This window comes from Novosphingobium sp. 32-60-15 (assembly GCF_002280675.1).
In the GTDB taxonomy this organism is placed as follows: Bacteria; Pseudomonadota; Alphaproteobacteria; order Sphingomonadales; family Sphingomonadaceae; genus Novosphingobium.
Genome location: NZ_NCEN01000018.1, coordinates 54,228 through 95,703, shown reverse-complemented (window position 1 = coordinate 95,703; position 41,476 = coordinate 54,228). Strand labels below are relative to the sequence as shown.

The window sequence follows — 41,476 nt, the reverse complement described above, 5'->3', positions numbered from 1 at the left end:
AACAAATGGTGCCCAGAAGAGGACTCGAACCTCCACGCCCTTGCGAGCGCCAGCACCTGAAGCTGGTGCGTCTACCAATTCCGCCATCTGGGCACGGGGCAGAAGGCGAATGGGCCGTCTGCCGGGTAGGAGGGCGCCACTAAGGTACGGGGGGCGGGGTGTCAACGGGGCAAAACCGGGAATCGCTGACTCTTTTTGTTGTGCAGGGCGGTTTGGGGATGTTCGGCATTGAAAGCGCGCCCTTTGCTGTGCCAAAGGCGGCGGATGGGTGCGTCTCTTTTCGGGCGTTGCCACTATCTGCAGGATTTGGGTCATATGGCACAGGGCAAGACGCGCGATCTCGATGGCATGTTGGTAGCGCTGGTAGGCGGCACCGGCTTTTTCGGTAGGCATCTGGCGCAAGAGCTGTTGGCGCGCGGAGCGCGGTTGCGCGTTTGCAGCCGCCATCCGGAGCGCGCGTTCCGGGTTAAGACGCTGGGCGGGCTGGGGCAGACGCAACTGGTGGCGGTGGATGTGCTGAAACCGCATACGGTGGCCGCGGCGCTGACCGGGGTTGATGCGGTGGTCAATCTTGTCGGTGCGTTTGCGGGCAATCTGGACGGGCTGCAGGGCAGCGGCGTTGGGGCGTTGGCGAAAGCGGCCAAGGATGCCGGTGCGACGGCGTTTGTGCATGTTTCGGCGCTGGGGGCCGATGCTGCATCTGATGTGGCCTACGCCCGGACCAAGGCCGAGGGTGAAGTGGCTGTGCTGGCTGCGTTTCCAACGGCGACGGTGGTGCGGCCATCGATCCTGTTTGGCGAGGACGACAATTTTCTGAACATGTTTGGCGGTCTGGTTTCAAGCCTGCCGGTGTTGCCCGTGTTCGGGCCGGACGCAAAGTTGCAGCCGGTGTTTGTGGATGATGCGGCAGAGGCGGTGGCGAGCGCGCTGGCGGACCCATTGGCGCATGGTGGCAAGACGTATGAGCTGGCTGGCCCCGAAGTGGTGACGATGGGCGAGCTGAACCGCCGGATTGCCAAGGCGGCAGGACGCAGCCCGGTGTTTGCCGAATTGCCCGACGCGGTATCGGCTGCGATTGCAGCGTTGACCGGTTGGTTGCCGGGTGCGCCGATTACCACGGACCAATGGAAGCTGCTGGCGGCGGGCAATGTGGCGACGGGGACTTTGCCGGGGATCGAGGCGCTGGGCGTTGCGCCGCGTCCGCTGGGGTTGTTCCTTGACCGGTGGATGACGCGGTATCGCAAGTTCGGGCGGTTCGGGGTGAAAGCCAAGACTGTTTGAGCCGCGCTTGCCTTTGCGGGCAAGCCATCATTCGACATGATCGGGCAAAGCGGCGTTCAGGTGCGCTGTGCCATGGCCTTTGCATTGGTCGCGTCGGATGGAGAGAGCGGATGTTGCGTGTTACGGCCTTTGCGATATTGGCGGCGGCGTTTTCCGGGCCGGTGATGGCGCAAGACGCGGGGTCGCAAAAGGGTAGGCCGCCTGCGGGGCCGCAAGGTTGGGTGCTGACGCTGGGGCTGGCGCCGGTGTTCGGGAACGCGTGGCAAGGGTCGCGCGATACGGCGCTGTCAATCTTTCCGGATATCCGGCTGAATTACAATGATACGATCTTTGCATCGGTGCCCGACGGGATCGGCTGGAACGCGGTGAACCGCGACGGTTGGAAAGCAGGGCCGGTGATCAAGCCGCGCTTTGGCCGCAACGAGAACGATGGCGGATCGCCCTTTCAGCTTGCAGGCGGCAGTGATGCTTTGCGCGGGATGGGCGATGTCGGCTTTGGCGGTGAGGCGGGCGGCTTTGTTGAAAAGCGGTTCGGGCCGAAGAACCGGCTACGCGGGCGGGTTGAAGTGCGGCAGGGCTTTGGCGCGCACCAGGGTGTTGTTGGCGATGTATCGCTGGCGGTGCAGGGCCGTAGCGGGCGCGTGATCTATTCGGTGGGACCGCGCGCGACACTGGCCAGCGGCGATTTTATGCAGACATACTTTGGCGTGGATGCGGGGCAGGCGCAGCGCACCGGTCTGGCGGTTTCGCGGCCCGATGGCGGGCTGGTGTCCTATGGCGTTGGCGGAGCGCTGATCCGGCCTTTGGACCGGCGGCGTTCGGTTACGCTGTTTGGCGGGGTAGACCGGCTGGGCGGGGAACCTGCGGGGACATCGTTGATCCGTGAGCGGGGGCAGCGGATGCAGATTACCGTCGGGCTGGGTTACGGGATGCGGTTCGGGTTGTAGAGGGCAGATTTTCAGGGTGATGTTTTGAGCCCACCCCCAACCCCTCCCGCTTGCGGGAGGGGGGAAGAAGGGTGGCTTATACAGTGAGTGGGGCGGCTTGTTCGCATTTGGCTTTTGATTCAGCCGTGCCGCCTCCGCCGAGCATGGTGGCGGCGATGAAGCCGCCGACGACGAGGACGACGAAGCCGATGGTGACCAGGCCGAGGTATTTGTCGATGAAGCGCTTGATCGGGGCGCCGAACAGGCGGAACAGCACGCCGACGATCATGAAGCTGATCGAGCGCGAGACAATGCTGGCCAGAATGAACGGTACCAGCGGCATGGCGATGAAGCCCGCCGTGATCGTGAGCAGTTTGAACGGGATGGGCGTGGCGCCCTTGATCATGATGATCTCTACCCCGTAATCGCGCAGATAGCAGGCCGCCTTGGGGAAGCTTTCGGTGAGGCCGAGGGCGGCGAGCAATTGCGTGCCGACAGTGTCGTACAGGCCATAGCCGATAGCGTAGCCGAGCAGGCCGCCGAGGACCGAGGCGATGGTGGCTATGGCGGCAAAGCGGATGGCGCGCTTTGGTTCGGCCAGGCACATCAGCCCGAGCAGGGGGTGCGGCGGGATGGGGAAGAAGCTGGCTTCCATGAACGCGAACAGGGCCAGCCACCATTCGGCGTGCGGATGCGAGGCCTTGGCCAATGTCCAATCGTAGAGGCGGCGGAGCATCAGGAATCCCGTCAATTGTTGCGGTGCAGCGTTTAAGCGAGGCGCGCGAAAAGTGCCAGCAGTGGTTTGATTAACCATATTGGCACTTTTTGATTGACATTCACGCGCCCATTCGGTACATAACAAGAACATCGGAACAGGCCGAGTCGCCCCGGACGGGCGGCATGTGGCGCTGCCGATATCCGTGACACTTCGTTCAATTCAAACGTAAGGATGGTCTGAATGGCCAAGCCGACCGGCTCCGCGCGCACCCCAACGGCATGCGTGACAGCAACGCAATGCGTACCTGCATCACCCAGCGAAATGGAGGGCAATAGCGTCACAGGCAGCGACGAAGATGCGGATTCCATGGGGATCGCGCGCACGACATGGCGCAGCGAGTTTCTGGCGTCGCTGGCGGAAACTTCGAATGTGACAGCGGCTGCGGCCAAGGCGGGCGTAAAGCCGGATCGCGCCTATAAAACGCGACGCAGCGAGCCGGGCTTTGCAAAGGCGTGGCGCGAGGCTTTGTGCGAGGGGTATGACAACCTTGAGATGGAGCTGCTGCACCGGCTGCGCTTTGGCGAATCCAGGGATGGCGAGGCAAAGTTCGATAACGCCAATGCGCTTCGGTTGCTGACACAGCATCGCGAGACAGTGGCCCGCCAGCGCGCGATCCGTGAAAATTCCGACATCAAGCAAGTGCGGGCATCGATCCACGCCAAGCTTTTGGCGCTGCGCGATCAGGTGCTGGCGCAGCGCAAGGCAGAGCAGGAGATGACGGGCGCGGCGCATGGGTGATGACGTCAGGCTGGACACCCTGTTCGATGCCGATCGTCAAAAGATCGACCGATTTTTTCACAAGCTTTCCGATGATGAATGCCGCGAATGGCTGTGGGACTGGCAAGTGTGGGGCCGCAAGGCCCAGCAGGCACCGGATGGTGACTGGCGCATCTGGCTGGTGATGGCCGGGCGCGGGTTTGGCAAGACACGGCTGGGTGCCGAATGGGTGCGCCAGCAGGCCGAAGATGATCCCGACGCGCGGATCGCGCTGGTGGCGGCATCGTTGTATGAGGCGCGCAGCGTTATGGTGGAAGGCGAGAGCGGGCTGCTTTCGGTTGGGTCACCAGACAAGCGGCCGGTGTATGAATCATCGGTGCGCAGGTTGGTCTGGAAAAACGGGGCGCAAGCGTTTTTGTATTCGGCAGGAGAGCCGGAAAGTTTGCGCGGGCCGCAGCATAGCCATGCGTGGTGTGATGAGGTGGCCAAGTGGGATGCAGGCGCGCTGCGCGGGACGAGCCGGGCCATTTCGGCCTGGGATAATTTGCTGATGGGCCTGCGGCTGGGCGATGATCCCCGGATGCTGGCGACCACGACGCCGCGACCGGTGCCGCTGGTGACAAGGATGCTGGACGAGGGCGAGGCAGGCGGCGTGGTGCTGACGCGCGGAAGCACGTTTGACAACGCGCCGAACCTGCCAGCGCGTTTTATCGCGGCGATGGAGCAGACGTTTGGCGACACGTTGCTGGGGCGGCAGGAACTTTACGGCGAATTGATCAGTGATCTGGTGGGCGCGCTGTGGAGCCGCGCGCTGATTGAAAGTGCGCGTGAAGCCGTTGCTCCGCCATGCACGAGGGTTGTGGTGGCGGTTGACCCGCCTGCCAGCGCGCATGGCGATGCTTGCGGGATTGTGGTGTGCGGGTTGGGTGACGACAGGATCGCGCGGGTGCTGGCGGATTGTTCGGTTGAACAGGCCAGCCCCGAACGATGGGCCCGCGCCGTTGCAGATGCCGCGCTTGCCTGGTCGGCAGACCGGGTGGTGGCCGAGGCGAACCAGGGCGGGGCGATGGTGGAAGCGGTGCTGCGCGCCGCCGAGGCATCGCTGCCCTTGCGCCTTGTCCATGCAAGCCGTGGCAAGGCGGCGCGGGCCGAGCCGGTGGCAGCGCTTTATGAAGCAGGGCGCGTGCGCCACGCCGGGATGTTCCCACGGCTGGAGGATGAACTGTGCGGATTGATGCCGGGCGGGGATTATCAGGGGCCGGGGCGGTCGCCCGATCGTGCCGATGCCTGTGTGTGGGCGCTGACAGAACTGATGCTGGGCAGGGCCGGGGAGCCGCGCATCTGGTTTGATTGAGGGGTGTCAGCGTGGCTGAACAGGGCGTTGAGTAACAGCCCCTCCCCCGGCCCCTCCCGCAAGCGGGAGGGGAGTAAGTTGACGCCTTTGCTTCGTTGGGCGGATTCTCATTTTCGAAAGGCTGATTATGTCGTTCTTTCAATCGCTTGCGGCTGCGTTCAAGGGCGAGGCGGTGACGCCGCGTGCGCCTTTGGGGCGGAGTTTTGTTTCACCGTGGATTGCGGCTTCGGATTGGCGGGGTGAGGCCAGCCATGGACCGATCAATTATCCGGTGGCGATCCGTGAGGCCTATTTGAAGAATCCGGTGGCGCAGCGGGCTGTGCGATTGGTGGCCGAGGGGATTGGCGGGGCACCGGTGGTGGCGTCTGATCCCGCGTTGCTGGCGCTGGTGAGCGAGACGAGCGCGGGGCAGCCGCTGCTGGAGACGCTGGCGGCGCATCTGATGCTGCATGGCAATGGCTATGTGCAAGTGCTGCGCGATGTGGACGGCAATCCGGTGGAGCTGTTTGCGCTGCGGCCTGAACGGGTGACGGTGTTGCCCGATGCAGGCGGTTGGCCTGCGGCGTTTGCCTATAAAGTGGGCGAGAAGGCGCTGCGGATTGAGGCGGTGGATGATTTCGGGCGGCCCAACCTGATCCATGTGAAGCACTTTCACCCGGTTGATGACCATTATGGCGCGGGCTGCCTGGAGGCGGCGGACGAGGCGGTGGCGATCCACAATGCGGCGGCGCGGTGGAACCGGGCGTTGCTGGAGAATGCCGCGCGGCCATCAGGGGCGCTGGTCTATGATCCGGGTGAACCCGGCGCTTCGCTGACGGCGGACCAGTTTGACCGGATCAAGGGCGAATTGACGGCGGCCTATGCGGGGCAAGCGAACGCGGGGCGGCCCATGCTGCTGGAGGGGGGTCTTAAATGGCAGAGCCTTTCACTGACGCCCGCCGACATGGACTTTGCGACGCTGAAAGCGGCGGCGGCGCGCGACATTGCGCTGGCGTTTGGCGTGCCGCCGATGCTGCTGGGGATTCCGGGCGACAATACATATGCCAATTACCGCGAGGCCAACCGGGCGCTGTGGCGGCTGACGCTTTTGCCGGTGGCGGGCAAGATTCTGGTGGCGATTGCCGAGGGCTTGTCGCCGTGGTTCCGCGATGCGCGGCTGGGTGTTGATCTGGACCGTGTGCCTGCGCTGGCCGAGGACCGCGAGCGGTTGTGGGCGCAGGTATCTGCCGCAGAGTTTCTTTCAAGCGACGAAAAGCGTGCGATGCTGGGGATCAAGCCATGAACCGTGAAGACATGCTGGCCCGTCTGGTGGCGCAGGCCGAGGGCGAGGGCTGCGATCTGGTGACGCTGCGGGCGGTGGTCGAGGAAGCTTCGGATCTGGGCGCGGTGCGGGTGCTGGCGCGGATGGGGCTGGCCGATGACAGCGCGCACAATGACCTGGCCGAATTGCGCCAACTGCTGGGCGCGTGGCGCGATGCCAAGGCGAGCGCGTGGAAAGCGGCGGTGGGCTGGGTGGTGCGTGCGGTGCTGGCGCTGCTGCTGTTTGCCATCGCGGTGCGGTTTGGATCGGGAGATCTGGTGCGATGACCACTTTGTTGTCTGAAATGAAGGCCGCGCCTGTGCGCTTTGCCGGATATGCCGCGATTTTCCGAAAGCGCGATGGCGGCGGGGACACGATCCTGCCGGGGGCTTTCCGCGCCAGCCTTGAGCGGCGGATTGCAGATGGCTTGCGATTGCCGCTGTTGTGGCAGCACCGGGGCGACCAGCAGATCGGCTGGATCGATGTGGCGCGCGAGGATGCGCGGGGTTTGCGCGTGGTTGCTTCCATCACGGCGACGGAATCCATTGCAGCGCGCGCGTTGCGGGATGGCGCGGTGAACGGCCTGTCGTTCGGATACCGGGTGCGGCAGGGCAAGGCTTTGCCCGGCGGGCGTGAATTGCACGACCTTGAGATTAGTGAAGTGAGCCTGGTGACACGGCCGATGCAGCCAATGGCGCGGGTTCATTATGTGGAAGCAATGGCGCCAGACGCCGCCTGATCCACTGCCACCATCATTACCGGAAGATACCCCCACGGCTACCCCATGGGGTGGCTGTTTCATGCAGAAAGGACGTTGTGCCCCATGGATACTGTGAACTTTGAAACCAAAGCCGGTGCGCTGAATGCCTCGTTCGATATTGTCGAACGCCAGGAAGCGCAGGATGCCGCGCTGGCGACGCTGCGCAGCGATGTGGACGAAGTGAAGGGGCGGCTGGAGAAGGTCAGCCGTGCTGCTGCGCGTCCGCTGCTGGACGGGGCAGGCGTTGCATCAGGCCCCGAGGTGAAGGGCTTTGTTGATGGCTATTTGCGCCATGGCCGCGAGACCGAGTTGAAGGCTATGACCACGGCGGTGAGTGCTGATGGCGGCTTTGCGGTGCCAAAGGAAATCGACGCGATGATTGCGCGCCGGATGGTGGAAATCAGCCCGATTCGCAGTGTTGCCAATGTGGTGAGGACGGGGACTTCGGGCTTCCGGCGGTTGATTTCGACCGGTGGGACGGCTTCGGGATGGGTGAGCGAGACGGGTGCGCGCCCGGAAACGGCAAGCCCCAAGCTGGCCGAGATCATTCCGCCGATGGGCGAGCTTTATGCCAACCCTTCGGCCACGCAGGCGATGCTGGATGATGCAGCATTCGATCTGGAAGGCTGGCTGGCGAACGAGATCGGCACCGAATTTGCCCGTGCAGAGGGCGCGGCATTTATCAACGGGACCGGCACCAACCAGCCGATGGGGTTCCTTTCCGTCACGGCGAGCGCGGCAGGCGATGCAGCCCGTGCATTTGGGGCGTTGCAGTTCATCGGTTCGGGCAATGCGACAGGGCTGGGGGCAACGCCCGAAACCAAGCTGATCGATCTGGTGTGCCAATTGAAAGCGCCGCTGCGGCAAGGTGCGGTGTGGGTGATGAATTCGACCACGCTTGCGGCTGTGCGCAAGCTGAAGTCCGCCGATGGCGCGTTCTTGTGGCAGGCAGGGCTGATGGAAGGCCAGCCTGACCGTCTGCTGGGTTATGCAGTGATCGAGGCGGAAGACATGCCCGATGTGGCGGCGAACCAGTTCCCGATTGCGTTTGGCAACTTCAAGGCAGGGTATCTGATTACCGAGCGTCGCCAGACCACGATCCTGCGCGATCCCTATACCAACAAGCCCTACGTCCAGTTCTATGCCACCCGCCGTGTGGGCGGGCAGGTGATGGACAGCGATGCGATCAAGCTGCTGCGTATCGCAGCCTGAATATGCGCGCGGCCTGGCAACGGGCCGCGCGCCCCCCTTTCCCGATATATTGACCGGAGATTGCCATGATGCGGGCAATTATCGCACCGCCTGCCTTGTCTTCGGCGGCGCTTGGCGAACTGAAGGCGTGGCTGGGCATATCCCGGTCTGCCGACGATGCCGAACTGCTGGCGCTGCTGCGCACGGCGTTCGAGATTTGCGAAGGCTTTATCGGCGCGATGCCATTGCAATCGGGCTGTGAAGAGACGTTGAGCGCGAAGGGCGATTGGCAGGTGCTGTCGGCCCGGCCAGTGCGCGCGATTACGGCGCTGGCGGCGCTTGATCTGGCTGGTGCGCGGACGGCTTTGGCGGCAGCGGATTATGAATTTGATCTTGATGCCGATGGTGTGGGCCGGGTGCGGTTGCGCCGAGCCATCAACCAGACGCGGGTGGTGGTGACGTATTCTGCCGGATTGGCGGCGGATTGGAACGGCCTGCCCGACGCGATCCGGCATGGCGTGATCAGGCTTTGCGCGCACCAGCACCGGGGCCGCGATGACGAGCGCAAGGCAGCGCCGGTGCCGCCCGCAGTGGTGGCAGCGCTGTGGCGGCCATGGCGGCGGATGCGTTTGGCATGATTACCGCAAGTGCAGTGACCGGCGCATTGGCGCGGCGGTTGATCGACAGGGCTGCGGCGCTGGCCAAGGCGCGGGCGGTGATGACCGCGCGAGGCGGGGATGCGCGCAAGTGGCGCAAGGCGAGCCTGTTGTGGCCGCTGTTTGGAGGGGAATGACGCGATGGAGATTCCTTTTCGGGCTGCGCTGATCGCGTGGCTTTCCAGCGATGCGGCATTGGCAGCGGCGCTGAACGCGGTGGTTGAGGAAGCGCCTTTGCGCAAAGCCCTGCCGTGGCTGGCACTGACGACCAGTGCGAGCACAAATTGGGGCACCAAGACGCTGGCGGGGCGCGAAGTGCGCGTGGCGCTGGAGTTGAACTTTCGCAGTGACGATCCGCTGGGCGGTGCATCGCTGGTGGCCGGGATCGAGGCGCGGGTGGAGAGCCTTCCGGCAGACCAATCGGCCAATGGCTTTCGCGTGGCCAGCATCGGTTTGCTGCGGGCGCGGGCCGAGCAGCGCGGCGAGGCGGTGCGCGTGGTGGTGCTTGAATACCGGGCGCGCATTTTGGCGGCCTGAAACCTTATTCATTCCAAGGAGATATGACCATGGCAGCCCAGAAGGGAAGCGCGTTCCTGCTGAAGATCAGCGATGGCGCATCGCCGCCGACTTATAACACCGTTGCCGGTTTGCGGACCACGCAGATGTCTATCAACGGCGAATCCGTGGTGATTACCAGCAAGGATTCGGGCGGCTGGCGCGAATTGCTTTCGGGTGCGGGGACGCGTTCGGTGACGGTGAGTGCGGCCGGGATTTTCCTGGGCAGCACAGCCGAGATGAGCATTCGCGGCAATGCGCTGGCGGGCACGATTGCCGACTATGAGCTTTCGTTCGAGGGCGGCGAGCGGATGCGCGGCAAGTTCCTTGTCCAGCGGCTGGATTATTCCGGCGATTTCAACGGCGAGCGCAATTACACCATGACGCTAGAAAGCTCTGGCCTGGTGGCGCAAGTCTGATGGCGGACGCTGCGAACCCCTTTCGCGGGGAGGCCGTGCTGGTGATCGGCGGGCAACCCCTGGTATTGCGTCCAACGTTTGGCGCGCTGGTGGCGGCAGAGCAGGAACTAGGGCCGCTGTTCGGGCTGGTTGAGCGGGCCAGCGCAGGGCAATTGCGGTTGACCGAGATGGTCGGTCTATTCTGGCACTGCTTACGCGAGCGCAATGGCCTGGAGCGCGATGACTTTGCCGATGCCGTGGCGCGCGAGGGGCTAGCGGCGTGTACGCCGCCGTTGCGCGCGCTGATCGTGCAAATCCTGAAAGGTGCGGGGTGAGCGAGACCTTCGGGGCGAGCGCCGCGCGGCTGGGAGGGCAGGCGGCGCTGCTGCTGGGCTGGATGCCGGACGCGTTCTGGGCCGCGACGCCCGAGGAACTGGCGACGGTTTTAAGTGCGATGCGCCAGCCCGAGGGCGGGACGATGGACAAGCGCACCCTTGAAAAGATGATGGAGGCAGACCGTGGCGGATGAACTCGACACGCTGATGATCGACGTGCGCGCCAATACATCGGGCTTTGCCGCCGATGTGGCGCAAATGCGCGGCAGCTTTGATTCGGTGCTGGTGGATGGCTTTGGCCGCGCGGGCGATACGCTGGAGCGGGGCCTTTTGGGCGCGATCCGGCGCGGGTCGCTGGGGTTTGAGGACTTGCGGCGGGTGGCGCTGAATGTGCTGGGCGATATTGCGGCGCAGGCGGTGCAGGCAGGCATCGGTTCACTGGGCGGCGGGGCCGGTGCTGGCGGGGCGTCATTGGGACTGGGCAGCCTGATCGGATCGATCTTTGGCTTGCCGGGGCGGGCCACGGGCGGGCCGGTGGCACCGGGGCGCGGCTATCTGGTGGGAGAACGCGGGCCGGAGATGTTCGTGCCGACATCCGCCGGGCGGGTGGAGCCTTCGGTGGGCGGAGGCAAGGGGCGGGACGTGAACGTCTCGATCAGGATCGTCAGCCCGCAAGGCAGCAACCAGCCCGAAAGCCTGCGCCGGTCCGGCCGTCAGGTGGCGCAAGCGGTGCGCCGCGCTCTCAACGATTTCTGATCAAGCGGAGAAGCCCATATGAGCCACTGGCTTGCCACGCGCCGCACGGTGCAGCAGACGGATATGATCCAGCGGTTCGATCCGCGATTCTGGACGGTCAATTTCCCACGGCCTGCGATGGCTTCGGTCGTCACAACTGCGCCCGATGCTTTGCGCGTGGATACGGTGTTCCGGAAGGCCGATGATCTGATCGGGTTGATCTGGGAATCAGAGGATAAGTGGGACCACCCGCTGCTGGCCTATGAGACGAAGACCGATTATTCGCGGCAGACGCTTTCATTCCGCTGGCGGTCTGGCGGGGTTTTGCCGCTGGATGCGGTGAACGGGCCGACGCTGACGATCGAGGGGCGCGATGCGGCGGGCAATGCGCGGGCGTGGTATGTGCGGTTGTGGAACTACGCGACCGGGACGCCGACCGATGCGCAAGTGACGCTGCCGTTTTCGGCATTGAACGGCGGGTTCATGCTGCCAGGTGAAGCCGATCCGGTGTATCCGGCGGATATTGACCGGCTGTTCATTTCGCTGGTGGCACCGGGATATGGCGCAAGTGCTGCGCCGTTTGCGCAAGCGGTGGCGGGTTGGGCGGAACTGACCGGTATCCGTTGTGAAGGCCACAAGCCGATGCTGGAAATCGGCGATGTGATGGTGCCGCCGCACGGGCTGGCCATGTGTACTGGGTATGACGATGCCTATAACCTGACGCCTGCGCGATTGCTGCGGCAGGTGCGTGGGTTGGGGTATCGCGGTAGCATCAATCACTACATCGGGATGAGCCACTTTTTCCCGTTAGCGCCCGATGGGCTTGGCGGCTTTGTGGTGGACCCGGCCTTGCCTGCTTTCAATGTGGCGGCGCTGCGCTGGCATCAGGCGTTTCTGGCCGAGGCTGCGGCGATGGGCTTCACCGTGATTGCATCGCAATCTTACGAGTTGCTGGCGCAACATTGCCCTGCGGCCTGGCAACAGCGGACTTGGGAGGGTGTTGCGGGGCTTACCGGATGGTCGCCGCCATCGGCGCTGCTTTCGCCTGCGCATTCAGGCGCAATGGCGTGGGTGCGCAAGGTTGGCGTGGCGCTGGTCGGGTTGTTGTTGGATGCGGGGTTGCCGGTGCGCCATCAGGTGGGTGAGCCGTGGTGGTGGGTGACGGCCGAGCGCAAGATTTGCATTTATGATGCTGCGGCGCGGGCGGCGTTTGGCGGAAGTCCCGTTAACATTCCCGACCTTGGGGCCGGTTTGAGCGCGGCGCAAAAGGCGCTGCTGGATGCTGCGGGGGCCTTGCTGGCGCAATCTACGGCTGATCTGGCTGCGGCGGTGAAGGCGGCGGCGGGTGTGGCGGGGGCAGAGACGCTGCTGCTGGCGTTTTTGCCGACCGTGCTTGATCCGGTGACGCCCGAGGCATTGCGCGCGAACTTGCCGGTGGGCTGGGCATCGCCCGCGTTCGATGTGTTGCAACTGGAAGATTATGACTGGGTAACGGCGGGCAAGGATGCCTTGCGCGCGCAGGCCCGCGTGATTGCCGAGGCGCGGCTGAATTACCCGCGCGCGCGGCAGCATTATTTGTCAGGCTTTGTGCTGGATGGCGCGAATGCGGCGATGGAATGGCCGCGCATTGATGCGGCGGCAAGCGAGGCTGTGGCGCTGGGCGTCGCCGAGACGTTTATCTGGGCGCTGCCGCAGGTTTCCCGCGATGGCTATGTCCGGCTTCCCGAAACGAGCGGAGATGCGACGATGCAATCTTTTGACGATGTTCTCTTTCCGTTGGCGTTGGGGCGCGATGCTTCGGTGACGCCCGAGTTTTCGACCAATGTGACGATTACCGCATCGGGGTTCGAGCGGCGAAACAGCTTGTGGTCTGACGCGCGGCTGCGGTTTGATGTGGGACCGGGGGTGCGGTCCGAGGCGGAGCTGGGCGAACTGATCGGGTTTTTCCGGGCGCGGCGGGGGCAGGCGCGCGGGTTCCGTTTGCGCGATCCATCTGATTTCAGCTCGAACGGCATGACGGGGACGCCGACACCAGTCGATCAGGTGATCGGGTTGGGGGATGGCGCGACGGCACGGTTCGAACTGGTCAAGCTGTATGGCGATGACGAGGACGCGCAGCGGCGGAGGATTACGCGACCGCGTGGCGGCACGGTGCGGGTGAGCGTGAACGGGGTGGAGACGGGTGACTTTGCGGTTGATCCGCTGGGAGTGATTGCTCTGGCGAGCGCGCCTGCCGTGGGCGCGGTGGTGCGGGCAGGGTTCCTGTTTGATGTGCCGGTGCGGTTTGCCGAGGACCGGCTGGATATATCGGGTGCGGAGTTTGCAGCGGGTGAAGCGCCGAGTGTGCCGCTGGTGGAATTGCGAGAAGACGCATGAGCCGGACGTGGTTTTCCGATGCCTTGGAAACAGTGGCGGTGTGGTGGCGGATTGAGCGACGCGATGGCGTGGCGTTGGGGCTGACCGGGCATGACCGCGATCTGGTGTTTGCGGGGCTGCGCCATCGCACGGCGCCGGGCATGGTGCCTTCCGCCGTGCGGCGCACTGCGACGTTCGAGCCAGACTCTGCTGAAGTGAAGGGCGCGCTGAGCCATGATGCGATTGGGGAGGCAGACCTGACGGCGGGCCGGTTTGACGGGGCGCGGGTTTCGATGGGGCTGGTCGATTGGGAGACGCTGGAGGCGCAGACGCTGTTCAGTGGCACGATCGGATCGGTCGGGCGCGAGGGCGAGACGTTTTCGGCAGAACTGCAATCGATCAAGCAGGGCTTGGCGCGGCAAGTGGTGCCGCGTACATCGCCGACGTGTCGTGCGGAGTTTTGCGGCGATGGCTGCGCGCTTTCTGCGGCGCGGTTTACGCATAGTGCGCAATTGGCCGAAGTTTCGGCGGACCGGCAGTGGGTGAAGCTGGCAGGCGTTGCCGATGGATCCGATTATGCCTTTGGCTGGCTGCGTCCGGTGGACGGGGCCGATGCCGGGATCATTTTGCGCGTGCAAGCGGCGCAGGATGACTGGCTGGTGCTGGAGCGGCCACTGGCGGTTAGTGCCGGAGCGGGACTGCGCGTGATTTTGCGCGAAGGGTGTGACCATACGATTGGCACATGCGCTGACAGGTTTGCCAATGGCGTGAATTTTCAGGGTGAGCCGTTCCTGCCGGGTAATGATCTGCTGACCCGTTACCCGGCGGCGCAGTGATGGATGCCGCATTGGCGGAGGCAGCCTTAAGCCTCGTTGGCACGCGGTTCCGGTTGCATGGACGGGTGGCGGAAACGGGGCTGGACTGTGTGGGGCTGGTAGCGGCGGCGATGCGGGGGGCGGGATATTCTCCCCGCCCGCCACAGGGGTATTCGCTGCGCAATGTCTCAGTCGCGCACTGGCTGGGCCATGCCGAACAGAGCGGTCTGATCCCGGCAGAGGCGAACGGTGATGTTGTGCTGTGCATGGCCAATCCGGTGCAGCCACATTTGCTGATCGTGGTGCCGGGCGGGTTTGTGCACGCCCATGCGGGGCTGGGCCGGGTGACGTTTTTGCCGGACCCGCTTCTCTGGCCCATCACCATGCAATGGCATTTGGCAGACAAGGATCATTGATCGTCATGGCTACACTTATTCTTTCCGCCGTTGGCACGGTGTTCGGCGGGCCATTGGGCGGGGCGCTGGGAGCGCTGATCGGGCGGCAGGTTGACGCTGCGGTTATCGGTGGCCGCCGTGTGGAGGGACCGCGACTGAAGGAATTGTCAGTCCAGACTTCGAGTTATGGCTCGGCCCTGCCGCTGCATTTCGGGCGCATCCGTGCATCGGGCACAGTGATCTGGGCGACCGAACTGGTGGAGCGGCGGGAGAAATCGGGCGGGGGCAAGGGGCGGCCTTCGGTGACGAACTTCAGCTATTCGGCATCGTTTGCGGTAGCGGTGGCGAGCAGGCCGATTGCCGGGATTGGGCGGATCTGGGCTGACGGCAATCTGTTGCGCGGGGAAGCTGGCGATCTGAAGGCTGGCGGTCAGTTGCGCGTTTATTCAGGCCATGGCGATCAACCTGTGGACGGACTGTTGGCGCAAGCTGAGGGTGTGGCGCGCAATCCTGCTTATCGCGGGCTGGCCTATGTGGTGTTCGAGGACCTGGAGCTTGCCGATTTTGGCAATCGCATACCGTCTCTGACGCTGGAGATCATCGCGGATGATGGCGCAGTGAGTTTTGCCGATGTGATAGGCGAGATGCTGCCCGATGCGAAGGCAGGCGATCTGGCGCAAACGCCGGTTTCGGGATTTACGATTGATCAGGGCGCTGCCGGTGATGTTCTGGCGACGCTTTCGGATGTGACGCCGATGACATGTGCGGTGCAGGGCGATACTTTGGCGTTCGGCCTTGCCGAAGTTGCGCCGGATGCGGGGGTGCCCATGCTTCCTGCGCCGGCTGCGGGGGGTGATTCGGCAGAAGATGCGCGTGCCGATGGCTGGTCACGCAGGCGGGATGCCCTGCCATCGGCGCGGCAATGCGCGGTGCGGTATTACGATATCGCGCGCGATTATCAGCCGGGCATGCAGCGCAGCATCGGCCGCAGCGGGCCGGGAGACGTGTCCGTGATCGAACTGCCAGCCGCGTTGACGGCGGCAGAGGCAAGGGCGCTGGCGGACAAGGCGGCGCAACGATTTACGCAGGCGCGTGATACGTTGCGGTACAGGATCAGCGAGATTGATCCGGCGCTTGGTCCCGGAGCAATGGTGCGGACACCGGTGGCGGAGGGGGTTTGGCGGATCGACCAGTGGGAGTGGCAGGCCGATGGCGTGATGCTTGATCTGGCAGCAGTGCCAAGCGCATCGCCATCAACAAGCACCACTGATTCAGGGCGTGCAAACCTTCCCGTGGACGCGCTTTCAAGCCCGACGCAGTTGGCGGCGTTCGAGGTGCCGTGGGACGGGGTTGGTGATGGGACAAGCGCGGCAATCCGCGTTGCCGCCAGCGCCTTGACTGGCGGATGGACAGGGGCGGCGTTGTTTGCGCGGCGTCCGGACGGAGCGATGGACGGGCTTGGCTCCACCGGGAGACGTCGCGCTGTGGCCGGCACCGCGCTGGGGGCGTTGGCGCATGGCTCACCCCTTTTGTTCGATGCGGCCAGTCATGTGGATGTGGAATTGGCATCGGCGGACTTTGCCTTGGACAGCGTCACTTGGGCGCAGTTGATGCAGGGGGCGAACAAGTCGGTCTTGGGGCCGGAGATCATTCAGTTTGCCGTGGCCGAATCATTGGATTCGCGGGTTTGGCGGTTGTCAGGCTTTTTGCGGGGGCGGGGTGGCACGGAACACGCAACTGTTGGCCATGAAACGGGTGAGCCGTTTGCGCTGCTTGATGACAGTGTGGTTGCTGTCAATGCGGCTGAAATCGGCGATTCATCGAGCGTTGAAATCATTGCGATTGGCCGCGGTGATGCCAGCTCTGTGGTTAGCCCGATTGGCAACGCCGGATTGACGTTGCGTCCATTGGCACCTGTGCACGGCCGGGCAATGACGACGCCCGACGGGAGGATGTTGCTCAACTGGATTCGCCGTGGTCGCGGTGCCTGGTTGTGGTTGGACGAGGTTGATACGCCGCTTAACGAAGCCACCGAACTTTGGGAAATCGGGTTTGGCCCGCTGCAAAACCCGATTCTGCTTTGGCAGACGCCGTCAGCAACGCTTGAAATTGCACCCGCGATGGCGGCCGATTTGCGCGCTGGTTCAAACGAGCACGTCTTTGCGATTCGGCAAGTCGGTCGCCAATCGCGGTCGTTGCCTCTGATTATCGGTTTGCCCGCCTAGTTGGAAAATTCGAAAGGTTCTTCAAATGCCCGAACCACTTAGTTACTCAATAGCAACACCACGCCTTGGCTTACCGATGCTTTTTGCTGGGCAAGCGCAAAAAGAGGCGACCGTGAACGAAGCGTTTGCAGCAATTGATTTTTTGCTGTCTGGCGGCGTTGAAGGCATTGCTTCGGTGCCGCCAACTGCACCGGTTGCTGGCATGGCATGGATTGTCGGGCCCGCGCCAACTGGCGCATTTGCAGGACATTCCGACAAAATTGCGGGCTGGTCGGAAGGCGGTTGGCGATTTATTCAACCGAGCGAAGGCATGAGGGCATTCGACAGCGCGGCAAACGCCTTTTGGCAATATTCTGGCGGTTGGACAAAAGCTTTAGCGCCGGATTTGCCTGTCGGAGGCGGCGTCGTGGATGTTGAAGCCCGCGCTTGTCTTGCCGCTTTGGTGGCGGTTTTTGAACAAATCGGCATTTTATCGTCGACTTAACAGGAACCAAAACGCACTTGCGGCATTCCAACGGGACATGAGGGCTCCCACAACTACTGTGCTGTATGTCACAACGAAACCATTTCGTTGTTTTTATGCAACAGTCAGTGTGTTTGTCCACTTGCATGACCACTTTGGAACCGGTAGACAGAATGCACGACGTGGCATGATGTCGCTATAAGGGGAAACAATAATGCGGAAACTTGTCCTGGGCTTAGCCTTGGCCACGACTGCCATCGCATCACCTGCGCTTGCGCGGAATGATTCTTGGTATGTCGAAGCAGATGCTGGCGCGATGATCGTAGAAGACATTGAGAACCTTGCAGGTTCGGGTCAACTCGGCGTGCTTGATACGAAAACCGGCTATGACTTCGGTGGTATCGTTGGTTATGATTTCGGCGGTTTCCGTCTGGAAAGCGAAGTCAGCTATCGTCGTGCAGAAGAGCAGGCTTATCAGGCTCCTGGCGTTAACTTGACGGAAGCTCAAGTTGGCGGTGGCGCTGAAGCACTGAGCTTCATGGTCAACGGCCTTCTCGACTTCGGTCCAGACGATGGCCTTCAGGGCTTTGTCGGCGGCGGCGTTGGCGTCAGCCGTGCAAAGATTGCCGTGCTGTATAACAATGCTGCAAACAGCATTGCTGATTCGGACACAGGCTTTGCATGGCAGGCACTGGCCGGCATTCGCACACCATTGAGCGAAAATGTGGACTTCGGTCTGAAGTATCGCTTCTTCAACCAGGATCACATCGACCTGGTGACCGGTGGCGGTGCTAACGCACGTACCCGTTTCCGTTCGCACTCGTTGCTCGCCACTCTGGCCTACAACTTCGGCGGCGCTGCGCCGGTTGAGGAAGCTGCTCCGCCGCCTCCACCGCCACCACCACCGCCGCCACCCCCACCGCCACCACCGCCACCAGCTGTGGTTTGCAACAAGGGTCCGTACATCGTGTTCTTCGACTGGGATAAGTCGGACATCACGCCGGAAGCTTCGACCATTCTGGACAACGCCGTCACCGCATACGGTAACTGCGCCAGCGTGCCGATCATGCTCGCCGGTTATGCTGACCGTTCGGGTACCGCGAAGTACAACCAGGGCCTTTCGGAACGTCGTAACACGTCGGTCCGTTCGTACCTGACCTCGCACGGCATTCCTGATGGTTCGATCACGAGCCAGGCATTCGGTGAAGCCAACCCACGCGTTCCAACTTCGGACGGCGTGCGTGAACTTCAGAACCGTCGCGTGGAAATCACGTACGGTCCGGGTTCGGGCATGTAATCTTCGGGTAAAACCGAATATCTTGAGAGGGGCTGGAGAAATCCGGCCCCTTTTTCGTTATAGTCTTCGACGAACCAGTTCGCGGAGATTGATAATGAAATTGAGAATTGCTGTGGTTGCCATTGCGGCGCCACTATCACTCGGGGCGTGTGCGACAATTCCTCCGCAGAATAGCGCAAGCACACTTGCCACGGCGGCACTGATCAACGCGTCTGGGCAGAGCGTTGGCTCGGTGGAAATCACGCAGAGCGGCACCGCGGTACTATTTCGCGCGAATGTTTCAGGGCAGACCGCGGGCGAACACGGCATTCACCTCCATACCACCGGCAAGTGTGAAGCGCCCGTTTTTACCTCGGCAGGCGGACACTTGAACCCGACCGGGCACCAGCACGGCAGCCTTAACCCTGCAGGGCCGCATGTTGGTGACTTGCCAAACATCGTGGTCGGGACGGACGGTTCCGGCATGATCGAAGGCCCATTGACGGGCACTGCCGCCGCTGTTTTGGCAAGCGTGTTTGACACCGACGGGACAGCCGTTGTCTTGCATGCCGGTCCGGATGATTACAAAACCGATCCAAGCGGCAATAGCGGCGGACGCGTTGCCTGCGGCGTCTTGATGCGCTTTCCGGGCTAGCACTTTTCTCCGGCAGCGCGGGCGCGGCTTGTTATGCCCGCCTGTGCTGCTGGATAAAGACGAATGGCCGAAATCAACAGGACCAGCCCGACAGGCAGTGATGCCAGTGTCGAAATCACGCCGAGGGCCAGATCATCATTGTTCGAGGCCGAAATGTAGCCCGCTGTAAAAGGCCCAAGAGCCAGCCCGACAAGCGTCGTGGACAGAAGAAATGTGGCGGTGGCCGTTCCGCGCATGCGGGGCAGGACAAGTGACTGGCTGGATGCAGCCGCTGCGCCAAGGGCTGAACTGGACAGCAATTGGGCAAAAAACGATGCCACGACAAAGGTCGCAAAACTGTCAGTGCCAAATGCGATGACGGTCGGGATCACAGGCATCAGCAACCCGAAGAGCACGACGTAGACACGGCCCGCTGGTATGCGCATGTGCAGATAATCGGCAACGCGCCCGCCCAAAATGACGCCGAGGAAACCGGATAGCGCACTTGGCGCGCCGATGAACCAGCCCAGCTCTGTTTTTGCAATACCAAAGGCGCGCTCGGCATAGGGCGCGGTCCAGTATGACGTGGCGTACGACGCAAAAGCGACCATTCCATATCCCAAAATGATGCACAGGAAAGCAGGCGAACGCCAGATGAGGTTGAACGTCGGCGCGTCAGAAGATTTCAACGCGCTGGCCCAGCTGAAAACGGCATAGACGCCAAATCCGACAAAGACCCACTGCTGGCGTGTCGCCGTGCCAAGGAGTGTTGTCAGCACTGTAACAGCGATGGCAATCAAAACTGCGGCCAAAACATTCAGGGCCAATGCCTTAGGGCCGCGCCGTGCAGCGCCCAGAAAGGTAACCGGCGGGATCACGTTCAACAGTTCTGCAAAGAACGCCTTGAATGGGGCAGGTGAGCTTTCGGTTGGCAAGCCGTCGATTTCACCGCGAACGGGTTCCCGGATGGTCGCCACCCATAAGGCAAGAAACACGCCGGGCAGGCCCACTGCCATGAACGCAGCTTGCCAGCCCACCAATCCCAATGGACCCCCGCCGGGGTAAGCGGCATTCCATTGCTCGACAATCAGGCCACCGACCAGCAATGATAGACCGCCGCCGATGAACAGACCCGACGAATAAATGGCAAGTGCGGTGGCCCTCAACCGTTGCGGGAAGTAGTCCGAAATGAGCGAATAGGCCGCCGGGCTCGCGGTCGCCTCGCCGATGCCCACGCCAATGCGGGCCGCCGTCAATTGCATGCCACTGCGCGAAAATCCGGAAACGGCAGTCATCACAGACCACAGCGCCAGACCGAAGCTCATAAGCCTTACGCGGTGCCAATTGTCGGCAAGGCGTCCCAAAGGAATGCCGAATAGCGCGTAAAACACAGCAAACGCGGTGCCATAAAGGAACCCGAGATCTGCATCGGTCAGCGAAAGATCGCGCTTTATGTCATTGGCGAGGATCGAAAGGATCTGCCGGTCCACAAAGTTCAGCACATAGACGAGCACAAGTATGCCAAGGACATACCAACTGTACGCCGAGGCTTCACCGTTGTGGGGGTCGTGCGTGGTCCGTTCAGCTGTCGCCGTAGCGGGTTCCGTCATCAAGGCCTGCCTCTGCAAATCCTGCGCGCCTGAGGCGACAACTGTCGCACACGCCGCAGGCTCTCCCGTCTGGTAAGGGATCGTAACAGGACCAGCTTTGTCCTGCATCAAGCCCCAGCCGCGCCGCCTCTTGGGCGATTTCCGATTTCTTCAGGTGTTGGAGCGGGGCATGAACGGTGACCGTGCCGCCTTCGCTGCCGATCTTGGTGGCCACGCGCGCGAGCGCTTCGAACCCGCCGATAAATTCCGGACGACAATCGGGATAGCCCGAATAATCCAGCGCATTCACCCCGATAAACAGGTCGTTCGACCCGGCAGCCTCAGCCCAGGCCAAGGCGAGTGACAGGAATATAAGGTTGCGCGCAGGAACATAGGTAATGGGAATGTCTGCGCCAACGCCGCCTTTGGGTACTGCAATATCAGCGGTCAAAGCCGATCCGCCAAACTGGCGCAAATCCATCGGCAGAACAACATGACGCTCTACACCCAGACGGACGGCAATGGCCCTTGCGGCGTCCAGCTCCACTCTATGGCGTTGGTTGTAATCAATCGTCAGCGCAAGGACGCGAAAGCCCTGCTCTTGCGCGATTGCGGTGCAGACCATTGAATCCAACCCGCCAGAAAGCAGAACGACAGCCAGAGGCGATTGTACGGCAGAGGGCAGAGCAGACATGGAGAGGGGCTAGCCGCGCAGACCGTGCAATGCAATGGTTTCGGAGGAAACTTTACCGGTGCACTCGTTCAGCGTCCACAACTGCCTGAGCGGCGTGCTTCTGCGGTAAAATTGAACGGAAGCCCATTCTCGATGCCTTGCGTTTCCACTTGCACCAGACGCGCATTCTCGAACCGCACTTTGGTTTGGCCATAGCCGCCAGCAAGGCAGGTGTAGTGTACGACCACGGACTTTGGCGTATCTTCGATCACGTGCCTTCGGCAACTTTCGCGAGCATGGCGGATCTGGATAAGCTTTCGGCCGCTATCAATGCAGAGCTCTGCTGCATTGTTTTGCGCACCGTGCGGCGAAATTTCCCACAAGCCAGGCTCAAGCCGGTCAAGCATGGCGAGTGCTGGCGCTTGCGCGACGCCCGCAGCGCCTGCGAAACCAGCATAGGCACAGATGGCCAAGGCACAGCCTTGCGCGGCTCTTGCCAATATCTGTAACTTCGTAGCCATCAGGCAGACTTTCCCATCGGCCAAGACCACTGGCTGTGGTTTCGGTCACTGCGCTGTCTATATCACCAACATTGCTGCGATGAAACGGTGCTTATGGCCGATGAAGTGTGAAAAGTGCAGCTCAGTTTGCTGCTAAAGGTCGATTTCGAACTCACGAGAGCAGAATGCGCAATCGACCATAATCAGTCCATCGTCGTTTTTCATCTCCTCACGGTCGGCTGGTGCGAATCGTGAAAGGATATCCTGATAATGTTCGATGGTGCAGCGGCAGCCCCGAGTAATGGTTGGGCCGCCTTCGATGCGTATTTCGCGTTCTTCATGGAACAAGCGCCAAACCACGGTTTCAAGGTCAAGCGCGGGGTCCACCAGTTCTGCATCTTTGACTGACCGCCCGAGCACGGAGACATGCTCCCACTCTGGATGGTCAAGCTGCACATGCAACCGCTCGCGGCCTTCTTCGCCTTCGGGCAAATGCTGCAGCAGCATGCCTCCGGCCACGCAGCCTGATGGCGTGTTGTGGAGGCCAACGCGGATCAATGTCGGCACTTGTTCGGACTGGAAGAAATAGCTCTCGCACGCTTCGGCCAGTGAATTGCCTTCAAGCGGAACAACGCCCTGATAGCGCTGGCCAGATGTGGCAAGATCGAACGTGATTGCAAGATAGCCTTCGCCAAACAGCGCAAACAACGATGGCGTCGGCCCCAGTTCATCAAGCCGGGCGCGGTCGTGCCTAACGTAGCCGCGCAGTTCACCGTTGCGGTAATCGCAGACCAGCAGGTCAATGATGCCGCCCTTCGTCTGCGCTTGCACGGTCATCTGGCTGCCCTGATCCTTGAGCAAAGACCCGAGCAAGGCGGTGACGACCAGTGCCTCGGCCAGAATGCAACGAATGGGAGCGGGGTAACTGTGCGCAGACAGGATGGTGTCAAGCACAGGCCCGAGCCGCACCACCCGCCCGCGCGCATCACGGTCGGGCAGGGTGAAATGCAGCAGTTGATCAAAGCCGGTTGACGGCTGGGCCTGTTCGCTCACGATTTTGCTCTCAAATCTGTCCAAAGACCCAGCGCAGGATCGATTTCTGGGCGTGAATGCGGTTTTCTGCTTCGTCCCAGATAACCGAACGCGGCCCATCCATCACAGCGTCCGTCACTTCCTCGCCACGATGCGCGGGCAGGCAATGCAGGAAGAGTGCATCGGGCTTGGCGTGTGCCATCAACGCGTCGTTCACCTGATAAGGCGCCATTGCCGCAAGCTTTGCCTCGGCATGGTTTTGCCCCATCGAAATCCACGTGTCGGTAACAACGACATCGGCCCCGCGCGCCGCTTCGACGGGATCGCGAACGATCCGTACGTTTGCGCCGCCTGCTTGTGCCGCAGCGATGAACGCCGCATCCGGTTCATAGCCTTCCGGCACGCCAATGCGAACGTTGAACTTCATCAGTCCGGCTGCTTCAACAATGGAATTCAACACATTGTTGCCATCGCCCAGCCATGCCACTTCCAGTCCGGGTAATGCTTTGCCGTGCTCGATCACGGTCAGCAGATCGGCCATGATCTGGCACGGGTGTGACAAGTCGGTCAGTCCGTTGATCACAGGAACCGTCGCAAACTGCGCCAGTTCCTCTACTTTTGCGTGATCGTCGGTGCGCAGCATAATCACATCGGCCATGCGGCTGAGGACGCGCGCTGTGTCAGCAATCGTCTCGCCACGCCCCAATTGTGTTGTGCTGGAATCAAGCGTGATTGCAGCGCCACCCAGTTGACGCATGGCGATATCGAATGACACCCGCGTGCGGGTCGAGCTTTTTTCAAACACCATCGCCAAGACATGCCCGGCAAGCGGCGTGTCGGCGTCCGGCGTTCCCTTGGGCACACCTGCGCGGGCAGCCTTGCGATCAAGCGCATCGTTGATCATCGCTGCGACGGCATCGCCGCCGGCATTGCCAAGATTCAAGAAATGCCGGGTCATGTCGCAGGTGCCTCATAGCTGGCGGCAGCAGCAGACAGCCGCTCCATAAATTCATCGATATGGCTGTCGTCGATCACCAGGGGCGGGATCACCCGTACCGTATTGTCGCCAGCAGAAACGGTCAGCAATTGGTGATTGTCGCGCATGTGCGCCACAAAGGGCCGTGGTTCGACTTTCATCATCAAGCCCAGCATCAGCCCTCGGCCACGTACGCCCAGGAACAAGTCGGGGTAATTGCCGATGAATTGCTCCATCCGCCCGCGCAGCCGTTCACCTTTGGCGCGCACCTCGGCAAGGAATTCGTCGTTGGCCACCACATCAAGCACCGCTTCACCTGCCGCCATAGCCAGCGGGTTGCCGCCGTATGTGCTGCCGTGTGTGCCCGCAACCATGCCGCGCGCTGCCTTTTCCGTGGCAAGACATGCGCCCATCGGGAAGCCGCCGCCAATGCCCTTGGCGGTTGCCAGAATGTCCGGGGTCAAACCATATTGCTCATAGGCATAGAAGGTGCCGGTACGCGCCACGCCGCACTGCACTTCGTCAAGGATCAGCATAAGGTCATGTTCGTCACACAGATCGCGCAGACCTTTGAGAAATTCGTCCGAAGCGTCACGGATGCCGCCTTCGCCCTGGATCGGTTCCACCAGAAAACCTGCGGTGTTCGGGCCAATTGCGGCCTTGGCACCTTCAAGATCGTCAAAGTCGACATATTTGAAGCCTTCCAGCAGCGGCATAAAGCCCTTGTGCATCTTTTCCTGATTGGAAGCGCTGATTGTTGCCATCGTGCGACCATGGAACGCGTTTTTAAACGTGATCAGTTCAAACTTGTGATCATTGCCCACGGCGCTGTGATAGGCGCGCGCGGTTTTGATCGCGCATTCAACCGCTTCAGCGCCAGAATTGGTGAAGAACACGGTATCGGCAAACGTCAGATCCACAAGGCGCTGCGCCAGATGTTCACCCTGCGGGCTGCCGTAAAGGTTCGATACGTGCATCAGCGTTGCTGCCTGGCGCTGGATCGCGCCCACAAGATGTTCGTGCGAATGGCCCAGGATATTCACCGCAATTCCACTGGCGAAATCAAGGTAGCGGGTGCCATCCTCCGAAATCAGGTGGCAATTTTCGCCGCGCACCGGACGCACGCCGCACCGGGGGTATACGGGCATCAGCGGGGTGATCGACATTGGCATCTCCTGTTTAATCGCGAGCGGTCCGGATGGCGCAAGACACGCGCGTTGTCCGGATGGGAAAAGGGGAATCAGAAACGACAAATGGCGGCCCCAAAAGGACCGCCATCTGTGCACGTATGTTGGTTGCAAGCTGCCGGCGACATCACCGGAGGCTATGCAATCGGGATCAACCCTGAATCGGCACCAGGTTGACCGCCGAGTGCTTGCCTCGTCGATCGACTTCAAGGTCGAATTCAAGCTTGTCGCCTTCGTTCAGCTCACGCAGACCCGAACGCTCAACTGCGCTGATGTGCACGAATGCATCAGGCTGGCCGTCATCACGCGTGATAAAGCCGAAGCCTTTCATTGCGTTGAAGAACTTGACCGTACCCGTAGCGCGCTCACCCGTCAGCTCGCGCTGGGGTGCAGCAGGCTTGGCTGCCACTTCGATAACGTCACCAACAACCTGAAGATCAGCTGCCGAAACCTTGCCGCCACGATCAACGAGGTTGAATTCCAGCTGCTGGCCTTCTGCCAGGCCTTCAAGACCCGCACGTTCGACTGCGCTGATGTGAACGAACACATCTTCGCCGCCGTCTTCGCGCTGGATGAAGCCAAAGCCCTTCTGGCCGTTAAAGAACTTTACGACGCCCTTACCGGTGCCGACAACCTGGGCAGGCATTCCGCCGCCACCGCCGCCGCCGCCGGCCGCCACCGCCCCCGCCGCCGCCGAAGCCGCCACGGCCACCCCCGCCGACCACGCCGCGATTTCCGCCGCCACCAAAGCCGCCACGATCACCGCCGCCGAAGCCGCCACGATCGCCGCCGCCAAAGCCGCCGCCGAAACCGCCACCACCGCCGCCGCCGTAGGGATCAAAACCACCCTCGTCGCCGAATCCGTCGCGCTTATCCTTGCCGCGACCGCGCCGCCCTCTGTCAAAACCCATAGAAATCAATAGACCTTCAATCCGCCCCTACCTTCACGGCACCGCAGGCCGGACGCGGGGACCAGCGGCACGACGAAGGAATCACTACCGGACTTTAACGGGCCGGAGGTCTCCTTTGCGCGTAAGACTATAACCTAAAAAAAGAAGAGCGCGAACGGAATCGTCACATAGGCTTCAATTTCCCCAGTAAGCTGTGACTTTTCTGCCAATTTCGTGGTGATTTGCGCCAAGGCTTGCCCCGCTTGCGACCATTGGGCACAAGAGACTCAACTGCTTTCTCTGATCAGGACCTTGTCCCCATGTTCCGCAAGATAGACGACAAAACCTATGCCAGCCCGCAAATTACGCTGGCCGAAGTGGCCTATGCCAAGGCGCTTGGCATAGGTTTGATCATTAACAACCGGCCTGAGGACGAATCCGACGATCAGGTCCCCGGCCCGGATATCGAAGCCGCCGCGCACGAGGCAGGGCTGGCTTATGTCGCCATTCCGGTCACGCATGCCGGGTTTTCGATGACGCAAGTCGAAGCAATGCAACAGGCCCTGGCGCAAGCAGGCGATGCGCCGGTTCTTGCTTATTGCCGTTCGGGCACCCGCTCCACGCTGTTATGGGCGCTTGCGCAGGCAAAAGCGGGCGTCAGCCCCGATGCCATCGCCGCCAAAGCCGCTGGCGCGGGCTACGATATCGCCCCCATTCGCGCGACGGTCGACATGCTCGCCGCCCAAGCCGGATAAGCCTTCACTTGCCACAGATCGATCAGATACCCGGCGTCTTCATGGCGTTGCAAATTGGCGTGTCGCTCATCGCGATCTTCTTGCTCGGCGGACTGGCGCGCAAGCTGCGGCTTGGCGGCGATCCGCGCATTGCCGATGAGGACCATGCCCGCGCCCTGGCGGATGACGCCGTGTGCGGCTTCGATACGCAAGCCGTGGTGCTTGATCGGGCAAGGGTGGGTGCATTGGTCCGCGATTCGCTTGGCCGCGTGTTGCTCATCCGGCAACACGGCAGCCACTTTGCAGCGCGTGAACTTACCAGCCATGCAGGCGTAAGGCTCGACAGCCGGTTTCTCACCATCACAACGCAAGACAAGCGCTTTGGCACGGTCACGCTTGATCTTGGCGATCAGGCGCAAGTGTGGGCCGCCAGCTTGCGCCGTTTGGGGAGCGCCCCGAAATGACACCCATTGATGTCGTCACATACGCGGTGCCGTTTTTCATCGTGCTGATTCTGGCAGAGATGGTCTGGGCTGCCCGTCGCCATCCGGACAAATACGAACCGCGCGACACACTCACCAGTCTGGGCCTTGGCCTTGGCAGCACGGTGGCGGGCGCGCTTGCCGCTGGCCTGGTCTATGCCGCCGCGCTGTGGCTTTACGAACACCGCGTGGCCACAGTGCCTTTGACATGGTGGGCGTGGGGCCTGTGCTTCGTGCTGGATGACTTCAATTATTATCTGTTCCACCGCAGCGGACACCGTGTGCGCTGGTTCTGGGCGTCCCATGTCAACCATCACACCAGCCAGCACTACAACCTGTCCACCGCGCTGCGCCAGACATGGACCGGCCCGCTTGCCGGATCATTCCTGTTCCGCATCTGGCCCGCGTTCATCGGCTTCCACCCAGCCATGATCCTGACAGTTGGCGGCGCAAACCTCATCTACCAGTTCTGGATCCACACCGAAACCATCGGCCGCATGCCGCGCTGGTTCGAGGCGGTGTTCAACACCCCCTCGCACCACCGCGTCCACCACGCCACCAACCCGCTTTACCTTGATCGCAACTACGCCGGCGTTTTCATCGTCTGGGACCGCCTGTTCGGCACGTTCCAGCGCGAACGCGATGACCTCGCCATCCGCTACGGCATCGTCAAACAATTGGGCAGCTTCCACCTTCTCCACGCTGTATTCCACGAATGGCAAGGGATGCTGGCCGATTTCTGGCGCGCGCCATGGCGGCACAAACTGTCCTATCTCGTCCGCGCGCCCGGCTGGAGCCACGACGGTTCACGCGAAGGCTCGGACACCATCCGCGCACGCTGGCTTGAGCGGCGGGGCGAGGAGTTGAACGGCAGCTTTCGCGATTGAATGAGCGGTAGTTCGCCTGTCCGGACACGACCTGCATCTGTCTTTAATGACCCGTCCCCAGAAAGCCGCCGTCCCAGCTTTTCGTCGGCCCGGACCTGATTCGGGCTGAGGCTTGTTCCTGCCGCGCTTGAAGCTGGCGGATCTGGTTCAGTTGGCTCTAAGCCAATACCAACCTCACCACAGCCGTTTTACCGCAAAGCCGTCGAACAGCGCCTCGTTTGAAACCAGCACCATGTCTTCGGCTTGGGCCTGCGCGATCAGGAGGCGATCGAAGGGGTCCTTGTGATCGATTTTCATCTCGCCGGCGAGACGTGCATGATGGACTGTGATTGGCAATTCAACAAAGCCCTGATCGGCGATGATAGCTTCGAAATTTTGCGCAAGCAGCGCGGCCTGCGCAAGCTTGCCGATACGAAACTTTGTGGCCACTTCCATGGCTGATGCTGCGCTTACCGCCACAGCGTTAGCCTCGTCGGCGATGGCTTGCCGCGCCGGGATACTAAGGGCGTCATCGCCCGCCAGCCACCAGATCAGGGCGTGGGTATCGAGCAGCAGCTTCACCCGAGATTCCACCCCTCCAGTTCGTCGTCGGGCAGCGCTTCGTCAAAACCCGCATCACACGCGATCTTGCCTCTTAGCGCGCCGAATTGCCGCTTCCCGCGCGGAGTGACTGGCACAAGCCGTACGGCTGGTACGTTGCCGCGCGCGATCACCACATCACCACCGGCAAGCGCATCTGCGATGAGGCGTGACAAATTGGTTTTGGCATCGTGGACTGAAAATTGCGCCATCGAACTCTCCTTGGCTAACTATATAGCTAAGTAGAAGGACGGCGGCAAGTCCGGGAATCAGCGCACCTGCAAGCCCTCGCTCAGCAAATCGGCTGCTACCTCGGCAATGTCCTCAACCGGCCGTGCATCATCCCACACGCCAAAGCGCAGGCCGAGGAACACGTTCATGCCCATGATCGCCCATGCGCGCACATCCTGTTCGCCATCGCGGATGGTGCCAGCTTTCACACCTTCGGCCAGACGTGCGGCAATGCGGGTGGCGGTGCCTTCGTAATGCGCGCGATAGCTGGCGGGATCGGCGAATTCGGCTTCATCGATGATCCGATAGATTTCCTTGTGCTCCCGCGCAAAGTGCAGGAACCCCGCCAGTGCCTCGCCTTCGCGTTGCAGGCCATGCGCGCCTTGGGACACCGCGCCTGCGGCCGCGGTCGCTACGCGGGCTGACATATCGCGGACCAGCGCGGTAAAGATCGCGTCCTTCGAATCGAAATAAGTGTAAAAGCTGCCCAGCGCGGTGCCCGCCCGCCGGGTAATCCCGCTGATCGATGCTTCATGAAAGCCGCGCTCGCCAAACTCTGCCGCCGCTGCATCCAGCAGCTTGCGCAGCGTTTCGCGCCCGCGCGCCGTCCTTGGCACTTTGCCCGGACTGGCAGCGCTTGTTTCGGCCATGACATTCTCCCCCGGCAACCACCGACCCCATCAGCCTGTTGCCGTTTCGCCACTATGCGTAACGACAAAAGCCTAACCTCACAATACGAAGTTGAAAGATGGTTCAACTTTCAATATTGAGCTGCAGAGGCGGACGACGAAGTCCGTGAGAGGGAGCTTGTCTGATGACCCGAATTTCCATGCGCGCCGCTTTGGCCGCATCTGCTGTGCTGTTTGCACTGCCCGCCCTTCCTGCTTTTGCGCAAGAAGCCCCTGCTGATGAAGCAACCGTCTCTGACGCCAGCGGCGAAATCCTTGTGATCGCGCGCCGCCGTGAAGAGCGTTTGCTGGATGTGCCGATCTCGATGTCTGCCCTCAGCACGGAAGCGCTCGAAAAGGCCGGTGCCAAGGACTTGTCCGGCATTCAGGGCGCCATCCCCAACGTCAACATCGTGCAGGGCCGTGGCTCGGCCAGCAGCGCCAACTTCTACATTCGCGGCATCGGCCAGCCCGACGCGTTGCAAACTTTTGATCCGGCGGTCGGCGTCTATGTCGATGGCGTGTATCTCAGCCGCATCCAGGGCGCATTGCTCAATCTGTTTGATGTCCAGCGCGTTGAAGTGCTGCGCGGCCCGCAAGGCACGCTTTACGGCAAGAACACCATTGGCGGCGCGGTCAACGTCGTGTCAAAAAAGCCGGACTTCAACACCTTGCGCGGTGAAGGCGCAATCACTTACGGTCGCTTCAATGAAGTGACCGCCAAGGGTTATGTCTCGGCTCCGCTGGTGGCAGACAAACTCGCGCTGTCGGTAGCTGGCGTTTACGATGATCGCGATGGCATCGTCACCGATCCCCGCACCGGCAAAAAGTACAATGATCGCAACAACCTGTCAGGCCGCGCCATTTTGCGCGCGCAGCCGGTCGAAACGGTCGAAGTGCTGATTGCAGGCGATTATACGCGCCAGCGCAATGCGCTTACACTGGGCCAAAACACCGCACCGCTGGTGGGCTTCAATTACAACGCTACGTTTACCGGGCTTACACCCTTCACAATCGCGCCTGCCGCGGTTGGTGAATGGGACTACAAAGCGTCGACCAGCTTCAATAACAACGAAGGCCAGCGGCTTGATCATTGGGGCGTATCGGGCACGATCAACGTCGATCTGTCAGATGCACTGCAGCTTTCATCGATCACCGCTTATCGTAAGCTGAAGACCGATTTCTTCGTCGATATTGACGCCACCACCGCCGAAGTCGGCGACGTTTTCGTGGGCACGCGCCAAGACCAGTTCAGTCAGGAACTGCAGCTCAAACTTGATGCCGACAAGCTCAAGGGCGTGCTCGGCCTCTATTACCTGAACGAGCACGTCACCTCGCATCAGGAAGCCTATGCTGACAGCTATCTGCAATACGTTGGCACACCGCTCAACTTCCTGCGGACGATTGACGATGAACAGGACACCAAGTCCTATGCCGCGTTCGGCCAGTTGACCTATGATTTCACCGAAGCGCTCTCGCTCACCGCGGGCTTGCGTTATACGCGTGAAACCAAGGAATACTTCCGTACAACCACGGCCACCACGTCCAGCCCGGTATTCCCGGCCATCGTGATCCGCAGCACGTTTGCATTCCCAACCAATCTGCCAGCGCCCTTCAACACCGCCAACAGCGTGACCTATGAAGCGTGGACCCCATCGGCGACGCTGTCTTACAAGCCATCGCAGAACACCATGGTCTATGCCTCGGCCAGCCGTGGCTTCAAATCGGGCGGGTTCAATGGTCGCGTCAATGGCGTGGGCGATGTTACCCAAGTCGTGAACGGTGCCACGGTGATTGTGCCCACGTTCAAGCCTGAAACCGTGTGGACTTACGAAGTGGGCGCAAAGGGTTCGTTCCTTGATGGCCGCGTGAACGTATCGGGCGCTGCGTTCTATTCGGATTACGAAAACTTCCAGGCCCGCGTCGGAGGCGGCAACACCGGCATCACCGGTGGCAGCTTCCCTGTGCTCAACGCTGGCAAGTTGCGTATCCAGGGCTTCGAATTTGATATCAACGTGCGGCCTGCAACGCCGGTCACGCTGTTTGCGTCGGTCGGCTATCTCGATGCTGATTACAAGGAGTTCAACGACGGCCGCCGCGCCCCTGCATTCAGCTGCAACCCCACCGGTCAGGCCATCACCTGCCGTCCGGCCTTTGCCCCGCCGCTCACTTTGCGCGTTGGTGGTGAATACCGCATTCCGCTGGGCGAAGCCTCGCTCAGCCTTGGCGGTGATGCGCGCTTTGTCGACAAGCACTTCCTCTCGGTCGATAATCGCGCGGGCCTGACCGAAGATGGCTACTGGATGGGCAACCTCTATGCCCAGGTGGATTTCGACAAGTTCTACTTGCGCGGTGCGGTGCGCAACGTCGGCAACACGCTGTACAAGACCGATGGGCAGGAATTCAGCTCGGTCGGTAACATTCAAAGCGTCTATTACGGCGATCCGCGCACGTGGAACGTCACACTGGGCGTCCGCTTCTAAGCAGGGATAACCCCCGAAGCGGGCCGCTCCCCATCCAAATAGCCCGCTTCGTAATGCAAAGCCCCGGTCCGCAAGACCGGGGCTTTGTTGCATTCAGCCGCGCTTGGGCCACCATGGAATGAACCCCGAAGTGCGCCGCACATATTCGGCATAGCCGGGCCGCCGCGCCGCCATGTCCTTTTCCAACAGCGGCTTGCCAGACCAGCGGGTCAGGGTGAACGTCAGGAATACAGGGCCAATGGCGCTCACCAGCGCAACCCATAATCCGGCCTCTGCCGCCGCCAGCCAGATACCCCACCACACGCAGGCATCGCCAAAGTAATTGGGGTGCCGGGTATAGCGCCACAGCCCAGTATCCAGCACGCGGCCTTTGTTGGCAGGATCGGCGCGGAAGCGGCTTAACTGCCAATCGCCAACCGCCTCGAATGCAATGCCGATAAGCCACAAAACGCCACCAACCTGCGCCAAAACGCCCACAGGCGCCATCCCGCCGCTTGCCAGAATACCCAATTGCGCGGGCAGGCAAGTGATGAACAGCAGCAATGCCTGCGGTGCAAACACCAGTTTGAGCGCCGCCGCCCCATACCGGGCCTCTACCCGCGCCTTGCCCAGCATCCTGGCATAGCGCGGGTCTTCACCATGCACCCGCCACCGCGCATACAAGTGCCAAGCCAGCCGCGCCGCCCAGATCGAAGCCATCGCAGCGATCAAACTTGCGCGCGCGCCCGCTCCGCCGTTCACATGCAGCCATGATATCAGCGCCAATACGCCCATACCGCCGCCCCAAACCGCGTCGATAAAGCTGACATCGCCGATCCGCACCGCAATGCGCCACAGCATCGCCATGCCCAGAACCAGAAGGCCTGCGTTGATCAGCAATGCGTCAATCATGGAGTGCTTGCCCTAAACTGGCGATCCCGCGCGAAGGATGCTTGGGTGTGACTGTCTGATAAAACTCGAAAATCTTTGCCATATCAGCGTCATAGTCGCCCGTGGGCCAAATTGCGGGGCCAAGGCCGCCGGTCTTGGTGCCATAATCCATCATGCCCACCACCAAAGGCACGCCCGCCTTCATGGCGATGTGATAAAACCCCGTGCGCCACTGCCCCACTTTGCCGCGCGTGCCTTCAGGCGCGATGGTCAGCATGAAACGGTCACGCCGTGCAAACTCGGCCGCCATCGTATCAACCACGTTCTGGCGCGATGATCGCACCACCGGCACCCCGCCCATATCGCGCATGAACTTGCCCATCGGCCAGCGGAACAGGCTGTCTTTGGCCATGAAATGCGGCTGGATGCCGATGTCCTCGGTCAGCCCGATGAAGTACAGAAAGTCCCAATTCGACGTATGCGGAGCCGCGATAATCACGCATCGCCCATCAACCGGCGGCGCACCATGCGCTTTCCACCCGCGCATGCGATAGAATGTGACCAACGCCTTGCGTACCAGCCGCGAAAGCAAGCTCGGCCTGCGGTCCTCGATAAATCCTGCCATTCCCGTCTCCCCGATGCAGGATAACCACAGGGCCGTGCATTGTCGAAGGGTTCATAAGGTCAGGCGGTGTCGCCCGCATCGGGCCAGGCTGTCATGCGCGGGGTGGACCGGCGCAGGAACAGGCTGGGCAGCTTTACCAGCATTAAAGACTTGTGAATCCAATAGTCTGACCACCGTTCGCGCAGCTTTGCCTTGGCGCGGCCCTGCCGGTCCAGCCAGTTTTCATAGGGCATCCAGTGGTCCGGCTCATCGCGCGCCACAACCTCGAAGATACGCTTCATCGCCTTGTCCGATTGCACGTGGCGGTTGGCCAGCAGTACATCCACTTGGGCCATGCCGCGCTGTTCGGTCAGCATGATCACGCGGCACAAGCGCTCAAACGCATCGGGGCTGGAGATCACGCCCTGGGTGTCCAGATCATCAATCGAACAGCCGAACACTTTTTCGATGAACCGGTCGATGTGCCCGCACGTGCTGTCCACCGCCAAAGGCATGCGCCCCTGCAATTCAAACCACCGTTTGAACATGACATAGTGTTTGCGTTCATCGCCGCGATGCTTGGCAATCGCCGCGATGAATGCCGGATCATCAGGGCAACGCACGCGCACAGCATCCAGCACCCGATCCAGCGACGTATAGCCCCTGTGTTCGTTATAGATGTAGATCGACGCCAAAACGTCGAGGAAACGGGCGCGGAAGCGCTGGAAAATAAGTATCACACTACAGAATGTCACAAATCTGCATTCCGTTCCACCATACCCTTTCGGGCTTGCCAAGTGTGGCCGCTGGCATATGGACAGTTGCGCACAATACAGGATCACCGGCATGGCCTTTTTCACGAAAAACCCCAAGTTCGACTGGATTTTCCGGTGCGGCTGGAAAGGGTTGTGCCCGCGCTGTGCGAAGGCATCCATGTTCAACGGCTGGTTGAAACTGCAAAAAACCTGCCCCGAATGCGGGCTGAATTATGATTTCGCCAATGCCGATGATGGCCCTGCGTTTTTCGCGCTTTGCATCACGGCATTCCCGCTGACGTTTCTCGCGGTATGGCTTGAAGTCGCTTATGCGCCGCCATGGTGGGTGCACGTGCTCACATCGGTGCCTATTCTGGGCTTCGGCTGCCTTGCGACACTGCGCCCGTTCAAAGGCTGGCTTGTCGCATCACAATATGTGAACAACGCCATCGAAGCAGGCACTGAGAGTTTATGGGCGAAGCTGAACGCCAAGGACAAGGCCGAGGATTAGAGGCGGTTCAACCTTTGCGATAATCCGCCGTCACTTCCCCGCATTCGGCCAATTCGGCTTCATGCCCTACTTCGCGCCATGTTTCGGCCAAGGCCTCGGACTCCCATTGCCGCATCGCGGGGTGTGCCAGCACGTGATCGACCCAAGCTTTCCCCGCCCCCACGTCCAGCCCATAAGTGCGGATACGGAACGCTACGGGGGCAAAGAATGCATCCAGCGCGGTAAAGTCTGGCCCAGCCAGCCACGGCCCGCCAAAGCGGCCAAGGCCCTCCTCGAAGATCTCGCGCAGGCGGCCGACATCGCGCACTAGCGCGGCGCTCATCGGGCGGGGCTTTACGCGGACGCCCACATTCATCGTGCAATCATTGCGCAAGGCGGAAAAGCCGCCCTGCATTTCGGTCACAGCACACATTGCAAAGGCGCGGGCGGCCTCGTCCTGTGGCCACACCCCCGGATGCCGTTCCGCAAGATAGAGCGTGATGCCCAGCGAATCCCACACCGTTCGCGCGCCATCAACCAGAACCGGAACTTGGCCCGTGGGCGAAAAGGCGCGGAATTCATCGTAATTGGCGGGCTTGGTGAACGGTTCAAGCCGGTCAGCAAAACCTATGCCCAACGCCTTCATCAGCACCCACGGGCGCAATGACCAGCTTGAATAGTTCCGGTTGGCGGTGATCAATGTGTAGCGCATGGGGCGCAAACCTAACGCCCCATGCACAATTCACAAGGCGCAGATCACTTCGCCAGTTCAGCCTCGACCGCCGCCAACAATGCCGGATCATCAGGCGTCACGCCGGGAGCAAACCGCGCGGCCACGGTGCCATCGCGTGCGATCAGGAACTTTTCGAAGTTCCACAATACCTCGGGGTCTTGTGTCGGCGTCATGCCATAGCCCTTAAGGCGTTCGCGGAACTCGTCGGCTGGGCCTTGCTTGGTCGGCAAGGCTTGTGTCAGCGCTGCATAGAGCGGCTGCTTGGCAGGGCCGGTCACATCGCCTTTGGCAAAGAGCGGGAAGGATACGCCGTAGTTGAGCTTGCAGAACTCGGCAATTTCCTCGTGCGATCCTGGCTCCTGCGCGCCAAAATCGTTGGCGGGAAAGCCCAGCACTTCCAAACCGCTATCAGCCTTGGCTTTATACAGTGCTTCAAGCCCCTCATATTGCGGGGTCAGTCCGCACTTTGATGCGACATTGACGACCAGCAGCACTTTGCCCGCGTGATTAGCCAAAGTGTCGGCGCTGCCATCAAGGCGGGTCAATGGAATGGTTGCAAGTTCAGATGCCATGGCCGTTTTCTCCCAATCAGTCGATGTAATGCGCGGTCGTCTTGGCCCGAACATCTTGCGCGGTCACACCCGGTGCCAGTTCCAGCAGGCGGAATGGCGAGGCGTGATCGGGACGCGCAAAGACGGCAAGGTCGGTTACGATCATGTCCACCACGCCCACGCCGGTCAATGGCAGGGTGCAGGCCGGAATGAACTTTGGCGATCCGTCCTTGGCCACATGTTCCATCACCACGATGATCTTCTTGACGCCTGCCACCAGATCCATCGCACCGCCCATGCCCTTGATCATCTTGCCCGGCACCATCCAGTTGGCGATGTCGCCGTTTTCGGCCACTTCCATCGCGCCAAGCACCGTGAGGTCGATCTTGCCGCCACGGATCATGGCAAAGCTGGTGGCGCTGTCGAAATAGGCGGTCTGCGGCAATTCGCTGATCGTTTGCTTGCCCGCGTTGATCAGATCGGCATCTTCTTCGCCGGCATAAGGGAACGGGCCGATGCCGAGCATCCCGTTTTCCGATTGCAAGGTCACGGTCATGCCTTCGGGCACGTGATTGGCCACCAGCGTGGGGATGCCGATGCCAAGGTTGACGTAATAACCGTCCTGCAATTCCTGTGCGGCGCGCGCTGCCATCTGGTCGCGGGTCCAGCCTGTTTTCAGTCCGTCATGGGTGGTCATTGTCTGTTCTTTCCAAAAGATTTCAGCAGTTGTGGGGCGGTGGGCCTGAACAGGTCAGGCTGCTTCACGCTCACGCACGGTGCGGAACTCGATTTTCTTGTCATAAGGCGCACCGACAATTATCCGCTGCACATAAACGCCGGGCAGGTGGATGCTGTCAGGATCAAGGCTGCCAAGGGGTACGATTTCCTCAACCTCTACTACGCAAACCTTGCCGCATGTGGCGGCGGGCACGTTGAAATTGCGGGCGGTCTTGCGGAACACGACATTACCGCTTTCGTCGGCCTTCCACGCCTTGACCAGCGACAGATCGGCAAAGATGCCCTGTTCCAGCAGATATTCCTGCCCGTTGAAAACCTTGGTGTCCTTACCCTGTGCCACCAGCGTACCAACGCCGGTCTTGGTGTAAAAGCCGGGAATGCCAGCGCCGCCTGCGCGCATCCGTTCGGCCAGCGTGCCCTGGGGGGAAAACTCGACCTCCAGTTCGCCCGAAAGGTACTGCCGTTCAAATTCCTTGTTTTCGCCGACATAGGACGAGATCATTTTGCGCACCTGGCGCGTGCGCAGCAACTTGCCGATGCCTTCGTTGTCAATTCCGGCGTTGTTGCTGGCAAAGGTCAGCCCCTTCACCCCGCTGTCGCGCACCGCATCCAGCAAGCGTTCGGGAACACCGCACAGGCCGAAACCACCGCACGCTATTAGCAAGTCATCGCGCAACAGACCGTCAAGCGCGGCTGCGGCATCGGCATAAAGCTTTTTGGACATCGGGAATTCTCTCCTGCGTTCTTTATGCTGCAATAGCACAGCCGACGGATTGAAAAGAGCGATTGTTTTTTATCTGAATCGATAACAAAGTCTGATCAAATGAAGCGCATTGCCATCTATCACCTTGAAACCCTGCTGTGGATTGCCCGGCTCGGCACGTTTCGTGCGGCGGCAGAGCGGCTTAACACCACGCAACCTGCCATATCTGCCCGTGTCCGTGAAATCGAGGAACAACTGGGCATTGCCATTTTCCGCCGGGACGGGCGCAACATGGTGCTGACCGCGCGGGGAAGGCGGCTGGTGAAGGAGTGCGAGCCGCTGTGGGCGGGCTTCGAAAAGGCGCTGCTGACCGCTTCGGGCTTTGAAGGCGCCACCGGCACCGTGCGCATCGGCAGCGGAGAAATTGCGGCCGCATCATGCCTTCCGGCCTATGTGCAAGAAGTGGAGCGCGATCTGCCCGGCGTGACGCTGGAAATCGAACTCGACCTGACCGCGCGCATGCTCCAGCAATTGCTGGGCGGCATGATCGATATGGCGTTTCTGGCAGGGCCGGTTGCCAGTCCCGGCATTCGAACGGTCGGGCTGGGGGCAGTCGGGCTTGTCTGGGTGGCGGGGCAAGAGACAGTGCGGGCAGGGGGATTTGCGCAAAACCTGCCGGTGTGGTCAATTCCCAGCCATTCACCGCTGCACGGCGTCACGCTTGAAACATTGGCACAAGGCGTCATCACTCCGCGATCCATCAGCACTTGCAACAACGTGCGCACGTTGATCGAGATTATCAGCGGCGGTGGCGGTGCGGCCGTCCTGCCCGAACCGATGGTGCGACCGCTGCTGGCATCGGGCATGCTGGCCGAAGTCTTGCCGCGACCTGCGCGCAAGATCCAGTTCGAGGCGGCCATCAGGGGCACGGAAAGCGATCCGGTGGTGCTGGAACTGTTCCGCCGCGCGGCTGGCTTGCGGATCGATTCCTGACGAACCTCAGGCGTTCACGTCCGCATAGTGCGCAGGCGGCTGGATCACGTCCATCCGTTCGGCCAGCAGCGGACGGAAACTGGGACGGCTTTTGAACACCGAGTACCACCCGCGCGACTGTTCATGGTTCGACCAGTCAATCCCGCCAAGGTAATCGGCCACCGAAATTTGTGCCGCCGCCGCAAGATCGGCAAGGCTCATCGTTGAACCTGCCAGCCACGGGCGATTATCGATAAGAAAATCGATGTAATACAGATGTTCGTCCGCCAGACGGATCGCATCGCGCAAGCGTTTGCTATCGGGCGGAGAGCGATAGACGAGCCGCTTTTTCATCCGTTCATCCAGAAACGGCCCGGTCACATCGGCATAAAAGCTTTCATCAAACAGCGCGACCAGACGGCGGATTTCCGCGCGATTGGCCGCCGTGCCGTTGATCATCGGCGTCTTGTCGACCGTTTCTTCAAAATATTCGCAGATCGCGCGGCTATCGGCCAGGCTGATCCCGCGTTCAGGATTCTGGATTGCGGGCGTGCGATAGGCCGGGCTGATATTGCCGAACCCTTCGCGCCGCTCCCACGGATTTTCGCGCACCAGATCATAAGGCACGCCCTTCTCGCTCAAGAGAAGCCGGACCTTGCGGCTGAACGGGCATAACGGGAATTGATAAAGCTGCCACATAAGGATGTGTCATTGCGCGGGGATGGGGGCGAAGTCTAGCAGTTGCAGCAAATTTCTGGTCGGGAAACATGCATGGACCATCATGACCCTGCCACAGCCAACGTTTCAGCGAACAAGTTGCAGGCTGCCTTCCAACAGGCTGAATTGATGTTGCACGGCAAAGGATTGCCCGTCGGCCTGAATCGTGACAATCGGTTCGCCTTGCGCATCCACCCAATCAAACAAGCGTGACTTGGCCTGCGCGCGCAAAGTGGAGCCGACCTGTGCAGCGATGCGCACGTTGAAATCCGGTGCGCTGGCAAGGCGAATCAGATCGTCGAGTTCCTCCTCACGCAACCCTGCTGCGTCTTGCCCTTGTGGATAGCAGCGCGCTTTGTGCTGGCGGCGCAAGGATGTCCTGCCGACATAGGCTTCAAAATTGCGATCACGCAGCAGCGCCGCAATTGCAGCGGTTTCGGCATAGACCGCCTCTGCCACAACGGCGGGCGATGCGGCGCGGGCATTGGCCCAAAGCGCGACGGGCGAGCCAGCACGGGGCTGGAAGTTCACGCTCAGGACCGCAGGAAGCATCACGGCACCGGCCTGCTCGCGTACATCCCACAGATCGCGCGCAAAGACGTGGGTGGTGATGCGCATTTCGTCACCGCTGATCGAAACCTCGTCACCTTCCAGTTGAAGCTTCGCGCTGGCAGTCGCTGGCGGTTCACCCGGCATCAGTGTTGCGGGACTGCGCAGGTTGGCTTCCGATGTGCCAATCCGCAATTGTGCGACGTTTTCACCTGTATCAAGGTCGCCGTGGATCGGGATGGATTCCAGCGAGGTTGCCCCCGTTGCAAGTTTGCCAAACGCAATGTCGTTGACCCTGATTTCGCCAGCCAGCGCATCGCCACAGGTAATTCCAAGCCCGTAAATCACCGGCCCGGTAAAGGGATCGGGGTTCAGCTCCAAAACTCGGTTTCCTTCAGGATCGTGGATGGCTTGGCAAGTTCGATGGGTTCGATATCCCGGCGGGGCGGCTTCTTGTCGCTGTTGTAGAAGTGCCCGGTGAATTTGAGGCCTTCCCACTCGACACTGGCCTTCAAGGAAGGTGGAGCCTTGAAGCTGAACGCCAGTTTGGCCTTGGCTTCGAAATTGCCTTCAATGACAACCGAAAGCGATTGCCGGTATCCCAGAACCCGGACGCTACCTGTGCCTTCCAACTTGGGCTCTATGGTGAATTCCGGCGCGACTTCCAGCGCGGCGTTGGCCTGATCGAGAGTCTTCAGATTGGTTGCCGAAAGCGTAATCTTGGGTGTGACTTTTAAAGTTGCGGTGATTTTGCCTTCGATCAGGGCCTTTACACCGGCTGGCAACCATCCCTGATCGAAATCAATACCCGCCCAAAGACCGACCGACCCGGTCAGGACATTGAGTGTCCCGCTCGCCGAGATGAAGCGTTCCACATAGTAGACGCGGTTTTCTTCTTTATAGGCCGCGGGCCAGCGATAGCCCCAATCAAGGCATAAATCGCCGTAGAGCAGCTTGTAATCGGCGCTGACACCGGCACCCACCCGGCATGCTGCCAGCACGTCTTTTATGGCTTCAAGGATGTTTTCGATCTTGTAGAGCCCTTCGACAAGGGCACCGGGTTCAATCTTGGCAGTTTCACCGCCAGTTTCCACTTCAAGCGAAAACTTCTCGCTTACCTTGTACTGGTTCTTATCGGTCAAATCCGATTTCAGCGTGTTGGTTGCGCCGTCCAGATCGTCAGTCTGCGTGACCGAGTAGACGCTTGAGCCGATATCTTGCGAAAGCGTGCGTGAAGCCGAATAACTGGTTGTAGTGAGCGTCTCACTGCTGCTGTCGGTACCGCCGTCTGCAAATTTCGTTTCTTTGGAAGTGGACAGGTAAGCCGCGCCCCGCGTAGTGGACCGCGACGTTCCCGCAACTTTGCCGAAGTCGCGCTTCAAAGTGGTGGTAACAGACCGGAATGGCGCGCCTTTTGCCACATTGGCAGCAGCATTCCTGTCCTTGGTTATTGATCCGCCTCTGGAATAGTCGGACCGGAGATCCTTGACCTTGAACGACCACTTTTCGTGCGGCAGGACCACAAGCCGCATGGCCAGGTTGGCCAATGCAGATTTTGGCGGCACGTTACAGCCCACGTACGTGTGGCCACAGGCCGTTCCACTGACCGTGATGTGCTTCGTCCGCTCACCCGCAAAGGGCCAGATCGAAAGCCAGGACTGCCAGCCGCTGCGATCATCAATATAGATTTTGGTTTGGACCGGCGCTCCGCCATCGGCCAGCGCATTGTCCCCG

General features: G+C 61.1%; 48 protein-coding genes, 1 tRNA gene and 1 pseudogene (1 of these 50 running past the window's edge). 28 read left to right on the top strand and 22 right to left on the bottom strand.

Going from position 1 to position 41,476, the window contains the following annotated elements; translation table 11 throughout:
- Window positions 1–6: 6 nt before the first annotated feature.
- Window positions 7–93: transfer RNA gene (locus B7Y89_RS13105), tRNA-Leu, on the bottom strand.
- 222 nt (window positions 94–315) lie between these two features.
- On the opposite strand from B7Y89_RS13105, the gene B7Y89_RS13100 reads away from it, so the two are divergent.
- Window positions 316–1,281, top strand: a complete 966-nt coding sequence (locus B7Y89_RS13100; protein WP_292938951.1) for a complex I NDUFA9 subunit family protein — start codon at window positions 316–318, stop codon at window positions 1,279–1,281.
- Between the two features lie 110 nt (window positions 1,282–1,391).
- Window positions 1,392–2,228, top strand: a complete 837-nt coding sequence (locus B7Y89_RS13095; RefSeq protein ID WP_292938950.1) for a MipA/OmpV family protein — start codon at window positions 1,392–1,394, stop codon at window positions 2,226–2,228.
- 76 nt (window positions 2,229–2,304) lie between these two features.
- Here B7Y89_RS13095 and B7Y89_RS13090 read toward each other — a convergent pair whose 3' ends face one another.
- A complete protein-coding gene (locus B7Y89_RS13090) occupies window positions 2,305–2,943 on the bottom strand; it encodes a YqaA family protein (RefSeq protein ID WP_292938949.1) in 639 nt (212 codons plus the stop codon).
- A 222-nt stretch (window positions 2,944–3,165) separates the two neighbouring features.
- Here B7Y89_RS13090 and B7Y89_RS13085 point away from each other — a divergent pair, with 222 nt between their 5' ends.
- The 20 genes from B7Y89_RS13085 (at window position 3,166) to B7Y89_RS12990 (ending at window position 19,170) form a co-directional block, all read left to right on the top strand.
- Complete coding sequence (locus B7Y89_RS13085) at window positions 3,166–3,723, top strand: hypothetical protein (RefSeq protein ID WP_292938948.1); 558 nt, start codon at window positions 3,166–3,168, stop codon at window positions 3,721–3,723.
- On the top strand, window positions 3,716–5,056 hold the full coding sequence (locus B7Y89_RS13080; protein WP_292938947.1) for a terminase family protein: 1,341 nt from the start codon (window positions 3,716–3,718) through the stop codon (window positions 5,054–5,056). The genes B7Y89_RS13085 and B7Y89_RS13080 overlap by 8 nt, the downstream gene beginning before the upstream one ends.
- Window positions 5,057–5,183: 127 nt before the next feature.
- Entirely contained in the window at window positions 5,184–6,338 is a 1,155-nt protein-coding gene (locus B7Y89_RS13075) for a phage portal protein (protein WP_292938946.1), read from the top strand.
- Window positions 6,335–6,643 carry a DUF6127 family protein gene (locus B7Y89_RS13070; protein WP_292938945.1) on the top strand — a complete coding sequence of 103 codons (309 nt, stop codon included), beginning with the start codon at window positions 6,335–6,337 and terminating at the stop codon, window positions 6,641–6,643. The genes B7Y89_RS13075 and B7Y89_RS13070 overlap by 4 nt, the downstream gene beginning before the upstream one ends.
- Window positions 6,640–7,095: an HK97 family phage prohead protease gene (locus tag B7Y89_RS13065; protein WP_292938944.1), complete on the top strand. Its 456-nt coding sequence runs from the start codon at window positions 6,640–6,642 to the stop codon at window positions 7,093–7,095. Before B7Y89_RS13070 ends, B7Y89_RS13065 begins: the two co-directional genes overlap by 4 nt.
- An 84-nt stretch (window positions 7,096–7,179) precedes the next feature.
- A complete protein-coding gene (locus B7Y89_RS13060) occupies window positions 7,180–8,328 on the top strand; it encodes a phage major capsid protein (protein WP_292938943.1) in 1,149 nt (382 codons plus the stop codon).
- 65 nt (window positions 8,329–8,393) lie between these two features.
- The gene (locus B7Y89_RS13055) at window positions 8,394–8,945 is read left to right on the top strand and encodes a hypothetical protein (protein WP_292938942.1); all 552 of its coding nucleotides are present in this window, start codon (window positions 8,394–8,396) and stop codon (window positions 8,943–8,945) included.
- Window positions 8,921–9,100, top strand: a complete 180-nt coding sequence (locus B7Y89_RS13050; RefSeq protein WP_292938941.1) for a hypothetical protein — start codon at window positions 8,921–8,923, stop codon at window positions 9,098–9,100. Before B7Y89_RS13055 ends, B7Y89_RS13050 begins: the two co-directional genes overlap by 25 nt.
- Window positions 9,101–9,104: 4 nt before the next feature.
- Window positions 9,105–9,500 (top strand): DUF3168 domain-containing protein, encoded by a 396-nt coding sequence (locus tag B7Y89_RS13045; protein ID WP_292938940.1) that lies wholly within the window; start codon window positions 9,105–9,107, stop codon window positions 9,498–9,500.
- Between the two features lie 29 nt (window positions 9,501–9,529).
- Window positions 9,530–9,937, top strand: a complete 408-nt coding sequence (locus B7Y89_RS13040; RefSeq protein ID WP_292938939.1) for a phage major tail protein, TP901-1 family — start codon at window positions 9,530–9,532, stop codon at window positions 9,935–9,937.
- Window positions 9,937–10,251: a gene transfer agent family protein gene (locus B7Y89_RS13035; protein ID WP_292938938.1), complete on the top strand. Its 315-nt coding sequence runs from the start codon at window positions 9,937–9,939 to the stop codon at window positions 10,249–10,251. Before B7Y89_RS13040 ends, B7Y89_RS13035 begins: the two co-directional genes overlap by 1 nt.
- On the top strand, window positions 10,248–10,445 hold the full coding sequence (locus B7Y89_RS13030; RefSeq protein WP_292938937.1) for a phage tail assembly chaperone: 198 nt from the start codon (window positions 10,248–10,250) through the stop codon (window positions 10,443–10,445). The genes B7Y89_RS13035 and B7Y89_RS13030 overlap by 4 nt, the downstream gene beginning before the upstream one ends.
- Window positions 10,435–11,007, top strand: coding sequence for a tail tape measure protein (locus tag B7Y89_RS13025; RefSeq protein ID WP_292938936.1), 573 nt, complete (start codon window positions 10,435–10,437; stop codon window positions 11,005–11,007). Before B7Y89_RS13030 ends, B7Y89_RS13025 begins: the two co-directional genes overlap by 11 nt.
- An 18-nt stretch (window positions 11,008–11,025) precedes the next feature.
- On the top strand, window positions 11,026–13,362 hold the full coding sequence (locus B7Y89_RS13020) for a DUF2460 domain-containing protein (RefSeq protein ID WP_292938935.1): 2,337 nt from the start codon (window positions 11,026–11,028) through the stop codon (window positions 13,360–13,362).
- Complete coding sequence (locus B7Y89_RS13015; RefSeq protein ID WP_292938934.1) at window positions 13,359–14,177, top strand: DUF2163 domain-containing protein; 819 nt, start codon at window positions 13,359–13,361, stop codon at window positions 14,175–14,177. The genes B7Y89_RS13020 and B7Y89_RS13015 overlap by 4 nt, the downstream gene beginning before the upstream one ends.
- 11 nt (window positions 14,178–14,188) lie before the next feature.
- Entirely contained in the window at window positions 14,189–14,572 is a 384-nt protein-coding gene (locus tag B7Y89_RS13010) for a peptidoglycan endopeptidase (RefSeq protein ID WP_366416162.1), read from the top strand.
- A gap of 5 nt (window positions 14,573–14,577) precedes the next feature.
- Window positions 14,578–16,776 carry a phage tail protein gene (locus tag B7Y89_RS13005; protein WP_292938932.1) on the top strand — a complete coding sequence of 733 codons (2,199 nt, stop codon included), beginning with the start codon at window positions 14,578–14,580 and terminating at the stop codon, window positions 16,774–16,776.
- 25 nt (window positions 16,777–16,801) lie between these two features.
- The gene (locus B7Y89_RS13000) at window positions 16,802–17,260 is read left to right on the top strand and encodes a DUF2793 domain-containing protein (RefSeq protein WP_292938931.1); all 459 of its coding nucleotides are present in this window, start codon (window positions 16,802–16,804) and stop codon (window positions 17,258–17,260) included.
- A gap of 193 nt (window positions 17,261–17,453) precedes the next feature.
- The gene (locus B7Y89_RS12995) at window positions 17,454–18,536 is read left to right on the top strand and encodes an OmpA family protein (RefSeq protein ID WP_292938930.1); all 1,083 of its coding nucleotides are present in this window, start codon (window positions 17,454–17,456) and stop codon (window positions 18,534–18,536) included.
- Window positions 18,537–18,630: 94 nt separating this feature from the next.
- Complete coding sequence (locus B7Y89_RS12990) at window positions 18,631–19,170, top strand: superoxide dismutase family protein (protein ID WP_292938929.1); 540 nt, start codon at window positions 18,631–18,633, stop codon at window positions 19,168–19,170.
- On the opposite strand, the gene B7Y89_RS12985 is transcribed toward B7Y89_RS12990, so the two are convergent.
- The 7 genes and pseudogenes from B7Y89_RS12985 to B7Y89_RS12955 all read right to left on the bottom strand — a co-directional run bounded on the left by B7Y89_RS12985 (window position 19,167) and on the right by B7Y89_RS12955 (window position 26,017).
- Window positions 19,167–20,759, bottom strand: coding sequence for an MFS transporter (locus tag B7Y89_RS12985; RefSeq protein WP_292938928.1), 1,593 nt, complete (start codon window positions 20,757–20,759; stop codon window positions 19,167–19,169). The genes B7Y89_RS12990 and B7Y89_RS12985 overlap by 4 nt on opposite strands.
- Window positions 20,731–21,432 (bottom strand): 7-cyano-7-deazaguanine synthase QueC, encoded by a 702-nt coding sequence (queC, locus tag B7Y89_RS12980; RefSeq protein ID WP_292938927.1) that lies wholly within the window; start codon window positions 21,430–21,432, stop codon window positions 20,731–20,733. The genes B7Y89_RS12985 and queC overlap by 29 nt, the downstream gene beginning before the upstream one ends.
- A 68-nt stretch (window positions 21,433–21,500) precedes the next feature.
- Window positions 21,501–21,932: a hypothetical protein gene (locus B7Y89_RS12975; protein ID WP_292938926.1), complete on the bottom strand. Its 432-nt coding sequence runs from the start codon at window positions 21,930–21,932 to the stop codon at window positions 21,501–21,503.
- A gap of 132 nt (window positions 21,933–22,064) precedes the next feature.
- Window positions 22,065–22,964, bottom strand: coding sequence for an Hsp33 family molecular chaperone HslO (locus tag B7Y89_RS12970; protein WP_292938925.1), 900 nt, complete (start codon window positions 22,962–22,964; stop codon window positions 22,065–22,067).
- A gap of 10 nt (window positions 22,965–22,974) precedes the next feature.
- The gene (gene argF, locus B7Y89_RS12965) at window positions 22,975–23,901 is read right to left on the bottom strand and encodes an ornithine carbamoyltransferase (RefSeq protein ID WP_292938924.1); all 927 of its coding nucleotides are present in this window, start codon (window positions 23,899–23,901) and stop codon (window positions 22,975–22,977) included.
- On the bottom strand, window positions 23,898–25,085 hold the full coding sequence (locus B7Y89_RS12960; RefSeq protein WP_292938923.1) for an aspartate aminotransferase family protein: 1,188 nt from the start codon (window positions 25,083–25,085) through the stop codon (window positions 23,898–23,900). Before B7Y89_RS12960 ends, argF begins: the two co-directional genes overlap by 4 nt.
- A 172-nt stretch (window positions 25,086–25,257) precedes the next feature.
- Window positions 25,258–26,017, bottom strand: a pseudogene (locus B7Y89_RS12955) (cold-shock protein).
- A 299-nt stretch (window positions 26,018–26,316) separates the two neighbouring features.
- On the opposite strand from B7Y89_RS12955, the gene B7Y89_RS12950 reads away from it, so the two are divergent.
- From B7Y89_RS12950 to B7Y89_RS12940, 3 genes are read left to right on the top strand one after another with little or no spacing between them, the layout of a single operon-like run.
- A complete protein-coding gene (locus tag B7Y89_RS12950; RefSeq protein WP_292938922.1) occupies window positions 26,317–26,751 on the top strand; it encodes a TIGR01244 family sulfur transferase in 435 nt (144 codons plus the stop codon).
- 41 nt (window positions 26,752–26,792) lie between these two features.
- Entirely contained in the window at window positions 26,793–27,194 is a 402-nt protein-coding gene (locus B7Y89_RS12945; protein WP_292938921.1) for a hypothetical protein, read from the top strand.
- On the top strand, window positions 27,191–28,099 hold the full coding sequence (locus tag B7Y89_RS12940) for a sterol desaturase family protein (protein ID WP_292938920.1): 909 nt from the start codon (window positions 27,191–27,193) through the stop codon (window positions 28,097–28,099). The genes B7Y89_RS12945 and B7Y89_RS12940 overlap by 4 nt, the downstream gene beginning before the upstream one ends.
- Before the next feature lie 174 nt (window positions 28,100–28,273).
- Here B7Y89_RS12940 and B7Y89_RS12935 read toward each other — a convergent pair whose 3' ends face one another.
- Genes B7Y89_RS12935 through B7Y89_RS12925 form a run of 3 tightly spaced genes read right to left on the bottom strand, consistent with a single transcriptional unit; the run spans window position 28,274 to window position 29,559 of the window.
- Window positions 28,274–28,660 carry a type II toxin-antitoxin system VapC family toxin gene (locus tag B7Y89_RS12935; RefSeq protein WP_292938919.1) on the bottom strand — a complete coding sequence of 129 codons (387 nt, stop codon included), beginning with the start codon at window positions 28,658–28,660 and terminating at the stop codon, window positions 28,274–28,276.
- A complete protein-coding gene (locus tag B7Y89_RS12930) occupies window positions 28,657–28,890 on the bottom strand; it encodes a type II toxin-antitoxin system prevent-host-death family antitoxin (RefSeq protein ID WP_292938918.1) in 234 nt (77 codons plus the stop codon). The genes B7Y89_RS12935 and B7Y89_RS12930 overlap by 4 nt, the downstream gene beginning before the upstream one ends.
- 57 nt (window positions 28,891–28,947) lie before the next feature.
- Window positions 28,948–29,559, bottom strand: coding sequence for a TetR/AcrR family transcriptional regulator (locus B7Y89_RS12925; protein WP_292938917.1), 612 nt, complete (start codon window positions 29,557–29,559; stop codon window positions 28,948–28,950).
- Window positions 29,560–29,723: 164 nt separating this feature from the next.
- Between B7Y89_RS12925 and B7Y89_RS12920 the strand changes: the two genes are divergently transcribed.
- On the top strand, window positions 29,724–32,060 hold the full coding sequence (locus B7Y89_RS12920) for a TonB-dependent receptor (RefSeq protein ID WP_292938916.1): 2,337 nt from the start codon (window positions 29,724–29,726) through the stop codon (window positions 32,058–32,060).
- A 93-nt stretch (window positions 32,061–32,153) separates the two neighbouring features.
- Here the strand turns inward: B7Y89_RS12920 and B7Y89_RS12915 are convergent, their stop codons facing one another.
- The 3 genes from B7Y89_RS12915 to B7Y89_RS12905 are packed head-to-tail and all read right to left on the bottom strand — an operon-like array spanning window position 32,154 to window position 34,274.
- On the bottom strand, window positions 32,154–32,951 hold the full coding sequence (locus B7Y89_RS12915) for a DUF1295 domain-containing protein (RefSeq protein ID WP_292938915.1): 798 nt from the start codon (window positions 32,949–32,951) through the stop codon (window positions 32,154–32,156).
- Complete coding sequence (locus B7Y89_RS12910) at window positions 32,944–33,555, bottom strand: lysophospholipid acyltransferase family protein (protein ID WP_292938914.1); 612 nt, start codon at window positions 33,553–33,555, stop codon at window positions 32,944–32,946. Before B7Y89_RS12910 ends, B7Y89_RS12915 begins: the two co-directional genes overlap by 8 nt.
- A gap of 59 nt (window positions 33,556–33,614) precedes the next feature.
- A complete protein-coding gene (locus tag B7Y89_RS12905; protein ID WP_292938913.1) occupies window positions 33,615–34,274 on the bottom strand; it encodes a ferritin-like domain-containing protein in 660 nt (219 codons plus the stop codon).
- Window positions 34,275–34,380: 106 nt separating this feature from the next.
- Between B7Y89_RS12905 and B7Y89_RS12900 the strand changes: the two genes are divergently transcribed.
- Window positions 34,381–34,800 (top strand): DUF983 domain-containing protein, encoded by a 420-nt coding sequence (locus tag B7Y89_RS12900; RefSeq protein WP_292938912.1) that lies wholly within the window; start codon window positions 34,381–34,383, stop codon window positions 34,798–34,800.
- A gap of 7 nt (window positions 34,801–34,807) precedes the next feature.
- On the opposite strand, the gene B7Y89_RS12895 is transcribed toward B7Y89_RS12900, so the two are convergent.
- Genes B7Y89_RS12895 through B7Y89_RS12880 form a run of 4 tightly spaced genes read right to left on the bottom strand, consistent with a single transcriptional unit; the run spans window position 34,808 to window position 37,525 of the window.
- On the bottom strand, window positions 34,808–35,491 hold the full coding sequence (locus tag B7Y89_RS12895; protein ID WP_292938911.1) for a glutathione S-transferase family protein: 684 nt from the start codon (window positions 35,489–35,491) through the stop codon (window positions 34,808–34,810).
- Window positions 35,492–35,535: 44 nt separating this feature from the next.
- Window positions 35,536–36,084: a glutathione peroxidase gene (locus tag B7Y89_RS12890; protein WP_292938910.1), complete on the bottom strand. Its 549-nt coding sequence runs from the start codon at window positions 36,082–36,084 to the stop codon at window positions 35,536–35,538.
- A gap of 16 nt (window positions 36,085–36,100) precedes the next feature.
- Window positions 36,101–36,760, bottom strand: coding sequence for a CoA transferase subunit B (locus B7Y89_RS12885; RefSeq protein ID WP_292938909.1), 660 nt, complete (start codon window positions 36,758–36,760; stop codon window positions 36,101–36,103).
- Window positions 36,761–36,814: 54 nt separating this feature from the next.
- Complete coding sequence (locus B7Y89_RS12880; protein ID WP_292938908.1) at window positions 36,815–37,525, bottom strand: CoA transferase subunit A; 711 nt, start codon at window positions 37,523–37,525, stop codon at window positions 36,815–36,817.
- A gap of 99 nt (window positions 37,526–37,624) precedes the next feature.
- Between B7Y89_RS12880 and B7Y89_RS12875 the strand changes: the two genes are divergently transcribed.
- Window positions 37,625–38,497, top strand: coding sequence for a LysR family transcriptional regulator (locus tag B7Y89_RS12875; RefSeq protein ID WP_292938907.1), 873 nt, complete (start codon window positions 37,625–37,627; stop codon window positions 38,495–38,497).
- 6 nt (window positions 38,498–38,503) lie between these two features.
- Here the strand turns inward: B7Y89_RS12875 and B7Y89_RS12870 are convergent, their stop codons facing one another.
- The 3 genes from B7Y89_RS12870 to B7Y89_RS12860 form a co-directional block, all read right to left on the bottom strand.
- Complete coding sequence (locus B7Y89_RS12870) at window positions 38,504–39,175, bottom strand: glutathione S-transferase family protein (RefSeq protein WP_292938906.1); 672 nt, start codon at window positions 39,173–39,175, stop codon at window positions 38,504–38,506.
- 105 nt (window positions 39,176–39,280) lie between these two features.
- Window positions 39,281–40,123 (bottom strand): hypothetical protein, encoded by an 843-nt coding sequence (locus B7Y89_RS12865; RefSeq protein WP_292938905.1) that lies wholly within the window; start codon window positions 40,121–40,123, stop codon window positions 39,281–39,283.
- Window positions 40,114–41,476 carry the 3' portion of a hypothetical protein gene (locus B7Y89_RS12860; RefSeq protein WP_292938904.1) on the bottom strand. It continues 452 nt past the right edge of the window, so only the last 1,363 of its 1,815 coding nucleotides appear in the window; its start codon lies beyond the right edge, outside the window; its stop codon occupies window positions 40,114–40,116. The genes B7Y89_RS12865 and B7Y89_RS12860 overlap by 10 nt, the downstream gene beginning before the upstream one ends.

Coding starts and splice junctions, on each gene's coding strand:
- B7Y89_RS12925 (WP_292938917.1), bottom strand. CDS start 29,559: ATGGCCGAAACAAGCGCTGCCAGTCCGGGCAAAGTGCCAAGGACGGCG.
- B7Y89_RS12870 (WP_292938906.1), bottom strand. CDS start 39,175: ATGTGGCAGCTTTATCAATTCCCGTTATGCCCGTTCAGCCGCAAGGTC.
- B7Y89_RS12990 (WP_292938929.1), top strand. CDS start 18,631: ATGAAATTGAGAATTGCTGTGGTTGCCATTGCGGCGCCACTATCACTC.
- B7Y89_RS13000 (WP_292938931.1), top strand. CDS start 16,802: ATGCCCGAACCACTTAGTTACTCAATAGCAACACCACGCCTTGGCTTA.
- B7Y89_RS13050 (WP_292938941.1), top strand. CDS start 8,921: ATGGCGGCGGATGCGTTTGGCATGATTACCGCAAGTGCAGTGACCGGC.
- B7Y89_RS13070 (WP_292938945.1), top strand. CDS start 6,335: ATGAACCGTGAAGACATGCTGGCCCGTCTGGTGGCGCAGGCCGAGGGC.
- queC (WP_292938927.1), bottom strand. CDS start 21,432: ATGTCTGCTCTGCCCTCTGCCGTACAATCGCCTCTGGCTGTCGTTCTG.
- B7Y89_RS13020 (WP_292938935.1), top strand. CDS start 11,026: ATGAGCCACTGGCTTGCCACGCGCCGCACGGTGCAGCAGACGGATATG.
- B7Y89_RS13045 (WP_292938940.1), top strand. CDS start 9,105: ATGGAGATTCCTTTTCGGGCTGCGCTGATCGCGTGGCTTTCCAGCGAT.
- B7Y89_RS12920 (WP_292938916.1), top strand. CDS start 29,724: ATGACCCGAATTTCCATGCGCGCCGCTTTGGCCGCATCTGCTGTGCTG.
- B7Y89_RS13090 (WP_292938949.1), bottom strand. CDS start 2,943: ATGCTCCGCCGCCTCTACGATTGGACATTGGCCAAGGCCTCGCATCCG.
- B7Y89_RS13065 (WP_292938944.1), top strand. CDS start 6,640: ATGACCACTTTGTTGTCTGAAATGAAGGCCGCGCCTGTGCGCTTTGCC.
- B7Y89_RS13080 (WP_292938947.1), top strand. CDS start 3,716: ATGGGTGATGACGTCAGGCTGGACACCCTGTTCGATGCCGATCGTCAA.
- B7Y89_RS12880 (WP_292938908.1), bottom strand. CDS start 37,525: ATGTCCAAAAAGCTTTATGCCGATGCCGCAGCCGCGCTTGACGGTCTG.
- B7Y89_RS12915 (WP_292938915.1), bottom strand. CDS start 32,951: ATGATTGACGCATTGCTGATCAACGCAGGCCTTCTGGTTCTGGGCATG.
- B7Y89_RS13040 (WP_292938939.1), top strand. CDS start 9,530: ATGGCAGCCCAGAAGGGAAGCGCGTTCCTGCTGAAGATCAGCGATGGC.
- B7Y89_RS12930 (WP_292938918.1), bottom strand. CDS start 28,890: ATGGCGCAATTTTCAGTCCACGATGCCAAAACCAATTTGTCACGCCTC.
- B7Y89_RS12885 (WP_292938909.1), bottom strand. CDS start 36,760: ATGACCACCCATGACGGACTGAAAACAGGCTGGACCCGCGACCAGATG.
- B7Y89_RS13075 (WP_292938946.1), top strand. CDS start 5,184: ATGTCGTTCTTTCAATCGCTTGCGGCTGCGTTCAAGGGCGAGGCGGTG.
- B7Y89_RS12875 (WP_292938907.1), top strand. CDS start 37,625: ATGAAGCGCATTGCCATCTATCACCTTGAAACCCTGCTGTGGATTGCC.
- B7Y89_RS12890 (WP_292938910.1), bottom strand. CDS start 36,084: ATGGCATCTGAACTTGCAACCATTCCATTGACCCGCCTTGATGGCAGC.
- B7Y89_RS12900 (WP_292938912.1), top strand. CDS start 34,381: ATGGCCTTTTTCACGAAAAACCCCAAGTTCGACTGGATTTTCCGGTGC.
- B7Y89_RS13085 (WP_292938948.1), top strand. CDS start 3,166: ATGGCCAAGCCGACCGGCTCCGCGCGCACCCCAACGGCATGCGTGACA.
- B7Y89_RS12945 (WP_292938921.1), top strand. CDS start 26,793: ATGGCGTTGCAAATTGGCGTGTCGCTCATCGCGATCTTCTTGCTCGGC.
- B7Y89_RS12910 (WP_292938914.1), bottom strand. CDS start 33,555: ATGGCAGGATTTATCGAGGACCGCAGGCCGAGCTTGCTTTCGCGGCTG.
- B7Y89_RS13005 (WP_292938932.1), top strand. CDS start 14,578: ATGGCTACACTTATTCTTTCCGCCGTTGGCACGGTGTTCGGCGGGCCA.
- B7Y89_RS12995 (WP_292938930.1), top strand. CDS start 17,454: ATGCGGAAACTTGTCCTGGGCTTAGCCTTGGCCACGACTGCCATCGCA.
- B7Y89_RS12895 (WP_292938911.1), bottom strand. CDS start 35,491: ATGCGCTACACATTGATCACCGCCAACCGGAACTATTCAAGCTGGTCA.
- B7Y89_RS13055 (WP_292938942.1), top strand. CDS start 8,394: ATGATGCGGGCAATTATCGCACCGCCTGCCTTGTCTTCGGCGGCGCTT.
- B7Y89_RS12950 (WP_292938922.1), top strand. CDS start 26,317: ATGTTCCGCAAGATAGACGACAAAACCTATGCCAGCCCGCAAATTACG.
- B7Y89_RS12940 (WP_292938920.1), top strand. CDS start 27,191: ATGACACCCATTGATGTCGTCACATACGCGGTGCCGTTTTTCATCGTG.
- argF (WP_292938924.1), bottom strand. CDS start 23,901: ATGACCCGGCATTTCTTGAATCTTGGCAATGCCGGCGGCGATGCCGTC.
- B7Y89_RS12985 (WP_292938928.1), bottom strand. CDS start 20,759: ATGACGGAACCCGCTACGGCGACAGCTGAACGGACCACGCACGACCCC.
- B7Y89_RS13035 (WP_292938938.1), top strand. CDS start 9,937: ATGGCGGACGCTGCGAACCCCTTTCGCGGGGAGGCCGTGCTGGTGATC.
- B7Y89_RS13015 (WP_292938934.1), top strand. CDS start 13,359: ATGAGCCGGACGTGGTTTTCCGATGCCTTGGAAACAGTGGCGGTGTGG.
- B7Y89_RS13100 (WP_292938951.1), top strand. CDS start 316: ATGGCACAGGGCAAGACGCGCGATCTCGATGGCATGTTGGTAGCGCTG.
- B7Y89_RS13095 (WP_292938950.1), top strand. CDS start 1,392: ATGTTGCGTGTTACGGCCTTTGCGATATTGGCGGCGGCGTTTTCCGGG.
- B7Y89_RS12960 (WP_292938923.1), bottom strand. CDS start 25,085: ATGTCGATCACCCCGCTGATGCCCGTATACCCCCGGTGCGGCGTGCGT.
- B7Y89_RS13060 (WP_292938943.1), top strand. CDS start 7,180: ATGGATACTGTGAACTTTGAAACCAAAGCCGGTGCGCTGAATGCCTCG.
- B7Y89_RS12975 (WP_292938926.1), bottom strand. CDS start 21,932: ATGGCTACGAAGTTACAGATATTGGCAAGAGCCGCGCAAGGCTGTGCC.